The sequence below is a fragment of the Achromobacter aloeverae genome (genome assembly GCF_004121055.1).
Classification (GTDB): domain Bacteria; phylum Pseudomonadota; class Gammaproteobacteria; order Burkholderiales; family Burkholderiaceae_B; genus Bordetella_C; species Bordetella_C aloeverae.
The window spans coordinates 624,608-682,108 of sequence record NZ_PYAL01000003.1; the positions used below are offsets into that span (position 1 = coordinate 624,608).

A 57,501-nucleotide genomic window follows, 5' to 3' on the forward strand; every position below is an offset into this window, starting at 1 on the left:
TGGCGGCGGGTACGGGTTCCATGGCCGCCTATGTTACGGGATCCACGGCGGAGAGTTACAGCGGAGATCCGCAGCGGCGATGCAGATTGCCGCGCCATGCTGCCCGGCCGGTACAGGCGGCGCGTCCTGGCGGCGCTGTCGTCAACGCTTCCTGCCGTCCACCCGCTTGCCGCCCAGCTTGTCGATGACCTCGCGCGCTACCGCCTGCAAGGGCTGGCCCGTGTTCATCGCCGTCTTTTGCAACTGGTCGTGGGCGTCCTTCTCCGTGACGCCCAGGGCCGCGACGAGCACCCACTTCGCGCGCTCCACGTACTTGCGTTCCTCCAGGGCCTTGCGCGCCTGCGCCAGCTGGTGCTCGGAATCGGCCAGGCGCGCGGTCTGGCGCGCCAGCATGTCCAGTACCGACGCCTGCAGGCCGGCGCCCAGCGGGTCATCGGGCAGTGCGTTCAACGGACGGGCCTGGACGTTGAAGACACGGCCCGCGCCGTCGCGTGGATCGGCGCTGGAGAGCTGGTCGAGCAGGACGCGATGGTCCGCCAGTTCCTCGCGCATCGACGTGATGCGGGCCTGGCAGAGCCGCGCCAGTTCATCGATCAGCTTGCGCTCGACGTGGTGCATGGCGTCGATGCGCGCGGTGGCGGCCGCGAACCATGCCGCGCTCAGCTGGCGGTCCACCTGCTGCCCGGCGTCGGTCCGCGCGGCGATGGTGCGCAGGCGTGCCAGCGTTTCGGTGAGTTCTCCCACGCTGCGCCAGGCCTGGGCATCGGCGTCCCGGGGTCCGCCATGGGCCAGGAATGCATCGAAGCAGCGCTCCTGGGCCTGCGCCAGGGCCTGCATCTGCGCCTTGCGTTCGTCGGTGAAGTAGCCGTTCAGGAAACCGATGACGCCACAGGCCCTTTCCTGGCCGCACAGTTCCTTGCCCTGGATGAAGTTGAGCAGCGCCACCAGCGCCCGCGTGACGTCGGCGTCGACGGCGGTGTCCGCCAGTTCGAATACGATGGCCAGCAAGGCGCCCAGCAGGCCGGTATAGCGGCTGGTGGCGGCTTCCGCCGCGATCGCGCGACGGCGGACCTGTTCGCGCAGCGTCTCCAACTGCTCCAGCTGTTGCAAGGCATGGGCGACCGCGGACAGCAGGCGCACGCTGGCATGCTCGGCCGGACCGCTGGGTTCGATCAGGCAGTCCCAGGCCGCGCGCACCTCGGCTTCGATGGCCGCGCTATCGCGCGCTTGCGCGGCGACTTCGGCGAGCATGGTGTCGCCGACGTCGCAAAGCAGGGCATTGGACAGGCCGCGCTCTTTTTGCAGCCCGTGCACCAGTTGGCTGATCAGGTCGACCAGCCGCGACAGGTCCGTCAAGGCTTCGAGCCTGCCCAGTTCCCGTTGGCGCGCCGCCATGAGAAAACGCAGGGGCGGCGCGAGTCTTTTTTTCTGCATCAAACTGATCCCCGCTTTTTCGCCATGCTAACTCAGCGCGGCGTCACCGGGGTGACGGGCTGGTCCACGCCTGTCCGTCGCGGCCGACCTGTCCCGGTCGAGCCGTATCCAGCGGCGCTCAATCCATCAGCACCCAGACTTCGTCCCCCTCCAGCCGCGCCGGCCACGCGCGCAGGGCCTGGGTGGCGTCCTCCACGCATTGTCCATCCCGCAGGCGGAAATGCTGTTTGTACATCGGCGACGCCACCACCAGTTCGCCGGCCAGGTGTGCCAGGATGCCGCGGCCGATGACGTTGGCGCCCGATTGCGGGTCCTTGTTGGACAGGGCGTAGACCGGTTGCTCCGGATGGTCGGGCACATGGAAGATCGCGACCTGGCGGCCGTCGACCAGGGCGACGACGCCCGATCCGGCAACGAGGTCGGCGCGCAGGCAGGCAGGCCGCCAGCTGGCGGTTGGGAGAGAGGCGGGCAGGGCGCTCACGATACGGACTCCTCGATGAGGGGAATGATTTTCTTGCCGTCCTGGACGGCGGTCGTGGCCGGCGCGGGGCGCGCCATGTCGGCCGGCCGTTTCTGGCCACGTTCGTCGACGAAGACGATGTCCGGGTCGCCGCCGCGCTGGTTCACGAAGGTACGGAAACGCTTGAGTTTCTCCGGGTCGGACAAGGCGTTGGCCCACTCGCACTCGTAGTTGTCGACCACGGCCTGCATCTGGGCTTCCAGCTCGGCGCCCAGGCCCAGGCTGTCGTCCAGCACGACTTCCTTCAGGTATTCCAGGCCGCCTTCCAGGGACTCGCGCCAGACCGACGTGCGTTGCAGCTTGTCGGCGGTGCGGATATAGAACATGAGCAGGCGGTCGATGGCGCGGATCAGGCCGGCGTCATCCAGGTCGGTGGCGAACAGTTCCGCGTGGCGCGGGCGCATGCCGCCGTTGCCGCACACATAAAGGTTCCAGCCGCGTTCCGTGGCGATGACGCCGATATCCTTGCTCTGCGCCTCGGCGCATTCGCGGGTGCAGCCCGACACGGCGAACTTCAGTTTGTGCGGCGCGCGCAAGCCTTTGTAGCGGTTCTCCAGGGTCAGGGCCATCTTGACGCTGTCCTGCACGCCGTAGCGGCACCAGGTGCTGCCGACGCAGGACTTCACGGTGCGGGTGGACTTGCCGTAGGCGTGGCCGGTTTCAAAGCCCGCCTCGATCAGCTCGGCCCAGATATCCGGCAGTTCGTGCAATTGCGCGCCGAAGAAATCGATGCGCTGGCCGCCAGTGATCTTGGTATAGAGGCCGTACTTCTGGCCTATGCGCCCCAGGGCCACCAGCTTGTCCGGCGTGATTTCGCCGCCGGCGATACGCGGCACCACGGAATACGTGCCGTTTTTCTGCATGTTCGCCATGAACATGTCGTTGGTGTCCTGCAGGACGACGCGCTTGGGGTCCTGGATGGGCTGGTTCCAGCACGACGCCAGGATGGAGGCGACCACGGGCTTGCAGATCTCACAGCCCACGCTGCCCCGGCCATGCTTGCGCAGCAACTCGTCGAAGGACTCGATGGCGCCCACCCGCACCATGGCGTAAAGCTCCTGGCGGGTGTGGGCGAAGTGTTCGCAGAGGCTTTTGTCCACCGTGACGCCGCGCCGGGTCTGTTCATGCTCGAACACTTGCTTGAGCAGGGCCGCGCAGCCTCCGCAACCCGTCGAGGCCTTGGTGCAGGCTTTGACTTCTCCCAGCGTGCCGCAGCCGCCGTCGATGGCGGCGCGGATGGCGCCCTTGTCCACGTTGTGGCAGGAGCAGACGACCGCACTGTCGGGCAGGGCGTCGGCCCCCAGCAGGGGCGCGCCGCTGGTGCTGGGCAGGATCAGGCTGGCGGGTTCGGCCGGCGCGGCCATGGCGTTGACGGTGTATTGGAGCAGCGTGTCGTAGTAGCTGTTGTCGCCGACCAGGATGGCGCCGAGGATGCGCTTGCCGTCCGCCGACACCACCACGCGCCGGTAGCTGGCGCCGGCTTCGTCGACGTAGCGGTAGCTGCGCGCACCCGGCGTGGCGCCGTGGGCGTCGCCGATCGAACCGACGTCCACGCCCAGCAGCTTGAGCTTGGTGGACATGTCCGCGCCCTGGAAGCGCAGGCTGTCGTCGCCGCACAGCTGCGCCGCCGCGACGCGTGCCATCTGGTAGCCGGGCGCCACCAGGCCGAAGGTCTGGCCTTCCCATACCGCGCATTCGCCGATGGCGTAGATGTCGGGGTCGCTGGTGCGGCAGCACGCGTCGATCGCCACGCCGCCGCGCGCGCCCATCGCAAGGCCGCCGATCTTGGGCAGTTCGTCGCGTGGACGTATGCCGGCGGAGAACACCACCAGGTCGGTTTCCAGCGCCTCGCCGCCTACGAAGTTCATGCGGTGACGGTAGCGCTGGCCCGGTTTGATCGATTCGGTGGCGCGCGATACGTGCACGTGCACGCCCAGCGCCTCGATGCGCGCGCGCAGCGCCGCGCTGCCTTCGGCGTCGAGCTGGGCGGGCATGAGGCGCGGCGCGAATTCCACCACATGCGCTTCCAGGCCCAGCTGGCGCAGCGCATTGGCGGCCTCCAGGCCCAGCAGGCCGCCGCCCACCACCACGCCGCGCCGCGCGCCCGCGGCGGCGGCGCGGATCTGGTCGAGATCGTCCAGCGTGCGATAGACCAGCCGGGATGTCGCGGCGGCCCCTTCGACGGGCGGCACGAAGGGATAGGACCCCGTGGCCAGGATCAGCTTGTCGTAGTGCCGAGGGCCCCCGCTGGTGGCCAGCGTGTGCCCGGCGCGATCCAGCGCCGTGACCTTGACGCCCAGATGCAGGGCCAGGCCGTCGTGCTGGTAGTCGGCCGCGTCGCCCAGGCGCAGCGACGCCGCGTCGCGTCCGGCGAAGTATTCGGACAGATGCACCCGATCATAGGCGGGGAGGGATTCTTCGCCGTAGATCTCGATGCGATATCGCGCGAGCGCGCCGCCGGCCACCAGTTGCGCCACGCAGTGATGGGCCACCATGCCGTGGCCGACGATGGCCAGGATGGGACGATCCGGGTGAGGAAGGGGTGTGGTCATGAATTGCTCGCCTGTCGGTGTTGCGCAATCGGACTGCGAAAAGCAAAAGGCGCCTCGGACCATCAAGGTCCGAGGCGCCTTTGCCTCACTTGCCATGCGGATCGCCGGCGCGAGCCGGCGGTTGATTCAAGCAAAGCAATGTCCATGCCAAGAAACGGACCGTTGCGGCGTGACGTTGATTCCCCCGGGGACGCCGGCGCGAAAACGTCGGTGCGGGTGATTCGCGCCTGGCGGCGGGCGCGCGCCGATGGTGCGTCTTGGTGCATGCCTGCCCCACGCTGTGCACTGAACGGGGGCGTGTGGCAAGGAGGGAATTCGCACGCTGCGCGGCGGTGTGCGTTTAAACCACGCCTGGCGTGCGCGCCGGCGCGCCGCGCTTGGACGCCCCGGGGGCGCGTGCGAAGATAGCCGCAGGTCCCGCGTCAGACGGGCCAACTTATCCGCCAGTTTGCTTTACCCGAAAATGACGACCCACCCCTTGGTAATCCGGTCCATGCGCTATGCGCGTCGACTGTCTCGCCCGCTGATGGACCCGCATCGGCGCTATCAGAATGCAAAGTTCATCCACGCGACGCGCGTCGCGCTGGGCATCCTCATCACTATCGCGTTCAGTTCCATCGCGCGCCTTCCGCACGCGGAGTGGTCGACCATTTCACTGATCATCGTGATCGGCGGCCTGCAGCACCACGGCAACATCCGCAAGCGCGCGGCCGAACGCGCGCTGGGGACGATCATCGGAGCGGTCTACGGCCTGTTGATCATCCTGCAGCAATCGTATTTCGGCCTGTTCCCGCTGACGTACCTGCTGATGGCGGTGGGCTGCGGCGTCTGTGCGTATCACGCCATCGGCAAGGGGGGCTACATCGCCCTGCTGTCCGCGGTGACGCTGGTGATCGTGGCCGGCCATGGCGACAATCAATTCGACGAAGGCCTCTGGCGCGCCATCAACGTGTTCATCGGCATCGTGGTGGCGCTGCTGTTGTCCTTCGCCTTGCCGCTGTATGCCACGTATTCCTGGCGCTTCAAGCTGGCCGATACCCTGCGTGGCTGCGCGCGCGTCCATGAACGCATCGTGCAGCACGAGCCGATATCCAATGAGGAGCACTTGAAGGAAATGGCGCGGCTGGGCAGCGCACTGGTGCAACTGCGTTCGCTGATCCCGTCCGTCTCCAAGGAAGTGCACATGCCGGTGGCCAGGCTGGAGAGCGTGCAGCGCAGCCTGCGCATCGTGATCAGCTGCCTGGAAATCCTGTCCTCGAGCACGGCGGACCGTCCTGTCGACGCGAGCGAGACGGCCGCGGACTCGCCGGCGGGGACGCGCCCTGGGCACGGCAGCCATGTCAGCGACATGCTGTATGGCATGGCGCGGGCGCTGAAATCCGGATCGGCGCGGCGACTGGCGTCACCGCCGCGTAACGGCGCGCAGGATCTGTCGGCCAGCGGCACGGTGGCCGGCATGCTCGCCACCGAGGTCGAGCAGATCCGGGCTACGCTGGCGGGAACGGCGTCGCGCTGGGCGGTATGAGCCGCGCCGGCGGGAGCGGATGCTCCGGGGGCCGCGGTCCTGCGGGCCGCGACGGCGCGGCTCGGGTTGCGCGATCCGGAGTTTGCGCCGTTCACGAGCAATGTTTCGCAAGTCATTGATTTTAATTAATTAATCTACTTGCTCACCAGGCTATCCCTAAGCTTGTCCACATAAATTGTTGATAACCGGTGGCAGAAGGCCGCGGATTGTCCTCAGTCGGCCGTCCGGCGTGACGGCTGGCGCATTCATGCTGGCGGTTTGCGCATTTCTTGAGCATTGCCCCGCAATGGCGACTTGCCCATGCGCCGCGGGGTGGCCGCAACGGCAACTTGCGAGGTTTTCGACCATCCTTCCTCAAGTCGCTGAGGTAAAAGGAGTTTTCATATTTCTCCCATGACTATCCCAAGCCTATCCCAGGGCTTTTCCACATAAAGTGTTGATAACCGGAAGGGGGATGCGTTATCCCCAGGATTGTTGAAAACTCCTGGGGGTCGCCGTCGCTCTAAGATGGGCGGACCGACGTCGCCCGTCCGGGCGGCACCAACCGGCAGCACCCCAACCCGCTACAAAGGAGACCGCCATGGCCGCCACACCCGTGCAGGCCCGTCGCATCGTCCTGGCCGCCCGTCCGCAAGGCGAGCCCAAGGAGACGGATTTCCGCAGCGAGACCTTTACGCTCGGCGAGCCCGAGCCCGGCCAGGTATTGCTGGAAAGCCTTTATCTTTCGCTGGATCCCTATATGCGCGGCCGCATGAGCGACGCCAAGTCCTACGCGCCCAGCGTCGCCCTGGGCCAGACCATCGTCGGCGAAGTGGTGGCGCGCGTGCTGGCCAGCGCGGCGCCGGGCTATGCGGTGGGCGACCTGGTGCTTGCCCATGCGGGCTGGACGACGCATGCCCTGATGGATGCCAAGGGCTTGGTGAAAATCGATCCCGCCACGGCGCCCTTGGAAACGCGCCTGGGCGTGCTGGGCATGCCCGGCTTCACCGCGTACGCGGGCCTGCGTGAAATCGGCCGGCCGCGTGCGGGAGAAACCGTGGTCGTGGCGGCTGCCAGCGGCCCCGTCGGATCCCTGGTGGGCCAGTTGGCCAAGCGGGACGGCGCGCGCGCCGTGGGCATCGCCGGCGGCGCCGACAAGTGCGCGTACGTCAAGAAGGAGCTGGGCTTCGATGCGGTGATCGATCATCGCCGCGACGATATGGCGCAGGCCTTGGCCGCCGCGTGCCCTGACGGCATCGACGTGTATTTCGAGAATGTCGGCGGCGCGGTGTGGGAGGCCGTGTTCCCGCTGCTCAATGCCTTTGCCCGCGTTCCCGTGTGCGGCCTCATCGCCGACTACAACGGCACCAGCGCCCCCAGTGGCGACCTGACGGTGCCGGGCCTGATGCGCGGCGTGCTGACCAAGCGGCTGACCTTGCGGGGCTTCATCAACTACGACCTGGAGTTCTATCGCGAGGACTTCCTGCGGGAAGTCGGCGCCGGCCTGCGCGACGGCACCATCCGCCATACCGAGGACATCAGCGTGGGGCTGGACAGCGCGCCGCAGGCCTTCATGGGGATGCTGAAGGGCCGCAATTTCGGCAAGGTGCTGGTGCGCCTGGCGCAGTAGGCGTGGCGCCGGCGGCCGGCGTCGCGGCTGAGGCTGGGGCTGCGGGTTGTGCCGTATCGCCCTCCGGTTTCACGGCATCGGCGCCTGCATCGGCGCCTGCATCGGCTTCCGGCGTTTCCAGTGCGCCGCCGCCCACGGCCTTGTAGATCGCCACCAGGTCCATGCGCAGGCGGCTATCGCTGTCCGCCAGGTCGCTGCGCGCCTGCAAGTCGCTGCGCTCGGCGTCCAGCTGGGCCAGCAGGTCGGTCATGCCGCGCGCGTAGCGGGCGCGGGCCAGGCCGTAGGCGTCGGCGCTGCTGGCGGCTTTTTCGCGCAGGCGCGCATTGCGCTGGCGTTCGGCCCCGTAGGCGTTCAGGGCGTCGTCGATTTCCTGCCATGCCTTGAGCACGGTGCGCTGGTAGTCGACCGCGGCTTCCTGCTGCTGCAGCTCGCGCAGCACCACGACGGAGCGGCGCCTGCCCATGTCGAAGACCGGCAGGTTCAGGGTCGGGCCGATCTGCCAGTTGCGCGTGCCCCAGTCACCGAAGCGATGGCCTTGGTAAGACTCGTAGCCAAAGCCCGCGCCCAGCACGATGCGGGGATACAGGTCCGCGGTGGCGACGCCGATATTGGCGGTGGCCGAATGCAGCCGGTATTCCGCGGCGCGTATGTCGGGACGATGCAGCGCGACTTGCGAGGGCAGGCCCAGGCTCAAGTCCGGCAAGGGCGCGTAGGCGGGCATGTCCGCACCCGTGTCCGCATTTCCCCCCATGCCTGCATCCGGGCCCATGCCTGCATTTGCGACCGTGTTCGCGTTCGCCGGCATGCCCGCATTTGCCGCTGAGCGCGCGGCCAGCAGCGCCGTCAATTCCCCCGGCCGCGCGCCGGTCAGCAAGCCGATCTGGTTGATGGCGCCCGCCTCCTGCGCTTGCAGCCCCGGCAGCCGGGATCGCAGGTCCGCCAGCAGGGTGCGCTGGCGCGTCACGTCGAAATCATCGATCAGGCCGCCGCGCGCCCGCGCCTGTATCAGGTCCAGCGTATCGCCGGCCACGGCGATCTCGCGTTCGATGATGGCGCGTTGGCGCTGGGCCAGGCGCAGTTCGAAGTACGCGCGCGTCACTTCGCTCGCCACGGTCAGGCGCATGTCCTGCAGCATGGCGGCCGCGGCGCGGGTATCGGCGTCGGCGGCTTCCACCGAGCGGCGCACGTGACCCCACAAGTCCAGTTCCCAGGAGGCATCGAAGCCGGCCTGGTAATCCGTGAAGGGCGAGCTCAGTTCGCGGGCCAGCTGGTCGCGCTGCTGGGGCGCCACCAGGTCCAGCAGGCGCGTGCCGGCGGCATATTCGCTGCTGCGCTGGCGCTGTATCGCCGCGTTGGCGTTGACGGCGGGGCCCCGTTGCGCCGCCACCGTGTCGCGCTGCGCGCGGCTTTGCGCGAAGCGCAGGGCGGCGCTGCGCAGGTCCGGGCTGGCGGCCACGGCGCGCTGTTGCAGCTGGTCCAGCACGGGGTCCTGGAATTGCGTCCACCAATCCGCCGGCAAGGGCGCGTTTGCGACGGCCAGTCCGGCCGCCAGCGCCGGATCGCCGCTGCGCCATGCGGTCCAGTCGTCGGGCGCGGCGGGCGCCGGTGCCTGGAAGTCCGGGCCGACGGCGCAGCCGGCCAGCAGGGACAGCATGAGAATGAGGGTGCGTGGCGTGCGACGTATCATGGTGTCTCCCTCAGGCCAGCCGGTGGCGGAACAGCCAGGCGGCCAGCGGCAGGGTCAGCGCGGCGATGCAGGCGAAGGGAATGAAGTCCATCCAGACGGCTTGCAGTCCCGCGCCTTCCAGGTACACGCGCCGCACCAGGTCGATGGCGAAGCGCAGCGGGTTGGCGTAGGTGGCAATCTGCATGACCTGCGGCATGTTCTTGACCGGCGTGGCCAGGCCCGACAGCAGCACCAGCGGCATCAGCAAGACGAAGGTGTAAAGCATGGCTTGCTGCATATTGGCGGAAACGGCGGAGATCGACAGGCCGATGCCGACCACGGCGATGGTGAAGCCGAGCAGTCCCAGCGCCAGCGGCAGCAGATGCCCCGCCATGGGAATGCGGAACCAGAACAGGGACACCAGCAGGATCAATGCCGATTGCATGAGGCCGATGGCGATGGACGGAAGGGCCTTGCCGATCATGATTTCCAGCGGCGTGTAGGGCGTGACCAGCAGTTGGTCGAAGGTGCCCTGCTCGCGTTCCCGCGCCACCGAAAGCGAGGCCAGGATCATGGTCTGCATCATGCTCAGCCCCGCGATCAGGCCGGGCAATATGCTCCAGCGCGTTTCCTGGTTGGGGTTGAACCAGGTGCGCGAGATGACGCTCACGGGCGCCGGCGCGAGCCCGGACTGGCTGGCGTTGAACGCGGCCACCACGGCGCGTATCTGCCCGGCGGCCGTGCCGGCGGTGGTGGAGTTGCGGCCGTCGAGTATGACTTGCAGCGGAGCGGGCGCGCCGGCGGCCAGCTGCCTGGCGAAGTCGGGCGCGAATTGCAGCACCAGCAAGGCCTTGCCCGAATCGATCACCGGCGCGATCTGCGAGGACGACTGCAAGGTTGCCACGCGATGGAAAACCCCCGTGCCATCCAGGCGGGCCAGCAGCTCCGTCGATTCCTGGCTGCGGCTCTGGTCGACCACCGCGTAGGGGACGTTGGTCAAGTCATAGGTCGCGGCGTAGCCGAACAGCAGGCTTTGCAGCAGCGGCGGCACCGCCAGGATGACCCGGCTGGCGGGGTCCTTCAGGATGGCGAGGAATTCCTTCTGGCAGAGATTGCTCAAGTGGCGCAGGAAGGCGAGCAGCGAGGCCATGGTCGTCAGTCCAGTTTTTTCCGGGTCAGGGCGCGCGCCAATCCCAGCAGCACGACGGCATAGCCGGCCAGGATCGCGCAATCCTTGATGATCAGCGGCCAATAGTCGCCGGCCAGGAACAGCGACTTCACCAGTTCCATGAAATACGTGGCCGGCAGCAGGTGTCCGATGATGTTGACCGCGAGAGGGACATTGCGCAGGTCGAACACGAAGCCGGACAGCATCATGGCCGGCAGGAAGCTGGCCAGGATGGCGATCTGGCTGGCAAGGAACTGGTTCTTGGTGAAGGCCGAGATCAGCAGGCCGATGCCCAGGGCCACGAACATGTACAGCATGGACCCCAGCAGCAAGGCGAACATGGAGCCGTGGATGGGCACGTCGAACAGCAGGCGCGCCGCGAACAGGCACAAGGCCAGGCCCAGCAGGCCGACGCCGAAGTAGGGGATGATCTTGGCGATCAGTATCTCCACCGGCCGCACCGGCGTGACGAAGAGGGCTTCCAGCGTGCCGCGTTCCCATTCGCGCGCCATCACCAGGGCGGTCAGGAAAGTGCCTATCAGCGTCATGATCAGGACGATGAGGCCCGGCACCAGGTACCAGGTGCTGTCGTTGGCGGCGTTGAACCAGATGCGGTCGACCACCACCACGCTGCCCGATGGCGAGCCGGGCGCTTCGCCGCGCGCCTGCTGCTTCTGCATCCACGTTGCCACCGCGCCCTCCACATAGGCCTGCACCGCCAGCGCCCGGGTGGGGTCGCCCCCTTGCAGCAGGGCTTGCAGCACGGCGTCGCCGGCGGCCAGGCGGCGCGCGAAGTCGCTGGGGATATAGAGCAGGGCGTCGGCCTGTTGCGCCGCCATGATGCGTCGGCCTTCCTGGAGGCTGCGTACCGCACGGGCCGAGAAAAATGGCGAATGCGCGAGCGTGGCCTGGATTTCATAGGCGGGTGGCGAACTGTCCTCCATCACCACCACGACGTCGGCATTCTTGACGTCCAGCGACAGCCCATAGCCGAAGATCAGGATCAGCACGATGGGCAGGCCAATGCCGATCAGCAGGTTGCTGCGGTCGCGCAGCAGTTGGCGGAATTCCTTGCGGGTGAGCGACCACAGGCGGCGCCAGAAGCCGCCGGGCGCGGGGCGCGGGGAGGTCATGTCGCGGTCCCTCCGGCCCCGCTGGGCGGCGGCGCGGCGCCATGGGCGCGCGGTGTTTCGCCGGCGCCGTGATCCCCGGGTTCGGTGTCCGGCCGCGCGTCCGCGCCGCGCCGTTGCTCGCGCGCCCTTTCCACGATGCCGATGAAGGCCTGTTCCATGTCCAGCTTGTGCTCGGCGGTCTCGCCGGCCTGCGCGCGCACTTCCGCCGGCGTGCCCAGCGCCAGCAGCTTGCCGGCGTCCTGGATGACGATACGGTCGCAGTACTCCGCCTCTTCCATGAAGTGGGTGGTGATGACGATGGTCGTGCCGGTTTCCGCCAGCGCCGTGATGCGGCGCCAGAAGGCGCGCCGCGCAAGCGGATCGGCGCCGCTGGTCGGTTCGTCGAGGAACAGGATCTCGGGTTCGTGCAGCAAGCCGACGGCCATGGCCAGGCGCTGCTTGACGCCGCCGGGCAGGTGGCCGGCCGGCATTTGCAGCAGGTCCGACAGCTGGAACTGGCGGGCGACTTCGGTCATGCGGCCATGCAGGCGGGCGCCGAACAGACCGTAGGCGCCGCCGAAGAAGCGCAGGTTCTCATAGGCGGAGAGATTGCCGTACAGCGCGAACTTCTGCGACACATAGCCGATGCGGCGGCGCGCCTGCGCGCGGGCCTTGCGCATGTCCAGTCCCGCCACCTGGGCGTAGCCGCTGCTGGCGGGCAGCAGGCCGCACAACATGCGGAAGGTGGTGGTCTTGCCGGCGCCGTTCGGGCCCAGCAGGCCGAAGATCTCGCCACGCGCGACGCTGAAGGTGGTGCGGTCCACCGCGGTGAAGTCGCCGAACTTGCGCACGAGGTCACGGACTTCGATGACGGGGCCATTGCCATTGCCGTTGCCATTTCCATTGCCATTGCGGGACGGCGGCGGTGCGGACGGGATCGCGCCGACGTCGTTGCCGGGGGCTTTTCCAGCGACGTCCCGTGGCGGCGCGTCCGTCCCGTCCGCCCCGCCGGCGCCGGTGCGCAGCAGCACCATGAAGCCATCCTCCAGCCGGGCTTCCACGGGTCGCAGGCGTTCGGCGGGAAGTCCCAGGTCGGCGCCGTCCACGCGCTCGCGCAGGATGAGGCGCACCTCGCCGCCCTGCGGCACCGCGTCGATGACCGTGTCGGCGCGGTCCAGCAGGCTGGCTTGCAATTCGCGCGGGGGGCGCGCGTCGGCGGGAGCGATGGCGAAGCAGCGGCCGCGCGCGTGCCGGCTGATGTCCTGGGGCTGGCCGGCCGCCAGCACGCGGCCTTCATGCAGCACATAGACTTCACCGCAGCGTTCCGCCTCGTCCAGGTACGCGGTGGTCATCAGCACGGACAGGCCTTCGGTCTCGACCAACTGCTGCACGATCTCCCACAGCTCCCGGCGAGAGAGCGGGTCCACGCCCACCGTGGGCTCGTCCAGCAAAAGCAGGTCGGGCGAGCGCACCAGGGTGCAGGCCAGCCCCAGCTTCTGCTTCATGCCGCCGGAAAGCTTGCCGGCGGGTCGGCGGGTGAAGCGGGCCAGGTCGGTCATGTCCAGCAGGCGGCCGTAGCGTTGGCGCCGTTCGTCGGCGGTCACCCCATGCAGGTCGGCGTACAGGTCGAGGTTTTCCTGCACGCTCAGGTCTTCGTACAGGCCGAAGCGCTGCGGCATGTAGCTGATGCGGTTCTGGATGGCTTGCGGCTGCCTGGCGGCATCCAGTCCCAGTACGCGCAGCGTGCCGTCGTCGGGATGCATGAGCCCCGCGGCCAGCCGCAGGAACGTGGTCTTGCCGGCGCCGTCAGGGCCGACCAGCGCGGTCAGGGCGCGGGCGTGCACACGCAGCGAGACATCGGCCAGCGCCTGCACATGGCGGCGCGCCTCTTTTTCATAGAAGCGCTTGTGCACGCCGTCGGCCTCGACCGCATACGCGTCGTGGCCGGCGGTTGCTTCGTGGACCTGGATGCCGGCCGTCATTGGCGCCGCGCGGGCGTGTTGGCGGCGATGGTCGGCGCGGCCGGCGCGGACAGCGTGGACGCCGCCGGCGCGCCAGGCGCGTCGTCGGCCTGCCTTTGCAGGACCACCGTGGCCGGCATGCCCAGGCGCAACTCGTCGCGCGGGTCATCGACCAGCACGCGCACCTCGTAGACGAGGTCCGTGCGCAAATCCTCGGTCTGCACGCTCTTGGGCGTGAATTCGGCGACCGACGAGATATAGCCGACGCGGCCCGGCAGGGCGCGCTTGTTCGAACTGTCGGTATAAACGTCGGCGTGCATGCCGCCGCGCACGAAACCCAGCTGCGTTTCGTTCACATAGGCGCGTACCCATTTCGGATCGGTCAGCGCCAGCGTATACACCGGCCGCTGCGGGGACGCCATGTCGCCCGGCTCCAGCAGGCGGGCGCGCACGATGCCATCGCGCGGCGCCGTCAATTGTCCCAGGTCGATCTGGTGCTGCAGCAGGGCGGCCTGGGCTTCGGCGGCACGCAGGCTGGCCTGCGCCTGGGCGATGTCTTCCTGGCGGGGGCCGATCCGCGCCAGCTTCAGGGATTTGCGGCGGTCTTCCAGATTGGCCTGCGCGACGCGCAGCTGGGCCACCGCATTGTCGATATCCTGCTTGCTGACGCCGCGCCCATGGGTGTCCGCGGCCACGCCGCGCAAACGCCGCAACTGCTGCGCGGCCAATTCCGTCTGGGCTTCGGCGGCGCCGACCTGGGCCTGGGACTGTTCCACCTCTTCCGGCCGGGTGCCGTTGCGCAGGCGCGCCAGCGCTTCCTGCTGCGCGTCGGCCTGCGCGCGCACCTGGGCCAGCTGCAGCGCCAGCGTGCGCGTGTCCAGTACCGCCAGCACCTGCCCGGCCTTGACCTTGTCGCCTTCCTCCACCCGGACTTCGCGCACCCGTTCACTGCCTTCGAAGGCCAGCGAGACCTGGCGGATGTCGATATTGCCGTAGAGGGTGATGAGCCGATTGTCGGCGGCGGGCCGCAGCCACAGCCAGAGACCGGCGGCGATGGCCGCCACGAGGATCACGCAGACGATGACGGTTTTTCTCATCCAGCCTATCCGCTTGAAGGACCAGAGCCATTTTCAATGGGTCAAGCTCTGAAAACAGATACCACTGTGACTGAATCACGTGGGCCGATTTGTTACGATACCCTTTTTTCCGCGGCCGGTATGGCCGCGTGTCATTTGGGCATGGCGCAGGATTTATTGTCCGGGTTTAAGCAGAGCCGATGAAGACTTGGATCAAACGCATCGTATTGGCCCTGGCCATTCTGGTGGCGGTAGTGGTGGCCGCCGCGGCCGTGTTCGTCCTCACGTTCGACCCCAATGCCTACAAGGCGCGGCTGCAGGAAATGGTCAGCCAGCGCTTTCACCGCACGCTGATCATCGATGGCGACATCGACATGACGCTGTTCCCCACGCTGGGACTGACGCTACAGGGCGTGTCACTGACCGAACCGGGGCGCGACGAGTTGTTCGCCTCGGTGGAGGATGCCCAGGTTTCCGTCGCAATCTGGCCGCTATTGTCGAAGAAGCTGGTCATCGACCATTTGACCTTCAGCGGTGTCAAGGCGCGCGTGGTGCGGGACAAGCAGGGCCGGTTCAATTTCGCGGACCTGGTGGGCGGGCCTGCCCCGGTTGCCGCCACCCCCGACGCCACCCCCGACGCCAGCGCCACGCAAGCGGCCGCCGGCGCCCCCGCCGCGCTCGGCCAGCCCGTGGCCGGAAACGCCGCCGCATCCCCCATGGTGGGTGGCATGCGCATCGACATCGCCGGCGTCGACCTCAAGGACGGCGAATTGCAATTGCAGGACGACCGGGCCGGCCTGGCGCTGACCGTGACGCAGCTGGAAGCCACGACCGGCCGCGTTCGCTACGACCAGCCCTTCCCGGTCAAGCTGTCCGCGCATTTGCAGGGCACGGCGCCGGTGCTGGACGCCGACCTGACGGGGCAGGCGAAGCTGAGCCTGAACCCCGCGGGTCCCCGCTACGCCGCCGAGGACATGAACTTGCGCCTGGGTGGCCGCCTTGGCGATGCCCAGGCCAAGTCCCTCACCGCACGCGGCAAGCTGGGTTTCGATGGCGGCAAGCTGGACGCCGCGGGCCTGGAGCTGGTGTTCGAGGGCGACGTGCGCGACCCCGGACATCCGCTGTCCAATGTCGAGGCCACCATCGCGGCGCCGGCGCTGATGTTCGATCCAGCCAGGCATGAGATGCGCGTGGACAAGCTGACGGTGCGGGCCAAGGGCAGCGCGCCGCGCGGGCCTTTCGAGCTGGCGCTGGACGCGCCGGCATTGAGCCTTACGCCGGCGGGGGCATCCGGCGCGACGCTGGGCGGCCGCTTGCGGCTCAATGGCAGCGATAGCGTGGATGTCCGCTTTGGCCTGAAAGGGATAGGCGGCAACGTGGATGCGCTCAGCGTCGAAGAGGTCAAGGCGCAAGCCACGATTTCCTATGACGTCCAGCCCGCGGTGCAAGCGCCCGCCGTGGCACCCCCGGCGGGAAGCGCCGCTCCGGCGCGGCCTGCCGGCAAGCCCGGGACCCGCGATGTCGCCATTACGCTGGCGTCGCCGCTGACGCTGGACCTGGCGCGCCGGACCGGCGCGCTGCCCTCGGTGCAAGGCAATATCGCCATCACCGATCCCGGCCTGCCGCAGGGCGCCATGCAGATTCCGTTGACGGGCGCCGTCAGCGTGGACCTGGCGCAAGCCCTTGCCGAGGCCACCGTCAACGCGCAGCTGGAAGGCGGCAAGTTCGACCTTAAGGCATCCGTTGCGCAACTGGCCACGCAGCCCGCCATCACGTTCGCGCTGGCGGTCGATCAGTTGGACCTCGACAAGTTGGTCCCGGCCGGCGCGCCGCGTCCGCCCGCCGCTGGGCCGGCGGGCAAGGGCAAGGCGGACGCGCCGGTCCAGCCATCCGCGCCGGCCGACGCGGCCGCGCAAGCGGACGCCGTGGATTTCAGCGCATTGGCCGGAGCGACCGCCAAGGGCACCGTCTCCATCGGCAAGCTGGTGGCGCGCGGCTTGCGCGCCGATGCCGTCAGCGGCAACGTGGCGCTGGCGCGAGGCCGGCTGGAACTCAGCGGATTATCCGCCGCGCTGTATGGCGGCAAGCTGGCGGGCGCCTTCTCGCTCGACGCCGAGCGGGAGAACGCCATGAGCGCGCGCCTGAACCTGAATGGCCTGGCGGTCGGCCCCTTCCTGGCCGATGTGGCGGGCCGCCGCGCGTTGACGGGGACGGGCGACGTGGCCCTGGACCTGAAGACCAAGGGCGCCGACGTCGGGGCCTTGAAACGCCAATTGTCGGGCGCCGCGCAAGTGCGGCTGCGCGACGGCGCCGTGCAGGGCATCAACGTGGGGCAGGTCTTGCGCGACATCAAGGCGCTGGTGCTGTCGGGCAAGCGCGAGGACAGCACGGAGGTGCAGGCCGACGCGTCGCGCGAAACCGCGTTCTCGCGCCTGAGCGCTGACCTGGCCTTCGCGAACGGCGTGGGCACGTTCAAGCAGCTGGAACTGGTTTCGCCGCTATTGCACGTGACCCAGGGCTCGCCCGCGCGCATCGATGTGGGCGCGGACACGGTCGACCTGGTGGCGCAGGTCCGCATCGCCGATGCGCCCCCGCGCAGCGAGGGCCTGGACGAATTGCGCGGCCTGGGCGTGCCCGTTCATGTGCATGGTCCCTATGACCACCTGGCCTACCGGGTCGATTGGCGCGCCATGGCCGGCGATCTCGCCGCCCGGGCCCTGCAACGCGGCTTGAAGGATGCATTCAAGCGCAAGAGCGGCAAGCCGGAAGAACGACTCAAGGACCTGGGCAACGTACTTAAAGGAATTACGGGGAAATGAACGCACCCATCTATCATCCGGTGGCCGATTGCGGCGGCACCGACAACCCGCAGGCCGCCGCGTACGAGCGGCGCTGGCTGCTGGTGCACTCCGGCGGGCAGTGGCTGACGCGCGGCATCTGTCCGCGCCTGGCGGAGATCACGGTGGAACTGCGTTTCGGTTATCTAGTGTTGCGCGCGCCGGGCATGCTGCGCATCGATATCCCGCTGGACGTCATCGAGGATGACGACAGCGTGCGCGAAGCAATCATGGTGGGCACGCATGCCGTGGACGTGGTGGACGAGGGTGAACTCGCCGCCGCCTGGGTCTCCAATTTTGCCGGTATCCCTTGCCGCCTGATGAAGGTGCATCCGGACATGGGGCCATTCGACTGGCCGCAGTGAGATGGCCCGAGGGTGGCCCGAGCTGGCTCGAGGTCGCCTGAGGGGTTTACTGCTTCGGTTGCGCCTCGGAGGGCACGGCCTCGGCCGGCGCATGCGTTTGCCCATGCGTCGTCCCGTGCGTCGCTCCATGCGCTGGCTCAGCGCCAGCCGCGCGCCGACGTGGCGCCAGCACCCCATGCGCCAGCAGGCCGGCCGCCAGGCCCCAGAAGGCCGAGCCTATGCCCCAGAAACTCATGCCCGACGCCGTGGCCAGCACGGTGATCAGCGCCGCCTCGCGGCTGTCGGCCTGCTGCATCGCGCTGGCCAGGCCGCCCATGATGGGGCCCAGCAGCGCCAGTCCCGCCAGCGCCGCGATCAATGCGGGCGGCAGCGCCTGGAAAAACACCGCCACCGCGCCGGCGGCCACGCTCAGCACGATATAGCTCACGCCGTAGGTCACGGCGGCGACGTAGCGCCGGCCGGGATCGGGATGCGATTCATTGCCCGCGCAGATTGCGGCGATGATGGCGGCCAACGTGACGCTGTGCGCGCCGAAGGGCGCCGCCAACAGGCCCACGCCTCCGCTCACGGCGATGATGCGCGAGGCGGGCACGCGATAGCCCGCGGCCTGCAGGATGGCCAGGCCCGGCAGGTTCTGCGAGGCCATGGCGACCACGAACAGCGGTAGCGCCAGGCTGATCGCGCCGCGCCATGTGAATACCGGCGTAGTCCAGACGAACTGCGTCAGCTGCCAGGTGCCGGCGTCCAGGCGCAACAGGCCGCGTGACGCGGCGACAACCAGTCCGCAGGCCAGCACCGCCAGGATGGCGTAGCGCGGCGCCCAGCGTTTGCACAGCAGATAGGCCAGGCCCATGGGCAGGACCAGCCAGGCTTCCTTGCCCATGGCGCCGAATACGCCGATGCCGAAATTCAGCAGCACGCCGGCCAGCATGGCAGCCGCGATCTGCGGCGGGATGCGCCGCGCGATGGGGTCGACCCAGCCCAGCAGGCCGCAGCCCAGGGCCAGCGCCGCGGCCAGCACGAAGGCGCCCACCGCCTCGCCGAAGGGCACGCCGGCCAGCGCGCTGATCAACAAGGCCGCGCCCGGCGTGGACCAGGCCAGCACGATGGGCGTGCGCAGGCGCAGGCTGAGCCAGGCGCCACCCAGGCCCAGGGCCAGGCAGATCGAGCCCAGCCAGGAGCCAATGCGCGCCGAGTCCAGTCCGGCGCTATGGCCGGCCTGCACCATCAGCACGGCCGTGCCGCCGAAGCTGACCAGCACGGCGACGAGGCCGGCGACGATGGCCGACAGCGAGAGATCGCCGCGCCGGGGAAGGGAGAGGGAGGAGTCGGAGGAGGCCATGGGGCAGCGTGGCGCGACCGGTATCTGGATCAGCGCGGCGCCGTCAGGCGATGGTACTTGGCCATCAAGGCTTCCTGGCCTTCGTGCCATTGCGGATGCAGCTCGATGCATTCCACGGGACAGACCACCTTGCATTGCGGCTCATCGTAGTGGCCGACGCATTCGGTGCATTTGTCCGGGTCGATGACGTAGTAGTCCTCACCCATGGAAATCGCTTCGTTCGGGCACTGGGGCTCGCAAACGTCGCAATTGATGCATTCCTCGGTGATTTTCAGTGCCATGGATAGGGGCGCCCGCGGTGCCCCGGGCGGGGCGGCATCGCGTGCGCGGATAGAGGGCGATACCGGGATTGTAATCCCGGCGTCATCCCGGCTTTCGAAGCGACCCTGTCGACGGCGTGGAATGGGGCGAAGGAGGACGGCGCGGGCGCCGCGCCGCTCAGCCTTGCCAGGTCTGTTCGCGGCGCTGCTTGGCCTTTTCCTGCAGCCAGCGCTCGACCGAGGGGAAGACGAACTTGCTGACGTCGCCGCCCAGCTGGGCGATTTCCCGCACGATGGTGCCGGAGATGAATTGGTACTGGTCCGAGGGCGTCATGAACAACGTCTCGACGTCCGGCAGCAGGTGGCGGTTCATGCCGGCCATCTGGAATTCATATTCGAAGTCCGAAACGGCGCGCAGGCCGCGCACGATCACGCGCCCATTCTGCTCGCGCACGAAATCCTTGAGCAGGCCGCCGAAGCTTTCGACGCGCACATTGGGGTAGTGGCCCAGCACTTCGCGCGCGATGGCCACGCGCTCGTCGATGCTGAAGAACGGTTTCTTGTTGCGGCTATGCGCGATGCCCACGACGACTTCGTCGAACAGTGTGGCGGCGCGGCGCACGAGATCCTCATGACCGCGTGTGAGCGGATCGAACGTGCCGGGGTATACAGCGATGATCATGCGAACTCCCTCGTTTTATAAGTATGTCATCTCTCCGAAGGGCGATTATTGACCTATTTCCGCAATGCAGCAAATTGGAGCAGGTGGTAGTGGACCGCGCCGGCCTTGTCCTTGCGCAACAATTCGAAATTTTCGGGGGCGTCCAGGGGGGCTTCGCTTTCGGCGTAGACCAGGGCGTTTTCGGTCAGGATGCCGGGCAGCAGGGGCCAGATGCGGGGCAGCCAGTCCTGGCCGAAGGGCGGGTCCAGCATGACCAGGTCGTAGCGGGTGGCATCCATGCGGCGCAGGGTTTCCAGCGCGTCGCCGGCGTGGATGCGAATCTGCCTGGCGCCGAGCTTGTCGCGCACCGTCCGCAGGGCGGCAAGGGCGGCGCGGTCGCGCTCCACCATTTGCACGTGGGCGGCCCCGCGCGAGGCGGCTTCGAAACCCAGCGCGCCGCTGCCGGCGAACAGGTCCAGCACTGATTTGTCGTCGTAGTGGCTGTCCCAGAAGTGGTTCAGCCAATTGAACAGGGTCTCGCGCACGCGGTCGGGGGTGGGGCGCAGGCTGGCCGCGTCGACGACGGCGATGGGAGTGCGCCGGTAAAGGCCGCCTACGATGCGAATATACTTGTTCACCATGTTTGAAAAATTCAACTTCTTCAAGAAAAAAACGCCCGCGCCGGCCGTCCAGACGCCCGCCGAGCCCGTTGCCGACGTCCCGCCCGCGCAGCCCGCGCCAGTGCCGCCCGCGCCGGTGTCGCCGGCGTCCGCGCCTGCTTCGGCGCAGCCCGCGCCGGTGTCGCCGGCGTCCGCGCCTGTTTCCACGCAACCCGTGCCGGTATCGCCGGCGTCCGCGCCTGCTTCGGCGCAGCCCGCGCCGGTGTCGCCGGCGTCCGCGCCTGTTTCCACGCAGCCCGTGCCGGTGTCGCCGGCGTCCGCGCCTGCTTCGGCGCAACCCGCGCCGGCGCAGTCCGGCGTCGTGCCGGCCGGACGCGCCGAACCGCCGCCCGCTCCGGCGTCGATCGCCGCGGAGCCCGTAACGGCGTCAGCCGCCCAGGCGCCCAGCGCCGCTTACGTGGCGCCGGCCTCGCAAGAGGTGGCCCCATCCGCGGCCCCGTCTGCGCCCCCGCAGCCGGAATCCCAGCCCGCGACCCCCGCAAAGACCTCCTGGTTGAGCCGGCTGAAGCAAGGACTGTCGCGCACAGGCCAGAGCATAGGCGGCCTGTTCATCGGCGTGAAGGTCGACGAAAACCTGTTCGAGGAACTGGAATCGGCGCTCATTATGGCCGATGCCGGCCTGGAGGCGACCGAGAAGCTGCTCACCGCGTTGCGTGCGCGCGTCAAGAAAGACCGTATCGAAGACCCCGCCAAGGTGCGCGATGCCTTGCGCGAATTGCTGGCCGATCACCTGCGTCCGCTGGAGCGCCGCTTCGACGTGACTCGCGCCAAGCCCCTGGTGGTGATGATCGCCGGCGTCAATGGCGCCGGCAAGACCACGTCCATCGGCAAGCTGGCCTACACCTTCCAGCAGCAAGGCGCCAGCGTGCTGCTGGCTGCGGGCGATACCTTCCGCGCCGCCGCGCGCGAGCAACTGATGCAATGGGGCGCCCGCAACAATGTGACGGTCATTGCCCAGGATGGCGGCGATCCCGCTGCCGTGGCCTTCGATGCCGTCAACGCCGGCCGCGCCCGTGGCGCTTCGGTGGTCATGGTCGACACCGCCGGCCGCCTGCCGACGCAACTGCACCTGATGGAAGAGTTGAAGAAGATCCGCCGCGTGATCGGCAAGGCCGACGGCAATGCGCCGCATGAAGTGCTGCTGGTGATCGACGGCAATACCGGCCAGAACGCGCTGGCGCAGATCCGCGCCTTCGACGCCGCCATCAACCTGACCGGCCTGGTGGTTACCAAGCTGGACGGCACCGCCAAGGGCGGCACGCTGGCCGCCGTGGCCGCGGGCAGCCAGGGCGTGCGACCGGTGCCGGTCTATTGGATAGGCGTGGGCGAAGGCCTGGAGGATCTCCAGCCTTTCGTCGCCGACGAATTCGCCAGCGCGTTGTTGTCCTCGGGGCAGTAACGCGGCCGCACGCCGGCATGGTCCGGCGTGTTCTCCACCAAGCCGGCATGGTCCGGCGTGTTCTCCACCAAGCCGGCATGGTCCGGCGTGTTCCCCACCAAGCCGGCATGGTCCGGCGTGTTCCCCACCAAGCCGGCGCAGTCCGGCGTGCGCCGCATCAAGCCGGCGCAATCCGGCCTGTGCCACCGCCTATTTCCAGAACTCCTTCGCGTGCGCGAACTGCTTGAACGCGCGCTCGGCCTTGGCCACCAGCTCTTCCTGCCGCGCGCTGATCCACCCCAGCGCGAACCAGGCTTGCGGATACTGCGCGCTCCACTGGCGATAGAGGTCATGCGCCACGGACAGGTCGTTCATTTCCCCCAGGACATCCTGCACGGCGGCCAGGCGCGTCTTGTAATCGCGCACCTTGACGGAGGGCAGCAGGGATTCCGTGAAGTTCAGTCCGTAGCGCAGCCGCTTGGCCCGCTTGCGCAGGGCATGGCGGCTGGGAATATCCAGCTTGGCGAACCGCTGGCCTTCGTCGAGCACGCGGCGATGCCACTTGCGCAGGCGCTTGGCCAGTAGATCGTGCAGCGTGGGCGGCGCTTCCTGTTCCGGCGGGACCAGCGGAATGATGGCTGGCACGATCTGCGGCGCATGGGCGCTGTCCCAATCCACGGGCGCCGGCACGGCGCCGGCCGCCTGGGCCGACTGCAGGGCTTGCGCGACGGCCTGCGCGCCCGCTTGTTGGCCGACCAGCCCCAGCGCGGCGGCGGCTTCGTCGCCAGCCGTCACGCCATTGGCCGCGATGGCGTCGCTGGACGCGGGCGACGCGGCGCCGGCCAGGCCGCCGGCCGGGCCCGTGGCGGCGGCGGGGACGTCCAGGCTCCATTCCAGCATGTCCAGCAGCCAGCCCTGGAATTCCGGGCTGGCGGCAATTTCGCGCGACGGCGCCGACGGCGGCGGCGCTTCCATCGGGAAGGTCGGCATGCCGGCGCGCACCAGCGCCGGGATGATGCTCTCCTGCAGCACGTCCTGGTCGCGATTGGCGCCGAAAGCGGCAAAAAATGTCCGGATGCCCTCCTGCAGCGCCGCGTTGGGCATGCCCGCCCAGCCGTCGTACAGGCGCCAGGCCGAACGCAGGCGGCGCATGCCGACGCGTAGCTGGTGCACATGCTCGGCATTGCCCGCCTTGCGGATGCCGTCGGTGTCGACCTCGGCCAGGACGGCCGCGTTGCGGATGATCTGGTCCAGGCACTCGGCCGCGACCTCGCCCAGGGCCTGGGCGGGCGACATCGCCGGATCCAGTCTCACGTTGCGTGCGCCGGTGGCCGCCCAGAAGTCATCGATCTCGGCGGCGCGGGCGGCATCGTCCTGCAAGCCGTCCAGCGTATGGGCCAGGCGCGCCAGGCGGTCGCCGCGCTCGGACTTGCTGCGCGCATCCATCACCAGTCCGTGGCGGCGCAGCCAGGCGCGGGCCGCCGTGAACATGGCCGCCGGCTTGCCCGACATCAATTCGAACTCGATCTCGTTGATCGGCAGTTCCAGCGCGTCGGCGCGCAGCAGGCCGCGGTCGTAGGAAATCTCCACCGTGCCGTGACGGTTGCGTACTTTGCGGATCAGGCGGCTGACATCCGTTTCGTAACGCAGGCCCAATTCGCCCTTCAGGCCGGCCAGCGTGGCTTCCACTTCCGTGCCGGCATAGACCGACAGGTCCAGGATGGGGCCAGGCCGGGGGTGATTGAGTTCAACGCGGGTGATGGCATTGCTGCCTGGGGTTTTCAGCGTCTGCACCCAGGCATTGCCTTCGCGGCGCAAGCGTATCGCCACGCGGGCGCGCGCCAATTCGCGTTCCGGCGTGTCGAAATACATGGCGTGCATGCGGATGCGGGTGGCGTCGCGCTGTTTGACTTCCTGTTCCAGGGCCTTGCGCGCGGCGGCGGGCACGTGCAGCTTTAATTCCTGTTCCGACATGACGCTCCGGGGAAACGGCAAAAAAGACAGGGGATATTACCGATGGGCAGGTCGAAATTTGATGACGATTCATAATGCTGTCATCAGGGCATGGATCTAGCGGCCGTATTTCCATGCCCGAGTAAGGGTTTTTACCATGAACCCCGCCGCCCAACTATCTGCTAAGCATATCGGGTGAACCGGCCCCGAGAGCGGTAAAATCCTTCCCTTTACCGCCCCACGCTCCTTTGCCATGTCCGCACAGCTGAGTCCCGCCCCTGCCGAAACGGGTTCGTTCGGCATCGCGCCGGTGACCGAAATCATCGCCGAACTCCGCGCCGGCCGCATTGTCATCCTGGTCGACGAGGAAGATCGTGAAAACGAAGGCGACCTCGTCATGGCCGCCGAATTCGTCACGCCCGAGGCCATCAATTTCATGGTCACGCATGGGCGCGGCCTGGTTTGCCTGACCTTGACCGAGGACCGCTGCCGCCAGCTCGACCTGCCGCTGATGGCCAGCCGCAACGGCACCCGCTTCGGCACCAACTTCACCGTTTCCATCGAAGCCGCCGAAGGCGTCGAGACCGGCATCTCGGCCGCGGACCGCGCCCGCACCATCCGCGTCGCGGTGGCGCGCGACGCCCGGCCGTCGGACCTGGTCCAGCCTGGCCACATCTTCCCCGTGCGCGCGGTGCCGGGCGGCGTGCTGATGCGTGCCGGTCATACCGAAGCCGGTTGCGATCTCACCGCCATGGCCGGCCTGACCCCGGCCGCGGTCATCTGCGAAATCCTCAAGCCCGACGGCACCATGGCGCGGCTGCCGGACCTGGTGACGTTCGCGCGCGAGCATGGCCTGAAAATCGGCACCATCGCCGACCTAATCCAATACCGCAGCGAGCACGAATCCATCGTCCAGCGCATCGGCGACCGGATGATGCAGACCGCTTCGGGCACCTTCCGCGCCATCGCGTATCGCGACACCGCCACCGGCTCCGCCCATCTGGCGCTGGTTCATGGTGACATCGATCCCCAGCGCGAAACGCTGGTGCGCGTGCACGAGCCGGCCTCGGTGCTGGACGTGCTGGATACCGGCGCCAGCGCGCACAGCTGGGGCGTGTCGCAGGCCTTGCGCACCATCGCCCAGTCGCCCGCCGGGGTAGTGGTGCTGATGAACCTGCAGGCGGCCGCGGACGAACTGTTCGGCCAGATCGCCAACTGGGCCGCCCCCGACGCCAGGCATGCCACGGGCGGTGGCGATCGCATGGGCTTGCGCACCTATGGCATCGGCGCGCAGATCCTGCGCGATCTCAACGTCGGACAAATGAAATTGCTCGCGCGTCCGCGCAAGATGCCCAGCATGGCCGGCTTTGCGCTGACGATTACCGGTTACGATTGCGATCCTCCGATTCCCACCCAGCAATAAGGCAGCTCATCCATGAATCCATACACCCTATCCCCTGATATGAACGGCGAGGGGCTGCACATTGGCATCGTCCGCGCCCGGTTCAACGAGGAAATCGGCCAGGCCGAGCAGGATGCCTGCCTCGAGGAACTGGAAAAGCTGGGCGTCGACGAACGCGACGTGATGCTGGTGACGGTGCCGGGCGCGCTGGAACTGGGCGTGACCCTGGCCAAGATGGCCGAAACGTTTGAGTTCGATGCGCTGGTGGCTTTGGGCGCGGTGATCCGTGGCGAGACCTACCACTTCGAAGTGGTCAGCAACGAAATGGCTGCCGCCATCACGCGCATCTCGGTGGAAACCGGCATTCCCATCGCCAACGGCGTGCTGACCGTCGACACCGACGAGCAAGCCCAGGCGCGTGCCGCCGTCAAGGGTCGCGACTGCGCCCAGGTTGCGGTGGAAATGGCCAACCTGGTCGCCGCCCTCGAACCCGAGGAAGACGACGAGGATGAAGACGACGAAGATTTTGATGACGAAGACGACGATGACAACGGCCGCTGATAACGCCGCGCAGGCGCGCGCAAACGCGCGCAGCGCCCGCCGCCGCGCGCGCGAATTCGCGCTGCAAGGCGTGTACGCGTGGCTGCTGCGCGGTGACCAGGGTACCCAGGACGCCGGCGAGATAGATGCCCACCTGCGCGATGCGGAAGATTTTTCCGAAGCCGACGCGCAGTGGTTCAAGACCCTGCTGCATGGCGTGTTGCGCGAGGCGCCGACGCTGCGCGAGCGCTTCATGCCTTTCGTGGACCGGCCGCTGGCCGAGTTGTCCCCGGTCGAGCATGGCATCCTGCTGATCGGCAGCTATGAACTGGTGCACCACGTCGAGGTGCCCTACAAGGTCGCCATCAACGAGGCGGTGGAACTGGCCAAGTCGTTTGGCGGCACGGACGGCTTCAAGTTCGTGAATGGCGTGCTGGACAAGCTGGCCGCCGAAGTGCGCGAACACGAAGTGCGCGCCGCCGCGGCGCGGCGCTGACAGCGCTGGCACGGACGCAGGGAGGCCCGGTGGCGTCCGAATTCGACCTGATCGCCCGCTACTTCAAGCGCCCCGCGCCCGCAGGCATGCTGGGCGTGGGCGACGACTGCGCGCTGTTCGGCGTGCCGCCGGGAATGCAGGTCGCCACCAGCACGGACCTGCTGATCGAAGGCCGGCATTTCTTTCCGGACGTCGATCCGCGCGCCCTGGGACACAAGGCACTGGCCGTCAATGTGTCCGATCTGGCCGCGATGGGCGCGCGTCCCATCGGCTGCCTGCTGGGACTGGCCCTGCCCACGGTAGCGCCCGACTGGTTGCAGGCATTTTCCACGGGGTTTCACGCCCTGGCCGCGGAAAGCGGCTGCCCGCTGATCGGCGGCGACACCACCGGCAGCACCCTGGGCGTGGCCATCAGCGTCACCGTGTTCGGCGCCGTGGCGGCGGACCGTGCCTTGCGCCGCGACGGTGCGCGGCCGGGCGACCTGGTGTGGGTCTCTGGCGCCTTGGGCGCGGCGGATATCGCGTACCGCCTGCTTAGCGGCCAGATGCCGGCGGATGCCGGCTTGCTGGCGGCCACGCGCGACGCCCTGGAATGGCCGCGGCCGCGCTATGCCCTGGGCCAGGCGCTGGCTGGCGTGGCCAGCGCCGCCATCGATATCTCCGACGGGTTGTTGCAAGACCTGGGCCATGTCCTGGACGCCAGCGGCGTCGGCGCGCAACTGCGCTTTGCCGACCTGCCGGTGGCGCCCGGCCTGGATGGCGTCGACCCGGCCCGCCTGCGCCACGCCCTGCTGGGCGGCGGCGATGTCTACGAACTTTGCTTTACCGCCGCGCCCGAGCGTGCGGACGCCGTGCGCGACGCCGCCGCGCGGGCAGGCGTGGCGGTAACCGCCATCGGGTGCATCACTTCCGCCGCGGGTCTGGTCGTGCTGGGGCGCGATGGCCAGCCGGAAGCCGACCTGCCACGCGGCTTCGATCACTTTTCCACGCCATGACAGATCCCAATTCCGGGCAGCCGCCCGTTTCGCCCTCCATGCGCGAGCGCGCCCGCGTGACCTATCCCAGCCTGGGCTGGATCTGCCGGGCGCCGGGCCGCTTCATCGCCTTCGGCTTCGGCAGCGGCCTGTTGCGGCCGGCATCCGGCACCTGGGGCACGCTGATGGCCTGGTTCCTGTGGCGCGTCGCGCAGCCCCCGGTTTCCACCACGGCACTGGGAATCTTCATCGCCGTCGCCTTCGTCTATGGTTGCTGGGTGTGCGACCGGGTCGGCAAGGAGCTGGGCGAGCCCGACCACGTGGGCATGGTGTGGGATGAGGTGGTGGCCTTCTGGCTGGTCCTGTGGCTGAGCCCGGCCACATGGATGGCGCAACTGGTCGCATTCCTTTTGTTCCGCTTCTTCGATATCGTGAAGCCGCCTCCGATCAAGTATTTCGATGCGCATCTGAAGGGCGGCCTCGGTGTGATGTGGGATGATTTGCTGGCCGCGGCCTATGCCTTGCTATGCATGGCCGTATTGGTTCGACTAGGAGTCTTGCAATGATGAAGCGCGATGAAGGCGGGGATGCGGTCGAGCTGGCTATCCGGCTGGGCAAGGAATTGGCGCGGCGCGGCTGGATGTTGGGGACGGCCGAGTCCTGCACGGGCGGCTTGCTGGCGGGCGCCATTACGTCGGTGCCGGGGTCCAGCCGCTGGTTCGACCGCGGGTACGTGACCTATAGCAACGAGGCCAAGGCGGTCGACCTGCAGGTGCCGACGGAAACCATCGATGCCTTCGGCGCGGTCAGCGAGCCGGTGGCGGTGGAGATGGCCAATGGCGTGCTGCTGGCCTCGCGCGCGTCGCACATCGCCGTATCGACCACCGGCATCGCCGGACCGGAAGGGGGCACGCCGGGCAAGCCGGTGGGCCTGGTCTGCTTCGGCTTCGCCATGCGGGCGGGAGATGGCATCACCACGCTGGCGGCCACCCACACGTTCCAGGGCGACCGCGCCCAGGTGCGCCACGCTTCCGTGGTGTTCGCCTTGCGCGGCGTGCTGGAAATGCTGGGCGTGCGCGAGGCGGAGCTGGACGTCGTCTGAGTCCGGCACGGCGCCTGGGCAGGGGGGCCATGACCGCGTGGTGCTGCGCGCCGGTTCCTTCGCCAGTCCCTTCGTCGGTGGATTGGTCGGTAGATTCGCTGGTCGTTTTTTACCGGCGGGCGTTTACCTTTTTACGCAGGCAGGGAACGCGGCCGGCTGAATCGTTGCTCGGTGACCGGGGTTCCCCAATGCGTGCCCTCCGCCTCGTCGGTCAGCTGGAATCCGTGCGACTCATACAGATGCCGCGCCGTGTCCAGGCCCTTGAAGGTCCACAGGTAGGTCTCGTCGAAGTGCGTATCGGCGTAAGCCATGGCAAGCGACATCATGCGCCGTCCCATGCCGGTACCACGCAGCCTGTCGTCGACGATGAACCAGCGCAGGTGGGCAATGCGGGTGCTTGGGCCGCCATCCATCGCGAGGGATGCCAATACGCGGCCATTTTCGACATGGAGCCATAGCGCCTTGCCCTGGGCGGGCAGGTCGCCCGCGAATGCCGCCAGTTCCGTGGCCACCTTCTTTTCGAAGTACGCGCCGAAGCCCCAATGGCGGGCATAAAAGCGTCCGTGCAGGCTGGCGATATCGCCGATGCAGCCGGGCACGTAGCCTTCGACGATGGCGCCGGCCGTCGCGGTATGTCCGGACTTGCTGGCATCGTCCTTGGACTGCGCCAGCGCATCCGCGTACAAGGCGAGGGAGCGGACCAAGGCCCGCTGGTCGGCCGGCACCATGCGGCGCAAGGCATGCGAGACCTGGTCGGTGGCGTACCGGTCGATCTTGCGGCGCAGTTTTTGTCCTGCTTCGGTCAAATACAGTTCGTATGCGCGGGCATCGCCATTGGCGGCCGGCGTGCGCGTGAGCAGCCCGGCGGCCTCCAGCCGGGCCACTTGCCGGCTGGTGTTGGATTTGTCCAGGCGCAGTATCTCTCCCAGCGCCTTCGCGCCTATGCCCGGCGCCGCCCCGATCTCGATGACGGCATGGACCGCGGACGGCGCCAGGTCGCTATCCGCCAGCGTCGTACGCATGAAGCCGAGTTCCCGCACCAGCCGCCGCGAGAATTCCCGTAGTTCGAGGATGGTGGTGTCCCGCGAAGGAGCGGGGTAGTCGGTGATGTCCATGGGAGCGACCTCGCATGCAGGGAGGGACGGGCAGGGGATGAACGGGATAGCACGGACAGTCGGGACAGGCGTCTCCAAACGGTCAAGTGCTTGCGCTTCGCAACCAATATAGTTGCGGGGCGCAAGTATTGCAAGTGTTGCAAGCGCTGCGGGCGTTGCCGGCGTTTTGGACAGGTGGGATTGATGTCCTGCCCCGGCGTCCAGGCAGGAAGGAATGCCTCCATCATGCCGCCCGCGCGATGCCCCGCGCGGGCGGGCACCGTCAACGCACCGCGTTGATCTGGTCGCGGAAGGCGCGCGCCGAGGCGGCGGCCGCCTCGCGCCAGTCCTCCCCGCCCGATGCGTAGAGGATGGCGCGGGACGAGTTGATCAGCATGCCGGTGCCGGCCTTGTTGCGGGCATTGCTGACCGTGGCGGTGATGTCGCCGCCTTGGGCGCCGATGCCGGGGATCAACAGCGGCACGTCGTCGCCGATGCGTTCCCGCACCAGCGCGAGCTCATTGGGGAAGGTGGCGCCCACCACCAGGCCGCATTGGCCCTGGCGGTTCCAGATGTCGGCGACCAGGCCGGCCACGTGCAGGTACAGGGGCTGGCCGTTCTCGGTCTTGAGGAATTGCAGGTCGGAGCCGCCGGGATTGGACGTGCGGCACAGCACGAATACGCCACGGTCGCTCCAGCCCAGGTAAGGCTCCACCGAGTCCAGTCCCATGTAGGGGCTGACCGTGACGGAATCGGCCTGGTAGCGTTCGAAGGCCTCGCGTGCATACTGTTCGGCGGTCGAGCCGATGTCGCCGCGCTTGGCGTCGAGAATGATGGGCAGTTGCGGATGCCGGTCGCGGATGTGCTGGCACAGCGCCTCCAGCTGGTCTTCGGCGCGATGGGCGGCGAAGTAGGCGATTTGGGGCTTGAAGCTGCAGGCGTAGGGAGCGGTGGCGTCGACGATGTCCCGGCAGAACTGGAAGATGGCATCGGGCTTGTCGGCCAGTTCGGTGGGCAGGCGGCCCGGGTCGGGGTCCAATCCCACCGTCAGCAGGGAGTTGGTCGCGGTCCAGGCTTGATCGAGTTTTTGCTTGAAGTTCATGGGCAATACGATAAACGGCTGGCGAGGCCGGCATGGGGCCGCGGGCAGCGGCCCCTGGAATGGGTTCAGTGCAGCTTGACCCGCGCCCGCGTGCGCCGCATCAGCATGCGGGCCAGCGCCAGGCACAGGGTGCGCCAGATGCCCAGCACCGCGCGGTGATGCATCAGGTGCAGGCTCATGTACATCAGGCGTGCCAGTGTACCGCTTACGAAGAGGCCGCGTCCGGCCAGCTTGCCCATGAGGCTGCCGATGCCCGCGCCCTGGCCCAGGGAGACCAGCGACCCGCGGTCTTGGTACAGATAGGGAGTATTCGGTTCCGGTTGGCGCCGGATGCGACAGCCGATCTTGCGCGCCAGGTAACCGGCCTGCTGGTGCGCCGCCTGGGCCCGCGCGGGCACGTTGCCATGTCCCGGCCACGGCGCCGCCGCGCAATCGCCCAGCGCCAGCACGCGCGCGTCGGAGGTTTCCAGGCGTTCGTTGACTTCCAGCTGGCGGATCCGGTTCAGCGGCAGGTCCAGCGTTTCCAGCACGGCCGGCCCCTGGATACCCGCCGCCCAGATGCAGAGCAGGGCGGGAAACTCGCTGCCGTCGGCTGTCTTCACGCGGTTGTTCGTGACCTCGGCCACGCGGCGGCCCGTTTGCAGCTTGACGCCCAGTTCGGTCAGCCGGCGATGGGCGGCTGCCGACAGCTTTTCCGGCAGGGCCGCGAGGATGCGGTCGGCGCCTTCGATCAGTGTGATCGTCAGGTCGGTGTCCGGATCGAAACTGGGCAGGCCGTAGGCGCTGACCACGCGGCCGGCCTCGTGCAATTCGACCGCCAGCTCGACGCCGGTGGCGCCGCCGCCCACGATAACGAGGTTCAGGCGCGCCGTCGGATCATGGACCTTGGCCTGGTCCACCTGGATCATGGCCTTCAGCATGGTGACGCGAAACTGCTCCGCGTTCTCCGTCGAGTCCAGCGTCACCGCATGCTGGGCGGCGCCCGGCGTGTTGAAGAAATTCGATTGGCTGCCGATGGCCAGCACCAGCGTGTCATAGGGCAGGGCGCGCTGCGGGATGACGGGAACGCCCTTGGCGTCCGTCACCGTGCCGATGGTGATGGTCTGCTGCGCGCGGTCGACGCTGGCCAGGCTGCCCAGGACGAAGCGGAATCCGCACATGTGGGCGAGCACTAGATAGGACAGGCCTTCCTGATGGATGTCCAGCGTCCCGGCGGCGACCTCGTGCAGCGACGGCTTCCAGATATGGAAGGGCCGGGCGTCGACCAGGGTGACGTAATCGGGGCCATGGGCTCGACCCAATTGCGCCGCCAGCTCCAGGCCGCCAGCACCGCCCCCGACAATGACGACGCGATGTGAGGGCTGGGGACGGGTGATCGGCGGCATGTCGCGAGTATAGACGGGGGGCGGCTAACTCGTAAGTAAAACTTTCAAAACTCCGCGAATCTGCCGTCTTTTAGGGATCTACAGGACAAAGCGGCCGACCGCGACGGCCACCCAGAGAACTACGGTAAAAATCAGCAACAACATTACAGCGGCGCTGCCCAGGTCCTTGGCGCGACCGAGCAGCGGGTGCATTTCCACGGACAGCGCATCGGCCAGGGCCTCGACCGCCGAATTGAGCAGTTCGGTGACCAGCACCATGACGACGGAAAAGATCAGCAGGAAGACTTCCGCCACGGACCGGCCCAGCCAGAAGGCGGCCGGGATCATGAGGATGGCCAGCGCCAGTTCCTGGCGGAACGCGGCTTCGTAGCGCAGCGCCGCCTTCAGGCCCTGCAGGGAATAGCGCAGGGCGTTGAAGATGCGGCGCACGCCGCCGGTGCTCTTGAAAGGCGAATGCTGAGGGGTAGGCGTAGGCGTCATGGCAAATGCGTCGTGGGCACGCGGGCGGAGCCAGCGGGTATCGATACGGACGGCTGCGGGTGGCGGAGCCGGACCCGCATCATAACTGCCGCCGGTGGCGGCAGTGCGGTAGAGTTTGCGTCAGTGCGCGCGCGTCATCCCGCGCGGCGCGGATATTCTCCATTTCGAGGAAGACATTGCCATGAAGTTGATGCGTTATGGCGCCAAGGGCGCCGAGAAGCCCGGCCTGGTGGACGCGACGGGCCAGGTGCGCGACCTGTCCGGCGTGGTGACCGACATCGGCGCCAGCTTGCTGACACCGCAGGGGCTCGCGCCGCTGGCCAGGATCGATCCCGCCACGCTGCCCGTGGTGACCCAGCCGGGACGCATCGCGCTGCCGTGGGCCGGCATGGGCAAGTTCGTGTGCATCGGGTTGAATTATGCGGATCATGCCGCCGAAGCGGGCCTGGCCTTGCCGGCCGAACCCATCATCTTCATGAAACCCATCAGCGCGGCGGTCGGCTGCAACGACCCGGTGGTGCTGCCCAAGGATGCGGTCAAGGGCGATTGGGAGGTCGAGCTGGGCGTGGTCATCGGCGCCCGCGCGCGCTATGTCTCGGAGGCCGACGCGCTCAAGCACGTGGCGGGCTATTGCGTGGTCAACGATGTGTCGGAGCGCGAATACCAGATCGAGCGGGGCGGCACCTGGGACAAGGGCAAGGGCTGCGACACCTTCGGGCCGGTCGGCCCCTGGCTGGTGACCGCCGACGAGGTCGCGGATCCCCAGGCGCTGGACATGTGGCTGGATCTCAACGGCCAGCGTGCGCAGACGGGCAATACCCGCACCATGATCTTCGGCGTCGCCCAACTCGTCAGCTATGTCAGCCGCTTCATGACTTTGTACCCGGGGGATCTCATCAGCACGGGCACGCCGCCGGGCGTGGGCATGGGCGCCAAGCCGCCGCGCTATCTGAAGCCGGGCGACGAAATGCGCCTGGGCATCGCGGGACTGGGCGAACAGCGCCAGAAGGTGCATGCCTGGAATCCGGACCTGATAGACGGTTGACGCCGGCGGTCGACGCCATGCGCGGGCGACCACATGCTTGTCGCATGGTGCTGCCGAAGCGCAAGGTTACCGACGAAACCAATTCGAACGGGGCGTTGGCGCCGCGCTCGGGTAGATTGCCTCGACAGCAATTTCCCAGTCGAATCGACGCCTCGGGCTCATCCAGACCCGGAGGCCGAACCGGAGCATAGGTATGAGCAAGGCACCCACCGCCGTCCGCGCATTGCGCTTCTACGAAACGGGCATCGCGCTGGACAAGCCGATCACCGACGCCGCGCACGTGATTCCCGCCATCAATTTCCTGGTGGCGGAAATCGAGCTGTACAACGGCAAGCGGGGCCAGGGCTATCTGCTGGCCCTGCACTACTCGCCGCAGGCGATACGCGGCGCCTTGCGCGACATCGAGCACATGGCGGTGGGCATGGATTGCGCTGCGCCCGGCCTGCTGCGGACGCGCTGCACCCGCGAACACGCGTACTTCGGCAACGAGGGGCTGCTGCACTGGGCCCTGGGCGTGGTCAACGTCGCGCTGTGGGATGCCTGGGCGCGCACGCTGGACGTTTCCATGCATCGCCTGTTCGGCACCCATTGCGACAGCATCCTGGTCTATGGCTCGGGCGGCTGGCTGTCGCTTTCCGACCAGGAACTGGTGGAGCATGTGTCGGCCTATGCCCGGCGCGGCTATCGCGCGGTGAAGGTCAAGGTGGGGTCTTCCGATATCTCGCGCGACATCGCTCGCTTGCGCAAGGCGCGGCAGGCTATCGGCCCCAGCGTGCGCATCGTGATGGACGCCAATCAGGGCCTGCAGCGCTCGGACGCCCTGATGCTCGCGCGCGAGGCCGAGAACCTGGGCATGGTGTGGTTCCAGCAGCCGCTGGACCGTCATGACTACGACGGCTATGCCGCCTTGCGCCGCCAGACCGGGCTGCCGCTGGCCATGGGCGAGTCGGAGTCCAACCTGGAAGGATTGAAGCGGCTGGTCGCCTGCAATGGCATCGACATGTGGCAGCCCGACCTGATACGCCTGGGCGGCGTGGAGAACTGGCGCGCGTCGGCGGCCTACGCGGCCGCCCATCATGTGCAGGTCATGCCGCATTTCTACCGCGACTACGATGTGCCGCTGCTATGCGGCACGCCTGGGGGGCTGGCGGCCGAGAGCTACGACTGGATCGATGACCTGGTGGACACGCCCATGCATATGGAAAATGGTCATGCCTTTCCGCGCGAGGGCGCCGGCTGGGGTTTCCGCTTCAAGGAATCGGTGCTGAGGGAAATGTGCTGAGGCGCCTGGTGCGCGGCGCCTGGCCCGCCGGTCCAGCGGCGGCCAGGCCCACGGGCCGGCCCTAGACGGCGGGCTTGGCCGGCGCGTCGCGGGTCTCCGCCGACTTCGAACCCAGGTGGCGCGCATATTGCCGGGTGAACACCGCGCCGAAGAAGAAGATCTGCGCGGAGTAATAGATCCACAGCAGCAGGGCCACCACCGAACCGGCCGCGCCATAGGCTGACGCCACCTTACCGCTGCCCAGGTAGAGGCCGATCCCCCACTTGCCCAGCACGAACAGCGCCGCCGTCACGATGGCGCCCGGCAGCACGTCGCCCCAGGGCAGGGTGACGTTGGGCAGCAATTTATAGATCACGGCGAACAGGGCGGTCACCACGGCGAAGGAGAAGACGCTGGACAGCAGGTCGGCCACCGTCGCGAACGCCGAGCTGGCCCACAGCGCGCCGTAGTAGTGATGCGCCGCCGCCAGCCCCGCGTTGACGGTCAGCGAGATCAGCAGGAACAGCGCAAGCACCAGCACCAGGCCGAAGGACAAGAGCCGGCTGCGCACCAGGCCCTGTACGCCGGACTTCTTCTGCCCGCGCACTTCCCACAATTCATCCAGGCTTTCCTTCAATTCGGCGAAGGCGGTGGTGGCGCTGAAGATCAGCACAGCCAGGGACATGACGGTGGCGACCACGCCGCTGCCGGACTCATGCGCGCTGGCCAGCACGATCTGGATGACCTCCGCGCCACGGTCGCCCATCAGGGCGCGCAACTGGTCCACCAGTTCGGATCGCACGGCGTTCTCGCCGAAAAAGGCGCCGGCCACGGCGATTACCAGGATCAGCATGGGCGCCAGCGAAAACACCATGTAGAGGGCCAGCGCGGCGCCCTTGCTGGACGCACGGTGTTCGGACCACTGGCGTGCCGACGCCATCAGCAGGCGTAGCAGGGTGGAAGGGCGGTCGCGCAGGCGGGATAGATAGGACATGGCGTATGCGGATCGTGTAGGACTGCCGAAGGGCCGGGAACCCCATAGTACCGGCAGGCCTTCCGAGAGATGGAATCCGACGGGGGGATCCGACGCGGCAAGCAGATGGCAATCGCCATGCCCGCAAGCGGCCGGCGGGGGCCGTGCACGGACTAGGGATTTCCCCGCTGTCAGGCCGGAAGGCGTGCAGATAATATTGGCGCCAATTTGGCCGAACTCGTTTCCAGGCCCCTCCGACCCGCCCCGCATCCCATCGCCCATGTCGACAACTCCGCTGACCGATACCGCCGCCGACCACGCCCGCGCCCTCTACGACCTCGGGCACGGCACCATCTTCGCCGCGCGCAGCGATCCCCGCTTTTCCTATTGCACCTATGTGCCGCCCCATATCGCGCAAGCCCGGCGGCCGATGGAGCTGGTGGTGGTGGTGCACGGCACGGGGCGCGCCTTCGTCGAGTACCGCGATGCTTTCGCCGAGTTCGCCCGCTGGAACGATTGCATCATCCTGTGCCCGCTGTTCCCGGTGGGCGTGCGCGGCGACGGAGACCGCGACGCCTTCAAGCACCTGCAGGAGGGCGACATCCGCTACGACCACGTGCTGCTGGACATGGTCGCCGAGCTGGAGAAGAAATTCGGCTGCGACTTCAGCCGCTTCGCCCTGTTCGGCTATTCGGGCGGCGGCCAGTTCGTCAACCGCTTCGCGCTGCTGCACCCTGAGCGGCTATGGGGGGTATCTATCGGGGCGCCCGGTTCGGTGACGCTGCTCGACGCGGACAAGGACTGGTGGGTGGGCACGCGCGGCATGCAGGAGCGCTATGGCAAGGCGCTGGACCTGGACGCGTTGCGCAAGGTCGCCGTGCACATGGTGGTGGGCAAGGCCGACCTCGAAACCTGGGAAATCACCCATAGGGAGGGCGGCAAGTACTATATGCCGGGCTGCAACGACGCCGGCCGCACACGGCCGGAACGCCTGAAAACCTTGCAGAAATCCTTCGAGGCCGCAGGGGTGGAGGTGGCGTTCGACCTGGTCGACAACGTGCCGCACGACGGCCAGAAGTGCGTCGGCGTGGTGCAGGACTGGCTGGCTCGCACGCTGCAAGCCAGGCGCGGCGAGGCCTGACGGCCGCGTCCCCGTCGTCGCGTATCTGGAGGAGCGTGCATGCTGCGTTTTGCCCTGGCTCGCATTGCAATGGCGATCCCCACGCTGCTGATCGTGGCGGTGGCGGTGTTCGTGCTGATACGCCTGATTCCGGGCGACCCCGCGCAACTGATGCTGGGCGACCTGGCCAATCCCGCCAGCCTGGCCGATCTGCGCGCCCGGTTGGGACTGGACCAGAGCTGGCCGGTTCAGTTCAGCATCTGGTTCAGCAACATGCTGCATGGCGACCTGGGCAAGTCCATCACCACGGGCCAGCCCGTGCTTGGCCTGGTCTGGGACCGCTTCCTGGTCAGCGCGCAGGTGGTGTTGGCGGCCGTGCTGTTCGCCAGCGTGGTCGCGGTGCCCGCGGGCATGATCGCCGCGTGGAAGCAGAACGGCGCGCCAGACCTGCTGCTGGTGGGTACCGCCACACTGCTGGTGTCCATACCCACCTTCTGGGGCGGCTTGCTGCTGCTACTGTTCTTCGGCCTGAAGCTGCAATGGCTGCCGGTGGTGGGTTATGTCTCGGTGAGCGCCGACTGGAAGGCGGGGCTGCTGTACCTGGTCATGCCCATCCTGACGCTGTTCCTGCATGAGATCGGCGTGCTGATGCGCATGGCGCGGGCCAGCACGCTGGAGGTGCTGAGGCTGGACTACATTACCCATGCGCGCGCCAAGGGACTGTCCGAACGCGCGGTGCTCATGCGGCATGCGTTCAAGAACGCGTTCGGTCCCACCTGGACCTTGATCGGCCTGGTGCTGGGCAACCTGCTGGGCGGCATCGCGGTGGTGGAAACCGTGTTCACCATCCCCGGCCTGGGACGCCTGCTGGTCGATGCCATCTTCGGTCGCGATTACCCGGTCATCCAGGGCTGCCTGCTGTTCGTGGCGGTGGTGTACGTGGTGGTCAACCTCGTCATCGACCTGTGTTATCCCTTCTTCGATCCCAGGGTGGCGGCGGAATGAGCGGTCCGAAAAAGCGCAAGCGTATTGCCGGCAACGCCTTGCTCGGCGGCCTGATCATAGGACTGGTGGTGATCGTGGCGGTGCTGGGCGCCGTCTGGACGCCCTACGATCCCTTGAAGATCAACTTCGTCGCCCGCCTGAAGGCGCCGGGCGGGGCCTTCCTGCTGGGCACGGACGAATTCGGCCGCGACGAGCTGTCGCGCCTGATGGCCGGCGCCTCGGCCAGCGTGTGGATCAGCTTGCTGACGGTGTGCTTTGCTCTGGTGGCCGGCACCGCCGTCGGCCTGCTGACGGGTTTCATTCGTGGTTGGACCGACCGCATCATCATGGCGTTCAACAACGCGCTGCTGGCGTTCCCGGGCCTGCTGCTCGCGCTCGGACTGCTGGCGGTAGTGGGGGCCAACAAGTATGGCATCGTGCTGGCCCTGGGCCTGGCCTATACGCCGTCGGTCACGCGCATCGTGCGAGGCACGGTACTGTCGCTGCGGGAAAAGGAATTCATCGAATCTTCCCGGGTACTGGGCAATTCGGAGCTCTACACCATGTTCCGTCACGTGCTGCCGAATTGCGTGGCGCCGCTGACGGTGCTGGCCACCTCGATGTTCGGCTGGGTCATCCTGGCGGAAAGCGCCTTGTCCTTCCTGGGCCTGGGCGTGCCGCCGCCGGCGCCGACCTGGGGCAATATGCTGGCGGCCGCGCGTCCCTTCATGTCGCAGGCCACCTGGCTGTCCATCCTGCCCGGGCTGTGCATTGCGTTGACGCTGCTGGGCATCAACCTGTTGGGCGACGCCGTGCGCGACCGCCTGGATCCCCGGATGCGAGCGGCGGCATGACATCGACCCACACCCAGTACGACGCCGCCATGTCCGATACGGCGCCCGCCCCGCTCCTGCGCGTGGCGGGCCTGACCCTGACCATCGGGCAGGGAGGTCGCGAGATCGTTCGCGATGTCTCCTTCGACGTCGCGCCGGGAGAAATGGTCGGCATCGTCGGCGAGTCCGGCAGCGGCAAGACGCAGGCCGCGCGCGCCGTGATGGGCCTGACGCCGCCGCCATTGGTACGGGCCGCGGGCCGCATCGAGTTCGAAGGGCGCGATATCGCACGCGTGCCACCGGCCGAACTGCGCAAGTTGCGCGGCGCGCGCGTGGGCATGGTGTTCCAGGAGCCGATGACCTCGCTCAATCCGTCCATGACCATCGGCCGGCAGCTGGACGAAGGCCTGGCCCTGCACCGCCGGGATCTGGGTGCGGCCGCCCGGCGCGAACGCATCCTGGACATGCTGGCGCGCGTGGGCCTGCGCGATCCGCGGGCCGCGCTGGACGCCTGGCCGCACGAGTTCTCCGGCGGCATGCGCCAGCGCATGATGTTGGCGTCGGTGATGCTGCTGGCGCCGGCGCTGCTGATCGCCGACGAGCCGACCACCGCGCTGGACGCGGTGGTGCAGCGCGACGTGCTGGAACTGATGGTGGGCCTGACGCGCGAACATGGCACCGCCGTGTTGATGATCAGCCACGACCTGCCCATGGTGGCGCGCTACACGGAAAAGGTCGTCGTCATGCGCCAGGGCGAAGTGGTCGAGCACGGCGCCACCGCGGAATTGCTTGCCCGTCCCCAGCATCCCTATACCCGCAAGCTGCTCGAGGCGATGCCGCGACGCCTGCCGGCCCGTCCCGTCCCCCGCGAAACGCCCGTGGTGCGGGTGCGCGACCTGGTCATCGACTATCCCGGCCACCGGCGCCTGTTCGCCCGCACCGAGGCCAAGCGCGCCCTGAAGGGACTGGACCTGGATGTGCTGCCGCGCGAGGTGGTGGCGGTGGTGGGCGGTTCCGGATCGGGCAAGACCACCTTGGGCCGCGCCATCGCGGGCCTGCTGCGGCCGACGTCTGGACAGATCCTTTTCCGCGGACAACCTGTCGGACGGCAGGATCCCGGCTGGCGCGACTACCGGCTGAACTGCCAGATGGTGTTCCAGGATCCTTATTCCTCGCTGGACCCGCGCATGACCGTGGGCCAGCTGGTGGGCGAAGGCCTGCGCCTGCTGCGTGACATGAGCGCGGCCGACAAGCACAAGCGCGTGGCCGAGGTGCTGGGCGAGGTCGGCCTGGGCGACGAGTACGCGGCCCGCTATCCCCATGAGCTGTCCGGTGGCCAGCGCCAGCGCGTGGCCATCGCCCGCGCCGTGGTGCGCCGGCCCACCTTCGTCATCGCCGACGAACCCGTCTCCGCGCTGGACGTGACGGTGCGGGCGCAGGTATTGGAATTGTTCGCGGACCTGCAGCGACGCCACGGCTTTTGCTGCCTCTTCATCAGCCATGACCTGGGCGTGGTGGAGCAGGTGGCTGACCGCGTCATCGTCATGCAGGACGGCGCCATCGTCGAGCAGGGCACTCGGGACCAGATCTTCGACGCGCCGGCGCAGGACTACACCCGCAGGCTGCTGTCGGCCATTCCCGCGCTGGAGTCGACCGAGGGCGGCGGCGTCCGCTTGAAATGGCGCTTCGACGAGCCGGCCGCCGGAGTCGTAGCGCCGGTGGCCGCGGCGGTCGCGGTGAACACGGTGACTGCAGCGACGTAACGCGGTGACTGCAGCGGCGTAACGCAGCGACCGCAGTGGCGTAACGCGGCGACGTAAGCAAGGCAAGGCGGCGCGGCCGGCCCGGGGCGCCGGGACGATAAAATCCCGGCATTCTTCCATCATCGTCCTTTCACTCCATGCGTAAATCGAACTCCGGCGTCGAAATATCCCTGGCCGACAGGCTGGCCCGGGATATTCAGTCCGGCGTCTTCGGCACCGGCGCCTGGCTCAAGCAGATAGACCTGCAAGAACGCTACGGCGCCAAGCGCCTGGAAGTCCGGCGCGCGCTGGATCACCTGACGCAGCGCCGCGTCATCCAGCACGTCCCCAACCGGGGCTATCACGTGCATGCGGCCGACGTCGACCAGCAGAACCACATCCGCGACATCCGCGTGCTGTTGGAGGTTGGCGCCGCCGCCGACCTGATGCCCAACGTCACCGACGCCAAGGTGGCGCGCATGCGGGTCCTGGCGGAGCGCTTCGCCAGCCTGCTGCTGGACGGCACGCTGCTGGAACAATACGAGGTCAACCTGGAATTCCATGCCACCCTCTACGACATGTGCGGCAATCGCGAGCTGGTGGCGCTCATCCACGACATGCGCGGCCGCGCGGTGGCGGCGCCCGCCACGCAGTGGATGACCCGCGCGCGCATCGAGAAATCCGTCGCGGAGCATTTCGAGATCGTGGAGGCGCTGGCGGCGCGCGACGTGGGCCGCCTGGAGCGCATCATTCGCCAGCACGTGCGCCAGGTCATGCCCTGATCCCCGGCGCGCTGGCCGCGTAGGCAGCCGCGTCGGCGCCCACGTTGGGCGGCATCCGGGCCAATGATGCTATCCGGTCTCGAAGACGGTGCTGCCCTGTCCGCCCTATTTTCAGGGAAAGTCCGGGGTGACGACCTGGGTCGTCCTACTCATAATGCCTAAATTGGCGCCAATATTAGGCGCGTGAACCCGGCGCCCGCGCCCGGGACGCGCGGCGCCGTCACAGGCATCGAGGAGCCCCGTCCATGAAAAACCGTCCGGCTGCCCACGCGGCGTTGTTCCTTGCCCTTCTGGCGGGCAGCGCCACCGCGCAGGCGTCGTCCTTCGTTATCTCCGAGCCCGCGGACATCCGCTCCACCAATCCCGGCGTCAATCGCGACGACACGACCGACGGCGTGGTCCTGAATATCGTCGAGGGCCTGGTGGGCTATCGCGAAAACGGCAGCGTGGGGCCGCTGCTGGCGCAATCGGTCGACGTCTCGCCCGACGGTTTGGCCTACACCTTCAAGCTGCGCCAGGGCGTCAAGTTCCACAATGGCGCGCCCATGACGTCGGCCGATGTCCTGTGGAGCTGGCATCGCTATATGGATCCCAAGACCGACTGGCGCTGCCGCAGCGAATTCGATGGCCGCAACGGCCTGAAAGTGGAGGACGTCAGCGCGCCCGACGCGGCGACTGTCGTGTTCAAGCTGAACCACAAGTCGGCGGTCTTCCTGGATACGCTGGCGCGTACCGACTGCGGCATGACGGCCATCTTGAGCAAGGACTCGGTCAAGCCGGATGGCAGCTGGGACAAGCCCGTCGGCACCGGTCCCTTCATGTTCGACGAGTGGAAGCGCGGCGAATATGTGCTGCTGAAGGCCTTCAAGGACTACGCGTCGCCGCCCGGCGACAAGCAGGACGGTTATGTGGGCAAGAAACAGCCCCTGGTCGACGAGGTCAAGTTCCTGGTCGTGCCGGATGCCTCCACCGTGAAGACCGGGCTGCTGTCGGGCGCCATCGACGCCGGCCAGGTGCCGTATACGGACGTGGCCGACCTGAAGAACAACGCCCGCGTGACCGTGCTGGTGGCGCGTGATTCGGCCAAGCACACGCTGCTGTTCCAGACGCGCGATCCGGTGCTCAAGAACGTCAAGCTGCGCCAGGCGATCGCGGCCTCGCTGGATATCCCGCAGATCGTGCAGGCCGCCACGGAGAACCTGGGCGTGGTGAACAATTCCGCGGTGGCGGCGGGCTCGGCCTTCTATGACGCGACCCAGAAGAAGGGCTGGAAATACGACCCCGCGCTGGCGCAGAAACTGTTGAAGGAGTCGGGCTACAAGGGCGAGAAGATCGTCATCTATGCCAACAAGCGCGCGCATGTGCCGAGCTATCAGGTGGCGGTGATGGCGCAGGCGATGATGCAGGCGGTGGGCATCAATGCGCAGATCGAAGTGCTGGAGTGGGCCACGCAGCTGGACCGCTACAACACGGGCAAGTACCAGATGAGCTCCTTCAGCTATTCGTCCCGGCTGGACCCGGCCTTGAGCTATGAGCAGTTTTCCGGCGACAAGGACAAGCAGCCCCGCAAGGTATGGGAGGATCCGGAGGCGCTGAAGCTGATCGACGAAAGCTTTTCCGAACTGGACGACGCCAGGCGCCAGGCTCTCTTCGACCAGTTGCATACCAGGATGCTGGACGAGGTGCCGCTGATCCTGCTGTCCAACGGCAACCAGCCGTGGGGAGTGAGCAAGCGCCTGCAAGGTTTCGGCGTGTGGGAAGGCAAGCCGCAGGCTTGGGGCACGAAGGTCGTCGAAAAATAGCGGATGTGTTGGCCGAGGCGATGGCCGGGGCGGCGAGCCGGCCTGGCCCGCCGCCGCCGGGTCATTCGCTCTTGCTGACTTCCCAGACGCGAGCCTGCTTCACGGCCCACGGCGTATAACCCTTCACGTTGTCGCGGAAGGCGCCGATGTCCATGCTGTTGTAGAGCGGAATCGATGGCACGTCGGCGATGAACATCTTGTGCAGCGTATCGAAGGTCTGCTGGCGCTTGGCGTGGTCGGTCTCCACCATGGCGGCGGCCAGCAGGTCGAACGCCTTCGGGTTGTCCCAGACCTTGCGCGGCTGCGTCTTCTTGTCGCCGGTCAGCATCTCGAAGTTCAGACTGGGATCCAGCCGGGCGGAATAGGGAAAGGACATCATCTGGTACTTGCCGGCGTTGTAGCGGTCCAGTTGCGAGGCCCACTCCATGACGTCCAGCCGCACGTTGATGCCCACCGCCTGCAACATGGCCTGCATGATGACGGCCGCGTTGTAGGTCTGCGGATAACGCTTGTTGGTCATCATGACCAGCTCCTGGCCCTTGTAGCCGGACTCCTTCAACAGTTTCTGCGCCAGCGCCGGATCGTAGTTCCAGCCCTGTTTCGCCGCGGCGTCGTAATAGGGCGAGACGGCGGGGATCACCGAATTGTTGGGCGCTTTCATCAGCCCTTCGCTGACGGCTTCCACCAGTTGCCCGTAGTCGATCGCGTGGGCGATCGCCATGCGCAGCTTGGGGTTGGCCAGCAGCGGGTCCTGGGTCTGGAGCAGCAGCGCCGTCAGGCTCATCACGGGCGCGTAGGCCACCTTGACGTGGGGGCTCGCCTGCATGGGCTTGACGTCCGTATAGGACAGGTCCTGGATGATGTCGATGTTGCCGCTTTGCAGCGCGGCGTTGGCGGTCGCCTCGTCCGGCACGATGACGAAGCGGGCTTCGTCCACCAGCGGGCGCTTGGAGCCGGTAAAGCCGTCGAGACCGCCGCCGCGATTGGCATAGTCGGCATTTTTCAGCAGGCTGATGTACTCGCCGCGCTTCCATTCACCCAGTTTGAAGGGGCCGGTGCCGATGGGCTTGTCCCAGCTGCCGTCGGCCTTGAGCGAGTCCTTGTGGATAACGCCCGTATCGCCGCAGTCGGTGCGCGCCAGCGAGGCGAGAAAGAGGCCGTTGGGCTTGTCCAGGCGGTAGACCACGGTGCGCGTATCGGCAGCCTCCACCGACAGCACCTTGGCCACGCCGCGGCCGTCGTACTCGCCGAGGCAGCGCCAGCCTGTCTTGGGATTCATGTAGAAATTCCAGCTCCACACCACGTCCTGCGCCGTCAGTGGGGCGCCGTTGTGGAACTTGACGCCCTGGCGCAGCTTGAAGGTGTAGGTCTTGCCGTCCGGGCTGATGTCCACGGACTCGGCCAGCAGGGGCTTGACCTCGGCGTGTTCGCCGAACGCCACCAGGCCCTCCACCATGTGCGACGTGACGATATCGCTGTTGGCGTCGCGGTTGACGCCCGGTTCGGTGGAACGGATATCGGCCGTCATGGCGATGCGCAGGGGCGTCGCGGCCTGGGCCGCCGCGCCTGTCGCCAACGCCAGCGCCAGAAGCAGCCCGCCCTGGGCGAAGCTGCCGCCGGAAAGGCGTGGATGCATGGAGAGGGAACGGTATTGCCGCAGCTTCATGAAAGACTCCCTTGGGGGCGTGGTGCCCGCCCGATGGCCGTGACGGCGTCTTATTTTGCGTAGGTGAATACTTCAGGTTCGGCGGTCAGGCTGTAGCGCGTGAAGGTGCGGTTCAGCGCCGGCAGCGGCGCGACTTCCATCTCGCCCACGGCGGGTTCCATGATCACCATCGCCACGGTGGCCGAGAGGTTGTCGTGGCTGCCCGGACGCGGCGGCCGGCAGACCGAATAAGGCGTGCCGAAGTCATCGAAGAAGGCGTCGCGCATGTCGTCGCGCGTCAGCGCGGGGCTGGCGTTCAGGCGCCGCCGCACGCGCCAGTCGCGGTACTGGCTTTCCGGCGTGCTGGCGCGGCCCGTGTCGCGCAGCTTGACCAGGGCGACTTCGCTAACCCAATGGTTTGCGTGCACGATGAGGTCGTCGCTGCCGGGATAGAGGGGGAAGGCTTCATCGGTGGTGCATTCGAAATCGATGCCGAAGCCCGCGGCCATGCCCAGCATGATGTTGTTGGAGCAGGACTTGGGCGTGGTCGCCACCGCCTTCAGCGCCAGGGCGAAATGCTGCTGCTCCAGTACCTTGCGGCGGATCAGCGACAGGGGCACGCCCAGTTGCTTGAAGTCGCGGTCCGATTCCAGGTAGTTGGCGGTGATGGAGACCCCCGCGCTGTTCAGGCCGCTGCGCGCCAGGCCGCCCGCTTCGACGAAGGTCAGCATGTCCGGGCCATCGTCCTGCCGGACGCGCAACACGACGGCCGTCTCCGCGCACTCGGCGCGCCAGTCCCAGTTCTGGCCATGGATCAGGTTGCCCGTGGCGGACCGCGTCGGCAGCACCAGCGCGCCGGTGCAACCGTCGCCCGGCTCCAGTTCGGCCGCCTTGTTCTTCTCGGCGCGCGCCTTGGCCACGACCTCGGTGCGCGCGTTGATCATGATGATGTCTTCCAGGGTCACCCCGGCGCCCTCGGCGATCCCGCGCATCTCCTCCAGATAGTGGGGCGCGAAGTCCTCGATTTCCTTGGCGAAGGCATTGATCAGGCGGGAACGGGCCGGTCCGTCGTAGCCGAGGGTGACCAGGGTCTGGCCGTACATGGCCACGCTCTTGCGCACGCGGTCGGCCGCGATCTGGCCATATTGCTTGCCGCGGGCTTGCGGTTTGCCGGAAACAGAAACAAAAGGAAATTGCTGCGGAGTGGTCATCGAGCCGTCCTGCGCCTTGGCGGCAGAGGTGGGAGGAGGGGGAAACCGTGCCTGCGGCCTGCGGCGAGGCGGTTTGTAACGGGAAAAACCGGAAAAAATTCTATCCCAAATTGGCGCCAAAAAATAAAGGGTTTCCCCGACGTCTATACGATCTCAGCAAAATTGATTCAAACTCTTACGCATTGAGTTTCTATTTGTAGCAAAGCCGGCCGACGCTGCGCCTACGATTCGGGCGCCCCGCGCCGCGGTCAGCAAGTCCACCGCCGCGGAGCCTGTACCCAAGACTCTCCTACGACGGAACTTGCTCGTGTCCACACTGCCCGACTCGCTGCCGCCTGGCTTTCCCGCCACGTCATCCCCCCCTCGCCCGACGCGCGCCTATCGCAACCGCGCCTGGATCGCCGTGGGGGGCCTGCTGGTATTCATGGTGCTGTATCTGGGACTGGCCGGCTGGTTGGTCTATACCGCGTACCGCATGCTCGCCGGCGCCATCTCCTCGTCCACGGGCGACGGCGCCTTCCTCGGCTACGCGGTGGGCGCCTGCGCGGCGTTCCTGGCCGCCTTCATGCTCAAGGGCCTGTTCTTCGTCAAGCGCGGCAGCATCGACGACGAATACGAGGTCAAGGCCGACACGCAGCCGGAGCTCTTCGCCTTCCTGCGCGCCATGGCCGATGCCGCCGGCGCACCGCGTCCGCACCGGGTTTTCCTGTCGTCGCGGGTGAACGCGTCGGTGTCCTATGACCTGTCCGTCCTCAACCTGCTCTTGCCGTCGCGCAAGAACCTGGAGATCGGCCTCGGGCTCGTCAACGTGCTGACGCTGGGCGAACTGCGCGCGGTGCTGGCGCATGAATTCGGCCATTTCGCCCAGCGCTCCATGGCGGTCGGGCGCTGGGTCTATATCGCCCAGCAGGTCGCCGGCCACCTGGTGGCGCGGCGCGACCGCTTCGATCGCTTCCTGCAGTCCATTTCCAATTCGGATTTCCGCATCGCCTGGGTGGGCTGGCTGATCAGCCTGATCGTGTGGGCCATACGCGCGTTGGTCGATTCCGCCTTCCGCGTGGTGGTGCTGATGCAGCGCGCCCTTTCGCGCGAGATGGAATTGAACGCCGACCTCGTCGCCGTGCATCTCACCGGCAGCGATGCGCTGGTGCACGCGCTGCATCGCCTGCAAGCCGCCGACGATTCCTGGGACCGCGCCCTGCGCTTTGCCTTCAACGAGAAAGGCGACGGTCACCCGCCGGCCGACATCTTCGCGGTGCAAACCCGAATCCTGGCTCATATGCGCCGGATTCTCAACGACCGCACCTATGGCGTCGTCGACCCCGTGCCGGCCGACAATCCGGCGGCGCACCGCGTCTTCACCGCCGGCCTGGCGCAGCCGCCCCGCATGTGGCTGACCCACCCGCTGAACCACGAGCGCGAAGCCAATGCCAAGGCCAACTATGTGCCATCGCCGGTGGAGGAGGGCAGCGCCTGGGACTTGTTCCGCGATGCTGGCGCGCTGCGCCTGCGCCTGACGGAAGTCACGCTGGGCCCCAAGGACAAGGACGCGGCCGAACCGGAGGTGCTGGACGTCACCCTTCAGCGGCTGGACGAACAGTTCAACCGCGAGTACCTGGACAGCCGCTATCGCGGCATCTACTTCGGCCGGTCGCCGGTGCGCCATACCGCCGACGCCGCGGCGCTGTTCGATCCGTCGGCCTCGGCCGATCCTGCCGTGCACGCTGGCCTCTATCCGGCCAGCCTGACGCAGGACATGGAGGAATTGCGCGCCCTGGAACTGGACATCGACCAGTTGCGCGGCCTCAGCGAGGGCGACCTCAAGGTCGACGGCGGCAAGATCCGCCATCGCGGCGGCGAGGCGTCGCTGTCGGAATTGCCGTCGCTGCTGCAATCCGCCCAGCGCACCCTGGATACGGTGCGTGGCCGCCTGCGCGATCACGATCACGCCTGCCGCGGCTGGCACCTGGCGGCGGCGCGAGCCGCCGGCCCCGCATGGGCTGCCTACCTGGAGGGCGTGTTGCGCGCGCTGCATTTCGCCGATCACGCGGAAGCGAACCTGCGCGACGCCAATGCCGCCTTCCGCAGCTGGATCTCGGTGGAGACGGCGGCACGCCGCGTCAGCAACGGTGGACGCAAGCGCGTGCTGGCGGCGGCCAAGGATCTCTATGCGACCTTGCAGCAGACCTATGCCAAGGCCGCCGAAGTGCAATTGAATCCGCGCCTGGCCGCGGCGACGAACATCGAGGATTTTCCGAAAGAGCTGGGCGCGTTCGAGTTGACCGAGCCTACCGCCAAGAACCTCGGCAGCTGGATCGACGTCATCGACGGCTGGGTCGACACCGCTACGGGCATGCTGGGCGCCTTGCGTAGTCGCGCCCTGGACGAACTGCTGCTGACCGAATCGCGCGTCGCCGCCCATGCCTTGCAGCAGGCGCCCCTCGATGCGGCGGAGACGCCGCCTCGCGTGCCGGTGTCCTACAGCACCCTGCTGCCTGGCCAGGAACGCCAGCGCCAGACCAAACTGAACTGGTGGAGCCGCTTCCTGGTCGCCGATGGCATATTCCCGTCGGTGCTGCGCCTGGCGGTGGCGGGGTCCATCGTCGCGGTCGTGCTGGGCGTCAGCATGTTCCTGGGCAATGCCACCTTGACCATCTATAACGGACTGGGCCAGCCGGTGATGGTCAGCATCGGCGACAGCTGGCGGGTGCAGGTGCCCGCCCATGGCGACGTCAGCCATACGATGAAGCCGGGTGCCGCCTATACGGTGGAGACGCGCACGCTGAAAGGCGACGTCATCGAGTCCTTCAACGCCGACATCGACAACCGCTTCTCCCATGTGGTGTACAACGTCGCCGGCGCCAGTCCGCTGGTGGAGTGGACCGCTGCCTATGGCAATGCCTCGCAGCGTCCGCCGGTGCGCCATGGCGCGCCACGCTGGAGCACCATCAGCGTCGATTACTTCTTCCGCGACCCGCCCGGCTCCGTCAAGACCAAGGGCGGCGGCGCCACGCGCACCGCGCTGGAAGGCGGTGGCGACGGCAGTCCCGAGGAACTGCTGCGCCTGGTGCCGTCGCAGGACGAGCGCGCGGCCATGATGCTGGCGCATGCGCGCTGGGACCCGCCCATCAATCCGCATTCCATGCAGTGGCTGGTCGCCGCGGCGGGCGTGCCCGGTTTCGATGAGGTGCTGGCCCAACGCCTGCGCCTGGCGCCCAGGGACGTCATGCTGAACCGCCTGCGCCAGGATACGACCACCGGGGCGCAGCACGACGCCGTGTGCAAGGACCTGGTCCAGCAAGCGCAGGCGAATCCCGCGGATGGCGACGCCCAATACCTGGCCGTGCGCTGCATGCCCGATTCTCCTGCCAAGGACCAGGCCTTCGTCGACGGCAACAAGCGCTGGCCGCAACAGGCCTGGTTCGCCAACGCGGCCGGCAATATCGCGGCCACCAAGGGCGATTGGGCCACCGCCGAGCCGCGCCTGCTGATCGGCTATACGAAACTGCCGATGATGCAACCCGCCATCGCGTCCGAGCTGGCTCGCGTCATGCGGGCCGGCGGGCGCCCGGATCCTTTCCGCATGGAGGAGCTGGTCAGCCATTCGCGTGAACTGAGCACGCTGCGCGCGCTGGAGACAGGCCAGGGCCTGACGCAGCGGCCCGACCTGCAGGCGTTCTCCGCCCTGGCCCAGGGGCGGCTGGAGGTCGCCGCGGGCCTGGCCCACCAGAAGCCGGAGACCGAAGCGCGCATCCTGCGCCTGGTCGGCGCTTCCGAGGGCGCGTCGCCGGCCGCGGTGGAGCGCGCGCTGGCGCTGCCGGGTGGCGAAGGCCTGGACGAGGACACGATCTGGACCAGCATCGCCCTCGCCGCGCGTTCCAAGCGCGACTATGCGCCGCTGATGGCCCAGGTGCCGGACGCGCTGCAACGCTACAAGCCGGCGATGAAGCAGTTCCTCGACGCGGTCCAGCAGAAGCGGCCGGCGGCCACGGCCGAACAGGCCCTGGACGGCCTGCCGCCCGCGATGCGCGGCCAGGCCTATGCGATGGCGACCGTCCTGCTGGGCAAGGACACACCGCCGGCCTGGCGCCGTGGCGCGCTGACGCTGCTGTTCGGGCCGGAGCGTCCTTATTTCAAGAGCTGATGGAAAAACGGCGTGATCGCGTGCAAGGCAAGGTGGCGTCCACGCGGCGCGCCGCCTGCCTTGCGGTCAGGCCGCCCGTGTCGTGAGGACCTCGGGGTAGCCGGCCGAAACATGCGCATTCCGGAACGGCAGGCGCGACAGGTCCAGGCAGGCCGGACCGGGCGCATCGCAATCGATGATGCGCGCACAACGCGCGGCGAAGGCGGCACGGAAATGGTTCTTCGCTTTCACGCACAGCAGCCGGACTGCGTCCAGGTCGATGCCGTGCAGATCATAGAAGGCGGGGTCGTCGGCCGCCACCACGCGCTCCGTCACGATGACGCGCAGCGTGGGCAGGTCTTCCAATGCCAGGACGACGCTGTTGCCGCAGCTGCGTTCCACCCCGGTCTGCATGGGGCCGGTGTTGCGGTAGCGCCCATCCGTCAGCCGCTGGACGGTCACGCGCACGGGGACCGGCGCGCCGAACTGCATGCCGTGGCGTCCTCCCAGCGTAATGTCGATGCTGCCGCCGACGCCGGCTTGCCGGGCGTCGGCGACCACGCCGGGGTCCGCGAAGCTCGCGAATAAAGTGGGTACGGCGGGCCGCGCCGAGCACAGCGCGGCGAAGAGTCCGGGCGTGTCGCCGCCGCCGCCCGACATGGGGTTGTCGCCCGCATCGGTGACGGCGATCAGCCCCGGCGCGGTCTCGGCGAGGGCGTCGGCGAGCGCCGCCTGGGGCGAGGGCAGCGCCATGATGAAGCGCGGAAAGCACGCAATGACGCGGTCATGCACCGCGCGCGCGGTCGCCCTCGCCAGGGCGCCGTCCGGATCCCGCGCGGCGTCGCTGATGACAAAGATGGATGCACCCGTGGCCGCCGTGTCCGAATAGGGAAAACCGCCGAAGACCAATACGTCGAGTATCCCGTCCTTGATCGCCGCGACGGCCGCCTGCTCCAGTTCCTGCATCGGGCCCGCGGACGTGCGCATATTGATGCTGGGCAGCACGATTCCTTCATTGACCACTGCCCGATGGGTAATCAGGCCCTCGTCGGCGCAGCGCAGCAGGCCTTGCAAGACCCGGTCCGCCGCCTGGTCCATGTCGACATGCGGATGCGTGCGATAGACCGCCGCGATATCCAGCACGTCGCCCCAGGCTGCCGGCATGTTGCCGTGCAGGTCGAAGCTGGCGCCCAGGGGAACGGCGGGCAGCATCGTTCGCACCATGCGGGCGATGTCCAGTTCCGGCGTCTCGCGGGTGGGCGTGATGGCCGCGCCATGCAAGGACAGGTAGACCGCATCCCATCCGTGCGCCGCCTGTCCGGCGGCCAGTCCGTCGCGCAGCTCCTGCGTCAGGCGCGTGATGACGTCATCGTCGATGGGGCCGGCGGGCAGGGCCGAGGCGCAGCGCAGCACCACGACTTCCCAATCCGGATGGGACGCCGCGAAGCGCGCGACGGCGCCAAGTTCGGTGGCCGTGCCGCGCATCGTGTCCAGCACTTGCGCGCCGGCTTGCCATTCATACTGTTCGAATTGCGCGAAGCTTGCCGGGACGGGGCAGAAGGCATTGCCTTCGAACCACAGCCGCGCCACCGCCAGGTATTTAGGCCGCGCCATCAGTCCTGCTCCTTCGCGTTGGGCAGCAGCTTGCGGTAACGCGCCTGCTCCGCGCTGATCTGCCGGGCCAGCCTGTCGGGCGCGCCGCCCACCGGGATCGCGCCCAGGGCATGGAATTTCTCGCGCATGGCCGGCTGGTCCAGGATGCCGTCCACCTCCGTGTTCAGTCGTCGCACCACCGCTTCCGGCGTGCCGGCGGGCGCCACGATGGCGAACCAGGAGAGCAGCAGATAGCCCGGCACCGTCGCGCTCACGGGCTGCACGTTCGGCAGCACGTCCAGGACTTGCGCGCTGGTCACGCCCAGCGCCACTTCCTTGCCCGACTGGATGTAGCCCAGCGCGGTCGGCAGGTTGTCGCCGGCCAGTTCGACGTGGCCGGCGACGAGGTCCGCCGATACCTGCGACGCGCCCTTGTAGGGAACGTGCACGATATCCACGCCCGTCATTTGCTTGAGCAATTCAAGCTCGATATGCGCCGTGCTGCCGACGCCGGGCGAAGCCCAGTTGAGCTTGCCGGGATGCGCCTTTGCATAGGCAATCAGGTCCTGCATGTTTTTAAGTCCCGTGCCCGGATACGCCAGGATCACGTTGGGAACGTCCGCCAGGTAGGCCACCGGCGCGAAGTCCTTCTCCGGATCGAAGCTCAGCTGCTTGTAGATATTGGCGTTGATCGCCAGCGGTCCCGGCGTGGCGAGCAGCAAGGTATAGCCGTCCGGCGCGGCGTGCGCAACCATGGACGCACCGATGTTCGCGCCCGCGCCGGGCTTGTTTTCAACGATGACGCTCTGATGCAGGCGCTGGGTCAGGCCTTCGGCCACCAGGCGCGCCAGGACGTCGGTGGTTCCGCCCGGCGCGAACGGGACGATGAGCTGTATGGGCTTGGACGGCCAGCTGTCCGCGGCGTGGGCGGACCAGGCCGCGGTGGCGGCGGCGACCGCCACGGCGCACCGCGCGAGGAGGCGCCGTGCCGGCGTCAATGCTCGCGCCGCGCGGGCGTCGGGATGGCGGATGGACATGATGGAATTCCCCTAAATCACTTGATTCATTGGTTTGCGTTAATGAATCATATGTTCTATAAAGATCGTTGGTCAAGCCAGCTGATCCATTCGACCATTCGATCCATTTCCATTCATGACCCATATCATTCATCGCAATCCCCGGACACCGCTCGCCACCGCCGTCAGGGGCCTGGGCAGTTACCTGATCGACCATGAGGGCCGCCGCTACTACGACGGCTCCGGCGGCGCCGCCGTATCCTGCCTGGGCCATGGACATCCGGAAGTCGCCGACGCCGTGATCGCGCAGATCCGGACGCTGGAGTACGCGCACACCAGCTTCTTCACTTCCGAACCCGCGGAGCAGCTTGCCGATACGCTGGTCCGCAGGTCGCCGCCGGGCCTGGCCCACGTGTATTTCCTGTCCAGCGGTTCGGAGGCCGTGGAGACGGCGCTCAAGCTGGCGCGGCAATACCATGTGGAGCGAGGCGAGCCAGGGCGCTGGCGCAGTATCGCGCGCTTGCAGAGTTATCACGGCAATACGCTGGGCGCGCTGGCCGCCGGCGGGCACCAGGGGCGGCGGCGCTTGTACCAGCCCCTGCTGGCGGACGTGACCCATGTCTCGGCTTGCTTCCCCTTGCACTATCGCCGGCCGGAGGAATCGGACGATGGCTATGGCGACCGGCTGGCGCACGAGCTGGACACGGCCATCCTGGAGGCGGGCCCGGAGACGGTGTCCGCCTTCATCGCCGAGACGGTCGTGGGCGCCACGGCGGGCGCTGTCTGTGCGGTCCCGGGATATTTTCGGAAGCTGCGCGAGGTGTGCGACCGCCATGGCGTGGTATTCATCCTCGACGAAGTGATGAGCGGCCTGGGACGTACGGGGTCCTATCATGCGTTTGAACAGGAAGGCGTCGTGCCGGACCTGCTGTGCCTGGCCAAGGGACTGGGCGGCGGATACCAGCCCATCGCGGCGGTCATGGCGCATGACCGCATCGTCGACGCCATCGCCGGCGGCAGCGGCGCGTTCCAGCATGGGCACACCTATATCGGGCATCCTGTGGCCTGCGCGGGTGCGCTGGCGGTCCAGAACATCATCGAGCGGGACGGCCTGGTGCAACGGTCCGCCACGCTTGGCCGTTATCTGCAGGACTGCTTGCGCGAGCGCCTGGGTGGGCATCCCCACGTCAACGACATCCGCGGACGCGGCCTGTTCCAGGCGGTGGAGCTGGTCCAGGACAGGGAGGGGAATCGGGTATTCGATCCCGGCCTGCAACTGCATGCAAGGATCAAGCGGACCGCGTTGGCCCGTGGCCTGCTTTGCTATCCGGGGGGCGGCACTGTCGACGGGGTGCGCGGGGACCATGTCCTGCTTGCGCCGCCCTATACGACGACGCAAGAGGAATTGCAGTCCGCCGTGGATATTCTTGTTGCCAGCATCGGCGCGGCGATCGCCGAAGTGCGCGATCTACAATGACGCGACTTTTGGCGAACAGGAACCGTATGGACAAGCGCGGCGTCGACGAACTCATTGCGCGGCACTTTGCCGGCCTGCCTCCCATGCTGCAACGGGCCGCGCGGTATGCGGTCGACAATCCGAAGGAGATCGCCCTGAACTCCATGCGGGCGGTGGCGGGCAGCGCGGGCGTGCAGGCCAGCGCCATGCATCGCCTGGCTCGCCAACTGGGTTTCGACGGCTACGACGCCATGCGGGACGTCTATCGGACATGGCTGGCGCAGGGACATGCGACCTTCGCCGATCGGGCATCGGCCTTGCAGCGCGGGGCGGGCGGCAATGACGCCGCGCTCATCGGCGAACTGTTGCAGGCGGACGCACGCAACCTCGACAGGATGAACGATCCGGACATCTTGCGTGCGCTGCTGACGGCGCGCGATGTGCTGGCCAAGGCCAGGCATATCTATATCGTCGGATTGCGCAGCCTGTTCCCCGCTGCGTTCTACCTCAACTACGCCTGCGGCATGTTCCGCCAGGACACGACCCTGCTGGCCGGGATGGGCGGCATCTTCGCGGACGAATTGCGAGGCGCGCGCAAGGACGACGCGCTGGTCGTCTTCAGCTACGAGCCCTATGCGCGCGACACGGTCGCCGCGGTGGAGTATGCGCGCGAGAAGGGGGTGCGCATCGTCAGCGTGACCGATAGCGCGGTGTCCCCGGTTGCCGTCAAGGCCACGGCCCTGATCGTCGTGGAGAACGCCACGAAATCGCTATTTCCCTCGGTCGTGCCGGCCTTGTCGGTGGCGCAGACGCTGGCCGCGCTGTTGGTGGCGCATGGCGGCGCCGCCAGTGTGCGCGAGGTGCGGCAGAGCGAAGCGCAGTTGCGGCAGTTTTCGGTCTACGTGACGGCGACGAAAGCGACTTGATGGCCCGGGTTGACCAGGCTGCCTGGGTTGCTTGGGTTGGCTGGGGCCTGCGCCGCGCGTCGAAAAGAAAAAACCCGGAGGGTGGAAACCACCCTCCGGGCTCTTGCTTGGGAAGGCAGCCGTCGCCGGCTGCCTTTTAGGCAAGGACTTCTTAGAAGTCCATGCCGCCCATGCCACCCATGCCGCCGGGCATGGCCGGGGCAGCGGGCTTGTCTTCGGCCAGTTCGACCACGGCGGCTTCGGCGGTCAGCAGCAGGCTGGCGACGGAGGCGGCGTTTTGCAGGGCGGTGCGGGTCACCTTGGTGGGATCCAGCACGCCTTGCTCGACCAGGTCGGTGTACTCGCCGGTCGCGGCGTTGTAGCCGTAGTTGCCCTTGCCGTTCAGCACGGTGTTGACGACCACGCTGGCTTCTTCGCCGGCGTTGGTGACGATGGTGCGCAGCGGCTCTTCGACGGCACGCAGGATCAGCTTGATGCCGGCGTTCTGGTCAGGCGTATCGCCCTTCAGGTCGACGATGGCTTGCTTGGCGCGCAGCAGGGCCACGCCGCCACCGGCCACGACGCCTTCTTCCACCGCGGCACGCGTGGCGTGCAGGGCGTCTTCGACGCGAGCCTTCTTTTCCTTCATTTCGACTTCGGTGGCAGCACCGACGCGGATCACGGCAACACCGCCGGCCAGCTTGGCCACGCGCTCTTGCAGCTTTTCACGGTCGTAGTCCGAGGTCGCTTCGTCGATTTGCACGCGGATCTGCTTGACGCGGGCTTCGATCGAGGTGCTGTCGCCAGCGCCGTCGATGATCGTGGTGTTTTCCTTGCCCACTTCGATGCGCTTGGCCTGGCCCAGCTCTTGCAGCGTGGCCTTTTCCAGCGACATGCCGGTTTCTTCGGAGATGACCACGCCGCCGGTCAGGATGGCGATGTCTTCCAGCATGGCCTTGCGGCGGTCGCCGAAGCCAGGCGCCTTGACGGCGGTGGTCTTCAGGATGCCACGGATGTTGTTCACCACCAGGGTGGCCAGGGCTTCGCCCTCGACGTCTTCGGCGATGATCAGCAGCGGACGGCTGGACTTGGCGACTTGTTCCAGCACGGGCAGCAGGTCACGGATGTTGCTGATCTTCTTGTCGTAGATCAGGACGAACGGGTCGTCCAGGGCGGCAACTTGCTTGTCCGGGTTGTTGATGAAGTAGGGCGACAGGTAGCCGCGGTCGAATTGCATGCCTTCGACGACATCCAGTTCGTTTTCCAGCGACTTGCCGTCTTCGACGGTGATGACGCCTTCCTTGCCGACCTTGTCCATCGCGTCAGCGATGATCTGGCCGATGGAGGTGTCGCTGTTGGCCGAAATCGAGCCGACCTGGGCGATTTCCTTGCTGGTGGTGACCGGCTTGGACTGCTTCTTCAGTTCGGCGACGGCGGCGGCGACGGCCTTGTCGATGCCGCGCTTCAGGTCGATGGGGTTGAAACCGGCGGCAACGTACTTCAGGCCTTCCTGAACGATGGCCTGGGCCAGCACGGTGGCGGTGGTGGTGCCGTCACCGGCGTTGTCGGAGGTCTTGGAGGCGACGTCCTTGACCAGCTGGGCGCCGATGTTTTCGAACTTGTCCTTCAGTTCGATTTCCTTGGCGACGGACACGCCGTCCTTGGTCACGGTCGGGGCGCCGAACGAGCGCTCCAGCACGACGTTGCGGCCCTTGGGACCCAGGGTGGTCTTGACAGCGTTAGCCAGGACGTTCACGCCGCGGACGATACGCACACGGGCGTCGTCGCCAAACAGAACTTGCTTGGAAGCCATTTTCTTTCCTTACGGAGAATTCTGAGAAGATGAGGGATTTACTGGATCACGGCGAGGATTTCTTCCTCGCGGATGACGAGCAGTTCCTCGCCATCGACCTTCACCGACTGGCCGGCATACTTGCCGAACAGCACCTTGTCGCCCGCCTTCAGGTCGACCGGCAGAATCTTGCCGTCTTCAGTGCGCTTGCCGGGGCCGACGGCGATGACTTCGCCTTGGTCGGGCTTTTCGGCCGCGCTGTCAGGGATGACGATGCCCGAGGCAGTTTTGCGCTCGTTGTCCAGGCGCTTGATGATCACGCGATCATTCAGAGGACGCAGGGCCATGAAAAACTCCTGTTTTCTTGAAACGGTAAGGGGGTTGTCTCGCTTGCCCCGGGACCGGAAGGCGTAGGCGCTTGTTAGCACTCACCGGAGGCGAGTGCTAATTATAGGGATCGTTGGAAAGGGTTCAAGGGGGGAGGGGGGTGCTGTTACAACTTCGGGAAGGGCTGCCGAAGTACTGGACCCAAATAGAGGTCCAC

General features: G+C 67.4%; 47 protein-coding genes (1 of these 47 running past the window's edge). 22 read left to right on the plus strand and 25 right to left on the minus strand.

Features of this window, described 5'->3' with window-relative positions; translation table 11 throughout:
- The 4 genes from C7R54_RS13795 to nirB form a co-directional block, all read right to left on the minus strand.
- Nucleotides 1-22 carry the 5' portion of a pyridoxamine 5'-phosphate oxidase family protein gene (locus tag C7R54_RS13795; protein WP_129150978.1) on the minus strand. 422 nt of this gene lie to the left of the window's left edge, so 22 of the gene's 444 nt are visible here — the first part of the coding sequence; the start codon lies at nt 20-22; the stop codon falls past the left edge of the window.
- A 119-nt stretch (nt 23-141) separates the two neighbouring features.
- On the minus strand, nt 142-1,434 hold the full coding sequence (locus tag C7R54_RS13800; RefSeq protein WP_129150979.1) for a nitrate- and nitrite sensing domain-containing protein: 1,293 nt from the start codon (nt 1,432-1,434) through the stop codon (nt 142-144).
- Between the two features lie 118 nt (nt 1,435-1,552).
- On the minus strand, nt 1,553-1,915 hold the full coding sequence (gene nirD / locus C7R54_RS13805) for a nitrite reductase small subunit NirD (protein ID WP_338026166.1): 363 nt from the start codon (nt 1,913-1,915) through the stop codon (nt 1,553-1,555).
- Nucleotides 1,912-4,506 (minus strand): nitrite reductase large subunit NirB, encoded by a 2,595-nt coding sequence (gene nirB / locus C7R54_RS13810; RefSeq protein WP_129150980.1) that lies wholly within the window; start codon nt 4,504-4,506, stop codon nt 1,912-1,914. The genes nirD and nirB overlap by 4 nt, the downstream gene beginning before the upstream one ends.
- 463 nt (nt 4,507-4,969) lie before the next feature.
- Here nirB and C7R54_RS13815 point away from each other — a divergent pair, with 463 nt between their 5' ends.
- Entirely contained in the window at nt 4,970-6,031 is a 1,062-nt protein-coding gene (locus C7R54_RS13815) for an FUSC family protein (protein WP_240039513.1), read from the plus strand.
- Between the two features lie 580 nt (nt 6,032-6,611).
- Entirely contained in the window at nt 6,612-7,640 is a 1,029-nt protein-coding gene (locus tag C7R54_RS13820) for an NADP-dependent oxidoreductase (RefSeq protein ID WP_129150981.1), read from the plus strand.
- Here the strand turns inward: C7R54_RS13820 and C7R54_RS13825 are convergent.
- From C7R54_RS13825 to C7R54_RS13845, 5 genes are read right to left on the minus strand one after another with little or no spacing between them, the layout of a single operon-like run.
- The gene (locus tag C7R54_RS13825; protein ID WP_204524331.1) at nt 7,582-9,327 is read right to left on the minus strand and encodes a TolC family protein; all 1,746 of its coding nucleotides are present in this window, start codon (nt 9,325-9,327) and stop codon (nt 7,582-7,584) included. The genes C7R54_RS13820 and C7R54_RS13825 overlap by 59 nt on opposite strands.
- Before the next feature lie 10 nt (nt 9,328-9,337).
- Complete coding sequence (locus C7R54_RS13830) at nt 9,338-10,456, minus strand: ABC transporter permease (RefSeq protein WP_129150982.1); 1,119 nt, start codon at nt 10,454-10,456, stop codon at nt 9,338-9,340.
- A 5-nt stretch (nt 10,457-10,461) separates the two neighbouring features.
- Nucleotides 10,462-11,607: an ABC transporter permease gene (locus tag C7R54_RS13835; protein ID WP_129150983.1), complete on the minus strand. Its 1,146-nt coding sequence runs from the start codon at nt 11,605-11,607 to the stop codon at nt 10,462-10,464.
- Nucleotides 11,604-13,568 (minus strand): ATP-binding cassette domain-containing protein, encoded by a 1,965-nt coding sequence (locus tag C7R54_RS13840; protein ID WP_129150984.1) that lies wholly within the window; start codon nt 13,566-13,568, stop codon nt 11,604-11,606. Before C7R54_RS13840 ends, C7R54_RS13835 begins: the two co-directional genes overlap by 4 nt.
- On the minus strand, nt 13,565-14,644 hold the full coding sequence (locus C7R54_RS13845) for an HlyD family secretion protein (protein WP_129150985.1): 1,080 nt from the start codon (nt 14,642-14,644) through the stop codon (nt 13,565-13,567). The genes C7R54_RS13840 and C7R54_RS13845 overlap by 4 nt, the downstream gene beginning before the upstream one ends.
- Before the next feature lie 179 nt (nt 14,645-14,823).
- Between C7R54_RS13845 and C7R54_RS13850 the strand changes: the two genes are divergently transcribed.
- Both C7R54_RS13850 and C7R54_RS13855 read left to right on the plus strand, forming a co-directional pair.
- Nucleotides 14,824-17,442 (plus strand): AsmA family protein, encoded by a 2,619-nt coding sequence (locus tag C7R54_RS13850; RefSeq protein WP_129150986.1) that lies wholly within the window; start codon nt 14,824-14,826, stop codon nt 17,440-17,442.
- Nucleotides 17,439-17,825 carry an MOSC N-terminal beta barrel domain-containing protein gene (locus tag C7R54_RS13855; RefSeq protein ID WP_129150987.1) on the plus strand — a complete coding sequence of 129 codons (387 nt, stop codon included), beginning with the start codon at nt 17,439-17,441 and terminating at the stop codon, nt 17,823-17,825. The genes C7R54_RS13850 and C7R54_RS13855 overlap by 4 nt, the downstream gene beginning before the upstream one ends.
- A gap of 46 nt (nt 17,826-17,871) precedes the next feature.
- Here C7R54_RS13855 and C7R54_RS13860 read toward each other — a convergent pair whose 3' ends face one another.
- The 4 genes from C7R54_RS13860 to rsmD form a co-directional block, all read right to left on the minus strand.
- A complete protein-coding gene (locus C7R54_RS13860) occupies nt 17,872-19,167 on the minus strand; it encodes a benzoate/H(+) symporter BenE family transporter (RefSeq protein ID WP_129150988.1) in 1,296 nt (431 codons plus the stop codon).
- Nucleotides 19,168-19,196: 29 nt separating this feature from the next.
- A complete protein-coding gene (locus C7R54_RS13865) occupies nt 19,197-19,448 on the minus strand; it encodes a YfhL family 4Fe-4S dicluster ferredoxin (RefSeq protein WP_094851451.1) in 252 nt (83 codons plus the stop codon).
- Nucleotides 19,449-19,605: 157 nt separating this feature from the next.
- Entirely contained in the window at nt 19,606-20,109 is a 504-nt protein-coding gene (coaD, locus tag C7R54_RS13870; RefSeq protein ID WP_129150989.1) for a pantetheine-phosphate adenylyltransferase, read from the minus strand.
- Nucleotides 20,110-20,162: 53 nt separating this feature from the next.
- The gene (rsmD, locus tag C7R54_RS13875) at nt 20,163-20,729 is read right to left on the minus strand and encodes a 16S rRNA (guanine(966)-N(2))-methyltransferase RsmD (RefSeq protein WP_129150990.1); all 567 of its coding nucleotides are present in this window, start codon (nt 20,727-20,729) and stop codon (nt 20,163-20,165) included.
- 340 nt (nt 20,730-21,069) lie between these two features.
- Here rsmD and ftsY point away from each other — a divergent pair, with 340 nt between their 5' ends.
- Nucleotides 21,070-22,167: a signal recognition particle-docking protein FtsY gene (ftsY, locus tag C7R54_RS13880; protein WP_377814702.1), complete on the plus strand. Its 1,098-nt coding sequence runs from the start codon at nt 21,070-21,072 to the stop codon at nt 22,165-22,167.
- 189 nt (nt 22,168-22,356) lie between these two features.
- Here ftsY and C7R54_RS13885 read toward each other — a convergent pair whose 3' ends face one another.
- A complete protein-coding gene (locus C7R54_RS13885; protein ID WP_129150991.1) occupies nt 22,357-24,120 on the minus strand; it encodes a CYTH and CHAD domain-containing protein in 1,764 nt (587 codons plus the stop codon).
- Nucleotides 24,121-24,352: 232 nt separating this feature from the next.
- On the opposite strand from C7R54_RS13885, the gene ribBA reads away from it, so the two are divergent.
- Genes ribBA through C7R54_RS13915 form a run of 6 tightly spaced genes read left to right on the plus strand, consistent with a single transcriptional unit; the run spans nt 24,353 to nt 28,613 of the window.
- Nucleotides 24,353-25,522 carry a bifunctional 3,4-dihydroxy-2-butanone-4-phosphate synthase/GTP cyclohydrolase II gene (gene ribBA / locus C7R54_RS13890; RefSeq protein ID WP_129150992.1) on the plus strand — a complete coding sequence of 390 codons (1,170 nt, stop codon included), beginning with the start codon at nt 24,353-24,355 and terminating at the stop codon, nt 25,520-25,522.
- Between the two features lie 12 nt (nt 25,523-25,534).
- Nucleotides 25,535-26,062 carry a 6,7-dimethyl-8-ribityllumazine synthase gene (gene ribH, locus C7R54_RS13895; RefSeq protein WP_129150993.1) on the plus strand — a complete coding sequence of 176 codons (528 nt, stop codon included), beginning with the start codon at nt 25,535-25,537 and terminating at the stop codon, nt 26,060-26,062.
- Nucleotides 26,046-26,537 (plus strand): transcription antitermination factor NusB, encoded by a 492-nt coding sequence (gene nusB, locus C7R54_RS13900; RefSeq protein WP_094851458.1) that lies wholly within the window; start codon nt 26,046-26,048, stop codon nt 26,535-26,537. The genes ribH and nusB overlap by 17 nt, the downstream gene beginning before the upstream one ends.
- A 29-nt stretch (nt 26,538-26,566) precedes the next feature.
- Complete coding sequence (gene thiL, locus C7R54_RS13905) at nt 26,567-27,532, plus strand: thiamine-phosphate kinase (RefSeq protein WP_129150994.1); 966 nt, start codon at nt 26,567-26,569, stop codon at nt 27,530-27,532.
- Nucleotides 27,533-27,570: 38 nt separating this feature from the next.
- A complete protein-coding gene (locus C7R54_RS13910) occupies nt 27,571-28,077 on the plus strand; it encodes a phosphatidylglycerophosphatase A family protein (protein WP_129151084.1) in 507 nt (168 codons plus the stop codon).
- Nucleotides 28,074-28,613, plus strand: coding sequence for a CinA family protein (locus C7R54_RS13915; RefSeq protein WP_240039515.1), 540 nt, complete (start codon nt 28,074-28,076; stop codon nt 28,611-28,613). The genes C7R54_RS13910 and C7R54_RS13915 overlap by 4 nt, the downstream gene beginning before the upstream one ends.
- Nucleotides 28,614-28,744: 131 nt before the next feature.
- Here C7R54_RS13915 and C7R54_RS13920 read toward each other — a convergent pair whose 3' ends face one another.
- The 4 genes from C7R54_RS13920 to C7R54_RS13935 form a co-directional block, all read right to left on the minus strand.
- On the minus strand, nt 28,745-29,728 hold the full coding sequence (locus C7R54_RS13920; RefSeq protein ID WP_129150996.1) for a bifunctional helix-turn-helix transcriptional regulator/GNAT family N-acetyltransferase: 984 nt from the start codon (nt 29,726-29,728) through the stop codon (nt 28,745-28,747).
- A gap of 262 nt (nt 29,729-29,990) precedes the next feature.
- Nucleotides 29,991-30,809: an orotidine-5'-phosphate decarboxylase gene (gene pyrF, locus C7R54_RS13925; protein WP_129150997.1), complete on the minus strand. Its 819-nt coding sequence runs from the start codon at nt 30,807-30,809 to the stop codon at nt 29,991-29,993.
- Between the two features lie 65 nt (nt 30,810-30,874).
- Nucleotides 30,875-32,194: an NAD(P)/FAD-dependent oxidoreductase gene (locus C7R54_RS13930; protein WP_129150998.1), complete on the minus strand. Its 1,320-nt coding sequence runs from the start codon at nt 32,192-32,194 to the stop codon at nt 30,875-30,877.
- A gap of 78 nt (nt 32,195-32,272) precedes the next feature.
- Nucleotides 32,273-32,674 carry a diacylglycerol kinase gene (locus C7R54_RS13935; RefSeq protein WP_129150999.1) on the minus strand — a complete coding sequence of 134 codons (402 nt, stop codon included), beginning with the start codon at nt 32,672-32,674 and terminating at the stop codon, nt 32,273-32,275.
- Between the two features lie 181 nt (nt 32,675-32,855).
- On the opposite strand from C7R54_RS13935, the gene C7R54_RS13940 reads away from it, so the two are divergent.
- Nucleotides 32,856-33,719, plus strand: coding sequence for a fumarylacetoacetate hydrolase family protein (locus tag C7R54_RS13940; protein ID WP_129151000.1), 864 nt, complete (start codon nt 32,856-32,858; stop codon nt 33,717-33,719).
- 193 nt (nt 33,720-33,912) lie between these two features.
- On the plus strand, nt 33,913-35,001 hold the full coding sequence (locus C7R54_RS13945; RefSeq protein ID WP_129151001.1) for a mandelate racemase/muconate lactonizing enzyme family protein: 1,089 nt from the start codon (nt 33,913-33,915) through the stop codon (nt 34,999-35,001).
- A gap of 61 nt (nt 35,002-35,062) precedes the next feature.
- On the opposite strand, the gene C7R54_RS13950 is transcribed toward C7R54_RS13945, so the two are convergent.
- Nucleotides 35,063-35,974: a YihY/virulence factor BrkB family protein gene (locus C7R54_RS13950; protein WP_129151002.1), complete on the minus strand. Its 912-nt coding sequence runs from the start codon at nt 35,972-35,974 to the stop codon at nt 35,063-35,065.
- Between the two features lie 259 nt (nt 35,975-36,233).
- On the opposite strand from C7R54_RS13950, the gene C7R54_RS13955 reads away from it, so the two are divergent.
- The 6 genes from C7R54_RS13955 (at nt 36,234) to C7R54_RS13980 (ending at nt 43,216) form a co-directional block, all read left to right on the plus strand.
- Nucleotides 36,234-37,094, plus strand: a complete 861-nt coding sequence (locus C7R54_RS13955; protein WP_129151003.1) for an alpha/beta hydrolase — start codon at nt 36,234-36,236, stop codon at nt 37,092-37,094.
- Between the two features lie 39 nt (nt 37,095-37,133).
- Nucleotides 37,134-38,078 (plus strand): ABC transporter permease, encoded by a 945-nt coding sequence (locus C7R54_RS13960; RefSeq protein ID WP_129151004.1) that lies wholly within the window; start codon nt 37,134-37,136, stop codon nt 38,076-38,078.
- On the plus strand, nt 38,075-38,911 hold the full coding sequence (locus tag C7R54_RS13965) for an ABC transporter permease (protein ID WP_129151005.1): 837 nt from the start codon (nt 38,075-38,077) through the stop codon (nt 38,909-38,911). The genes C7R54_RS13960 and C7R54_RS13965 overlap by 4 nt, the downstream gene beginning before the upstream one ends.
- Before the next feature lie 29 nt (nt 38,912-38,940).
- A complete protein-coding gene (locus C7R54_RS13970; protein WP_129151085.1) occupies nt 38,941-40,653 on the plus strand; it encodes an ABC transporter ATP-binding protein in 1,713 nt (570 codons plus the stop codon).
- Nucleotides 40,654-40,790: 137 nt separating this feature from the next.
- Nucleotides 40,791-41,414 (plus strand): GntR family transcriptional regulator, encoded by a 624-nt coding sequence (locus C7R54_RS13975; protein WP_129151006.1) that lies wholly within the window; start codon nt 40,791-40,793, stop codon nt 41,412-41,414.
- Nucleotides 41,415-41,659: 245 nt separating this feature from the next.
- Entirely contained in the window at nt 41,660-43,216 is a 1,557-nt protein-coding gene (locus tag C7R54_RS13980; protein WP_129151007.1) for an ABC transporter substrate-binding protein, read from the plus strand.
- A gap of 61 nt (nt 43,217-43,277) precedes the next feature.
- Here the strand turns inward: C7R54_RS13980 and C7R54_RS13985 are convergent, their stop codons facing one another.
- Nucleotides 43,278-44,852 (minus strand): ABC transporter substrate-binding protein, encoded by a 1,575-nt coding sequence (locus C7R54_RS13985; RefSeq protein ID WP_129151086.1) that lies wholly within the window; start codon nt 44,850-44,852, stop codon nt 43,278-43,280.
- A gap of 80 nt (nt 44,853-44,932) precedes the next feature.
- Complete coding sequence (locus tag C7R54_RS13990) at nt 44,933-46,072, minus strand: C45 family autoproteolytic acyltransferase/hydrolase (RefSeq protein ID WP_129151008.1); 1,140 nt, start codon at nt 46,070-46,072, stop codon at nt 44,933-44,935.
- Nucleotides 46,073-46,379: 307 nt separating this feature from the next.
- On the opposite strand from C7R54_RS13990, the gene C7R54_RS13995 reads away from it, so the two are divergent.
- On the plus strand, nt 46,380-50,216 hold the full coding sequence (locus tag C7R54_RS13995) for a M48 family metallopeptidase (RefSeq protein WP_129151009.1): 3,837 nt from the start codon (nt 46,380-46,382) through the stop codon (nt 50,214-50,216).
- Between the two features lie 66 nt (nt 50,217-50,282).
- On the opposite strand, the gene C7R54_RS14000 is transcribed toward C7R54_RS13995, so the two are convergent.
- Nucleotides 50,283-51,809 (minus strand): M81 family metallopeptidase, encoded by a 1,527-nt coding sequence (locus C7R54_RS14000; protein ID WP_129151010.1) that lies wholly within the window; start codon nt 51,807-51,809, stop codon nt 50,283-50,285.
- Nucleotides 51,809-52,825: a tripartite tricarboxylate transporter substrate binding protein gene (locus C7R54_RS14005; protein WP_129151011.1), complete on the minus strand. Its 1,017-nt coding sequence runs from the start codon at nt 52,823-52,825 to the stop codon at nt 51,809-51,811. The genes C7R54_RS14000 and C7R54_RS14005 overlap by 1 nt, the downstream gene beginning before the upstream one ends.
- A gap of 115 nt (nt 52,826-52,940) precedes the next feature.
- Between C7R54_RS14005 and C7R54_RS14010 the strand changes: the two genes are divergently transcribed.
- Both C7R54_RS14010 and C7R54_RS14015 read left to right on the plus strand, forming a co-directional pair.
- On the plus strand, nt 52,941-54,281 hold the full coding sequence (locus C7R54_RS14010; RefSeq protein WP_129151012.1) for an aspartate aminotransferase family protein: 1,341 nt from the start codon (nt 52,941-52,943) through the stop codon (nt 54,279-54,281).
- A gap of 26 nt (nt 54,282-54,307) precedes the next feature.
- Entirely contained in the window at nt 54,308-55,186 is an 879-nt protein-coding gene (locus tag C7R54_RS14015) for a MurR/RpiR family transcriptional regulator (protein WP_129151013.1), read from the plus strand.
- A gap of 151 nt (nt 55,187-55,337) precedes the next feature.
- Here the strand turns inward: C7R54_RS14015 and groL are convergent, their stop codons facing one another.
- Both groL and groES read right to left on the minus strand, forming a co-directional pair.
- Nucleotides 55,338-56,978, minus strand: a complete 1,641-nt coding sequence (gene groL / locus C7R54_RS14020; protein ID WP_129151014.1) for a chaperonin GroEL — start codon at nt 56,976-56,978, stop codon at nt 55,338-55,340.
- Between the two features lie 38 nt (nt 56,979-57,016).
- Nucleotides 57,017-57,304, minus strand: a complete 288-nt coding sequence (gene groES, locus C7R54_RS14025; RefSeq protein ID WP_094851468.1) for a co-chaperone GroES — start codon at nt 57,302-57,304, stop codon at nt 57,017-57,019.
- Between the last annotated feature and the right edge of the window lie 197 nt (nt 57,305-57,501).

Bases quoted from the DNA above. Each gene is read 5' to 3' on its own strand.
- C7R54_RS13800 (WP_129150979.1), bottom strand. From the start codon at position 1,434: ATGCAGAAAAAAAGACTCGCGCCGCCCCTGCGTTTTCTCATGGCGGCG.
- nirB (WP_129150980.1), bottom strand. From the start codon at position 4,506: ATGACCACACCCCTTCCTCACCCGGATCGTCCCATCCTGGCCATCGTC.
- C7R54_RS13815 (WP_240039513.1), top strand. From the start codon at position 4,970: ATGACGACCCACCCCTTGGTAATCCGGTCCATGCGCTATGCGCGTCGA.
- C7R54_RS13820 (WP_129150981.1), top strand. From the start codon at position 6,612: ATGGCCGCCACACCCGTGCAGGCCCGTCGCATCGTCCTGGCCGCCCGT.
- C7R54_RS13825 (WP_204524331.1), bottom strand. From the start codon at position 9,327: ATGATACGTCGCACGCCACGCACCCTCATTCTCATGCTGTCCCTGCTG.
- C7R54_RS13830 (WP_129150982.1), bottom strand. From the start codon at position 10,456: ATGGCCTCGCTGCTCGCCTTCCTGCGCCACTTGAGCAATCTCTGCCAG.
- C7R54_RS13835 (WP_129150983.1), bottom strand. From the start codon at position 11,607: ATGACCTCCCCGCGCCCCGCGCCCGGCGGCTTCTGGCGCCGCCTGTGG.
- C7R54_RS13840 (WP_129150984.1), bottom strand. From the start codon at position 13,568: ATGACGGCCGGCATCCAGGTCCACGAAGCAACCGCCGGCCACGACGCG.
- C7R54_RS13845 (WP_129150985.1), bottom strand. From the start codon at position 14,644: ATGAGAAAAACCGTCATCGTCTGCGTGATCCTCGTGGCGGCCATCGCC.
- C7R54_RS13850 (WP_129150986.1), top strand. From the start codon at position 14,824: ATGAAGACTTGGATCAAACGCATCGTATTGGCCCTGGCCATTCTGGTG.
- C7R54_RS13855 (WP_129150987.1), top strand. From the start codon at position 17,439: ATGAACGCACCCATCTATCATCCGGTGGCCGATTGCGGCGGCACCGAC.
- C7R54_RS13860 (WP_129150988.1), bottom strand. From the start codon at position 19,167: ATGGCCTCCTCCGACTCCTCCCTCTCCCTTCCCCGGCGCGGCGATCTC.
- C7R54_RS13865 (WP_094851451.1), bottom strand. From the start codon at position 19,448: ATGGCACTGAAAATCACCGAGGAATGCATCAATTGCGACGTTTGCGAG.
- coaD (WP_129150989.1), bottom strand. From the start codon at position 20,109: ATGATCATCGCTGTATACCCCGGCACGTTCGATCCGCTCACACGCGGT.
- rsmD (WP_129150990.1), bottom strand. From the start codon at position 20,729: ATGGTGAACAAGTATATTCGCATCGTAGGCGGCCTTTACCGGCGCACT.
- C7R54_RS13885 (WP_129150991.1), bottom strand. From the start codon at position 24,120: ATGTCGGAACAGGAATTAAAGCTGCACGTGCCCGCCGCCGCGCGCAAG.
- ribBA (WP_129150992.1), top strand. From the start codon at position 24,353: ATGTCCGCACAGCTGAGTCCCGCCCCTGCCGAAACGGGTTCGTTCGGC.
- ribH (WP_129150993.1), top strand. From the start codon at position 25,535: ATGAATCCATACACCCTATCCCCTGATATGAACGGCGAGGGGCTGCAC.
- nusB (WP_094851458.1), top strand. From the start codon at position 26,046: ATGACAACGGCCGCTGATAACGCCGCGCAGGCGCGCGCAAACGCGCGC.
- C7R54_RS13910 (WP_129151084.1), top strand. From the start codon at position 27,571: ATGCGCGAGCGCGCCCGCGTGACCTATCCCAGCCTGGGCTGGATCTGC.
- C7R54_RS13915 (WP_240039515.1), top strand. From the start codon at position 28,074: ATGATGAAGCGCGATGAAGGCGGGGATGCGGTCGAGCTGGCTATCCGG.
- C7R54_RS13920 (WP_129150996.1), bottom strand. From the start codon at position 29,728: ATGGACATCACCGACTACCCCGCTCCTTCGCGGGACACCACCATCCTC.
- pyrF (WP_129150997.1), bottom strand. From the start codon at position 30,809: ATGAACTTCAAGCAAAAACTCGATCAAGCCTGGACCGCGACCAACTCC.
- C7R54_RS13930 (WP_129150998.1), bottom strand. From the start codon at position 32,194: ATGCCGCCGATCACCCGTCCCCAGCCCTCACATCGCGTCGTCATTGTC.
- C7R54_RS13935 (WP_129150999.1), bottom strand. From the start codon at position 32,674: ATGACGCCTACGCCTACCCCTCAGCATTCGCCTTTCAAGAGCACCGGC.
- C7R54_RS13940 (WP_129151000.1), top strand. From the start codon at position 32,856: ATGAAGTTGATGCGTTATGGCGCCAAGGGCGCCGAGAAGCCCGGCCTG.
- C7R54_RS13945 (WP_129151001.1), top strand. From the start codon at position 33,913: ATGAGCAAGGCACCCACCGCCGTCCGCGCATTGCGCTTCTACGAAACG.
- C7R54_RS13950 (WP_129151002.1), bottom strand. From the start codon at position 35,974: ATGTCCTATCTATCCCGCCTGCGCGACCGCCCTTCCACCCTGCTACGC.
- C7R54_RS13955 (WP_129151003.1), top strand. From the start codon at position 36,234: ATGTCGACAACTCCGCTGACCGATACCGCCGCCGACCACGCCCGCGCC.
- C7R54_RS13960 (WP_129151004.1), top strand. From the start codon at position 37,134: ATGCTGCGTTTTGCCCTGGCTCGCATTGCAATGGCGATCCCCACGCTG.
- C7R54_RS13965 (WP_129151005.1), top strand. From the start codon at position 38,075: ATGAGCGGTCCGAAAAAGCGCAAGCGTATTGCCGGCAACGCCTTGCTC.
- C7R54_RS13970 (WP_129151085.1), top strand. From the start codon at position 38,941: ATGTCCGATACGGCGCCCGCCCCGCTCCTGCGCGTGGCGGGCCTGACC.
- C7R54_RS13975 (WP_129151006.1), top strand. From the start codon at position 40,791: ATGCGTAAATCGAACTCCGGCGTCGAAATATCCCTGGCCGACAGGCTG.
- C7R54_RS13980 (WP_129151007.1), top strand. From the start codon at position 41,660: ATGAAAAACCGTCCGGCTGCCCACGCGGCGTTGTTCCTTGCCCTTCTG.
- C7R54_RS13985 (WP_129151086.1), bottom strand. From the start codon at position 44,852: ATGCATCCACGCCTTTCCGGCGGCAGCTTCGCCCAGGGCGGGCTGCTT.
- C7R54_RS13990 (WP_129151008.1), bottom strand. From the start codon at position 46,072: ATGACCACTCCGCAGCAATTTCCTTTTGTTTCTGTTTCCGGCAAACCG.
- C7R54_RS14000 (WP_129151010.1), bottom strand. From the start codon at position 51,809: ATGGCGCGGCCTAAATACCTGGCGGTGGCGCGGCTGTGGTTCGAAGGC.
- C7R54_RS14005 (WP_129151011.1), bottom strand. From the start codon at position 52,825: ATGTCCATCCGCCATCCCGACGCCCGCGCGGCGCGAGCATTGACGCCG.
- C7R54_RS14010 (WP_129151012.1), top strand. From the start codon at position 52,941: ATGACCCATATCATTCATCGCAATCCCCGGACACCGCTCGCCACCGCC.
- C7R54_RS14015 (WP_129151013.1), top strand. From the start codon at position 54,308: ATGGACAAGCGCGGCGTCGACGAACTCATTGCGCGGCACTTTGCCGGC.
- groL (WP_129151014.1), bottom strand. From the start codon at position 56,978: ATGGCTTCCAAGCAAGTTCTGTTTGGCGACGACGCCCGTGTGCGTATC.
- groES (WP_094851468.1), bottom strand. From the start codon at position 57,304: ATGGCCCTGCGTCCTCTGAATGATCGCGTGATCATCAAGCGCCTGGAC.